The following is a 55,800-nucleotide window of genomic DNA, read 5'->3' as shown; positions in this document are numbered from 1 at the left end:
TCGGTGCCGCCCTCGACCGGCGTGAGCGTGAAGCGCCAGATCGCGCTGGGGTTGTCGGGGTCCATGACCGCCCAGGAGAAGCGGCGGGCCTCGTCGCACTCCACGACCGTCGAGACCGTCTCCCACTCCCCGACCTGCGGGTGCGCGTTGCGGCCGCGGAAGCGGTGCCCGACCCCCGGCTGCTCACCCTCGCCCGGCCCGTCCGGGGCGGGCAGCCAGTGCGCCTCCTGCAGCTCCTCGGAGGTCTCGGCGACCACGCCGATGTCCCGGACCAGCGGCCACACCCGCGCGGGCGGGGCCGCGACGTGGACGGACGCCTCGACGGTGGGGCGGTCGGTGTAGCGCATCGCCGCAGCGTATCGGGCTGGGTGCGCGGACGACACCCAGCGAGTCAGGTGCTGACCCGGTCCCGGACCTGGCGCAGGAACAGGTCGTGGAGGCGGGCGTCGCCGGTCTGCTCGGGGTGGAAGGCCGTCGCCATCACCGGGCCCTGGCGCACGGCCACGACCTTGCCCGACGCCTCACCCCGCACCGACCCGGGGACGCGGGCGAGGACCTCGACGCCGCGGCCGGTCGACTCGACCCAGGGCGCGCGGATGAACACCGCCCGCACCGGACCGCCGTGGATGCCGGTGACCGCGAGGTCGGTCTCGAACGACTGCACCTGGCGACCGAACGCGTTGCGGCGCACGGTGATGTCGAGGGCGCCGAGCTGGTGCTGGTCGGGGCGAGCGTCGACGGCCTCGCGCGCCAGCAGGATCATGCCCGCGCACGACCCGAACGCCGGCATCCCGGCGCGGAGGCGCTCGCGCAGCGGCTCGAGCAGCTCGAACGCCTCGAGCAGCTTCGACAGCGTCGTCGACTCGCCGCCCGGGAGCACGAGCCCCGCGACCTCGGCGAGCTCGGACGGGCGGCGCACCGGGCGCGCGTCGGCCCCGCACGCGCGGAGGGCGTCGAGGTGCTCGGGGACGTTGCCCTGGAGGGCCAGGACGCCGACGGGTGCGCTCACGCCCCCCAGTCTAGGAACCCGTCAGCGCGGCAGGACGAGACGCAGCACGCGCTGGGTCGCCGACGTCGCCGCGTGGCTCCACGCGCTGATGGGGGCCGTGACCACGGACTTCGCGCCGCGGCTCCAGGCGTCGATCGGGGCCTCGGCGATCGAGCTCGCGGCCCGCGTCCACGCCGTGATCGGGGACAGCGCGACCGCGGTCACGCCCTCGTTCCAGGCCCTCACGGGCGTCTCGACGTAGATCCGCACGGCGCGCGTCCAGACCTCGACCGGTGTCAGGGGGCGGCTCATGGCGACCGACGCTACGGACCGAGGAGCACCGGCCCGGCGCGGCGGACGGCCCGGTCGCATCCGGGTCAACCGCCTCCCGCGACCAGACGCGCCACCGCCTCCGCCCCGTGGCCCGCGGCGAGCAGCGGCGCCCGTACGTCGCGCTCGAGGTCGGGGCGGTGGCCGGCGAGCAGGTGGCCGGGCCCTCGACGGTGACCGAGCCGAGCGCGGCGGGCAGCAGCACCGACCGCCCGCGGCCCAGGCCCTCGACGTGGTCGCCGACCCGCAGCCGCAGCGGGGCGCCGACGTTGGTCAGCACGGTCGCCGCGGCGACGTCGATCGTGGCGCGCCGGGCGACGCGCCAGCGGTCGAGGGCGAAGTACGGGCCGGCGGTGAGCACCACCCGCGAGACGCCGTCGTCGACGTCGATCGCGAGGCCGGGCCGGAACTCCGGGCGCGGCGCGGGGTCCCACTCCGCCAGCAGCGTCTCGATGTTGGCCCGCTGCTCGTCGGGCGGGACCGGCGAGCCGTCCTCCATGTGCCACGGCATCGCGTGCTGCACGACGTCGGAGGTCTGCTCGATCTCGTGCACGAGGGTGTCGGGGCCGAAGGAGTGCAACGTCCCGCCCGGTACGTAGATCGTCTCGCCCGCGCGCACCGGCAGGCGGCGCAGCACGGCGTCGAACTCGCCCGCGAGCAGGGCCTCGCGCAGGCGGTCGGCGTCGACACCGGGCCGCGTGCCGCACAGCGCGGTCGCCCCCGGCGCGGCCTCGAGGACGTGCCACGCCTCGGTCTTGCCCGTGGGCGTGCCCTCGAGCCGCTGCGCGGTGGCGTCGTCGGCGTGCAGGTGGACCGGCAGCGTGCCGGCGGCGTCGATGAGCTTGGTGAGGAACGGGAAGACCGCGTCGTGGCACCCCGGCCCGAGCAGCTCCTCGGGCCACGTCGTCACCAGCTCGCGCAGCGGCCGGCCCGCCAGCGGCCCGTCGACGACCACCGAGGCCGTGCCGTCGACGTCGCTGACCTCCCACGCCTCGGCGATCCGCCCGCCCGGCAGGTCGTCGCGGCCGAGGCGGTCGACGACCGCGCGCCCGCCGAAGACGTGGCGGGCGATCGGGGTGGACAGGTGCAGGGGCAGGGAGGGCAGCAGGGAGGACCGCCGGGCGGTCACAGGATCGGCGTCCCGCCGGTGACCGCGATCCGGGCGCCGGAGACGTAGCTCGCCTCGTCAGAGGCCAGCATCACGTACACCGGGGCGAGCTCCACGGGCTGGCCCGCGCGCCCCAGCGGGGTGTCCTGGCCGAACGACGCGACGGCCTCGGCGGGCATCGTCGCGGGGATCAGCGGGGTCCAGATCGGGCCGGGCGCGACGCTGTTGGCGCGGATGCCGCGGTCGCCGTACTGGCGGGCGAGCGCGGCGGTGAAGTTGGCGATGCCGGCCTTCGTCGCGTCGTACGCGATGAGCCCGGGCGGCGGGTTGTCGGAGTTGATCGACGTCGTGTTGATGATGGACGCGCCGGCGCCGAGGTGGGGCAAGGCGGCCTTCGTGACGTGGAACATCGCGTCGAGGTTGGTGGCGATGGTGCGGTCCCACTCCTCGTCCGGGATGTCCTCGAGGCGCTCGCGGACCATCTGGAACGCCGCGTTGTTGACCAGCACGTCGAGGCGGCCGAACGCGTCGACGGTGCGGGCGACGAGGTCGCGGCACGCCTGCGGGTCGGTGAGGTCACCGGGCACGCGCAGCACGCGGCGGCCGGCGTCGGTGACGAGACGCTCGACCTCCTTGCCGTCCTCCTCCTCGGCCGGCAGGTGCCCGAACGCGACGTCGGCGCCCTCGCGCGCGAACGCGATCGCGACGGCCCGCCCGATGCCGCTGTCGCCGCCGGTGATCAGCGCGACCTTGCCGGTCAGGCGGCCGGAGCCGGTGTAGCTCTCCTCGCCGCAGTCGCTCGGCGGCGTCATCGCGTGCTCGTAGCCGGGGTGCTCCTGCTGGTGACCACTCATCCCGGAGGGGTCACCGATCGTGCGGCGCGATACCCGTCTATCCGCCGGTGCCGCCCGGATCACCGAAGCGGGCGCGGTACTCGTCGAGGTGCTGGGAGGCGCACATGCGCTCCTCCTGCTGGCCCTGGGCCTGGGCCATGCACTCGTCGAGGGTCAGGCCCTCGCCGAAGGTGCCGATGCCGAGCAGGCCGGGCACGACCAGCCACGCCCCGACGATCAGCCCCACGAGGGCGAGCACGAAGCCCCCGAGCGACATGCCGCCGCTGCGCCGCGGGTCGTGGAACGCGCGCCGCGAGCCGACGAACCCGGCGACCAGACCGAGCAGGCCCAGCACGAGGGCGACCCACCCCAGCCAGTCCATACCCGCCCACAGTGCGGCGGTCAGGCCCGTCCCCGCGGCGACCAGGCCGAGGGCGAGGGCGAGGGTGCCGAGACCGCCGTCGCGCTCACGCGGGTCCCGCTGGCGGTCCTGCCGGGCAGGGGGCGGGGCGGACGTCATGCCGGCATCGTGCCAGCGGCCCTCACTCGGCGGCGTTCGGGTAGCGCTGGTTGAACTCGGCGAGGTGCTGCGACTTGCACATGTGCATCTCGCGGGCCGTCGTCGACTGCGCCATGCACTGGTCGAGCGTCAGCCCGTCGCCGAACCCGCCGGAACCGAACAGCGTCGGCCAGACGATGACCGCGCCGACGACGAGCCCGACGGCGCCCGCGACGAGCCCGCCCAGCGACGACGCGCCGTCGGTCGCGAGGTCGTGGAACGCGCGCCGCGCACCCAGGTAGCCCGCGATCACCGCCGGCAGGCCGAGCACGACACCCGCCCAGCCCGTCCAGCACGTGGCGGCGGCGAGCAGGCCGAGCACGAGCGCCGGCGTGCCCATGCCGTTGCGCCGGGCCGGCTCCGCGACCGGCTCGGGCTCGTCGGCGGGCGTACGCCGGCCCCGGGCCGGCGACTCCGGGGCAGGCTCGGGCACCGCCCGCACGACGTCGGTCCGGGCGTCCGGGTCGGCGGGCGCCTCCTGGCCGCGGAGGTCGACCAGCCGGCGCGGGGAGCCGTGCGGGGTGGTCATCGTCGCGATCGTCCCATGCGTCGGTGTGGTCGTCCGGGGAGCCTCACCAGCCGCGGGTGGCGAGCCGCTCGGCGTCGGGCATGTCGGCGGTGGTGCGCCCGACCATCGCCTCGCCGAGCCCGGCCGAGACCTTGGCGATGACGTCCGGGTCGTCGTGGAAGGTCGTCGCGCGCACGATCGCCTCGGCGCGCCGCGCCGGGTCGCCGGACTTGAAGATGCCCGAGCCGACGAAGACGCCCTCGGCGCCGAGCTGCATCATCATCGCCGCGTCGGCGGGGGTCGCGATGCCGCCGGCGGTGAACAGGACGACGGGCAGCCGGCCCGACTCGGCGACCTCCTGGACCAGCGGCAGCGGGGCCTGCAGCTCCTTGGCCGCGGCGTAGAGCTCCTGGGGGTCCGTGCGCGACAGGCGGCGGATGTCGGCGCGGATCGCGCGCATGTGGCGGGTGGCCTCGACGACGTTGCCGGTGCCCGCCTCGCCCTTCGAGCGGATCATCGCCGCGCCCTCGCCGATGCGCCGCAGCGCCTCGCCGAGGTTGGTCGCCCCGCACACGAACGGCACGGTGAACGCCCACTTGTCGATGTGGTGCGCCTCGTCGGCGGGGGTGAGCACCTCGGACTCGTCGACGTAGTCGACGCCGAGCGACTGCAGCACCTGCGCCTCGACGAAGTGGCCGATGCGCGCCTTGGCCATCACCGGGATCGAGACCGCGTCGACGATGCCGCGCACCATGTCCGGGTCGGACATCCGGGCGACGCCCCCGTCGGCGCGGATGTCGGCGGGCACGCGCTCGAGGGCCATGACGGCGACGGCCCCGGCGTCCTCGGCGATCCGCGCCTGCTCGGGCGTCACCACATCCATGATCACACCGCCCTTGAGCATGTCGGCGAGGCCGCGCTTGACCCCTCCGGTGCCGGTGGTGGTGGCGGTGTCGGGCCTGGTCACGGTGGTCCTCCGGTGCACGTACGACGGCTGCGTCGGTGGTGGGTCCCCCGCGATCGTACGGCCGCGGGGAGGCCCGGTGCCGTGACGCCGTGCACCCCTCGGTCCGCGACTCAGCGCAGGGCGTCGAGCATCGCCGCGAGCTCGGTCCACGCCGGCTCGAGCGCGTCCGGCTCGTCGGCGAGCCACAGGGCCGCCTCGTTCATGGCGCCGCCGAGGAGGTGCGCCAGCGGGGCGACGGGGCGCGGCGCGAGCAGACCCCGCGCGACCAGGCCCTCGAGCGCCTCGACGAGGTGGCGCTGCGAGGTCGCCTCGTCGAGCGCGCGCCACTGCGCCCACCCGAGCACCGCCGGGCCGTCGACGAGCGCGATCCGGACCCGGGCGGGGTCGGTGCTCGCCACGAGGAACGCCCGGCACCCGGCCCGCAGCTGCGCCCACGGGTCCCCGCCGGTGTCGCGGCCCGCCGCCCGCGCCGCCGCGACGACGGCGTCGGCGACCTCGGCCGCGACCTCGCCCAGCACCGCCCGGAACAGCTCGGCCTTGCCGTCGAACTGGTGGTAGAGCGCGCCCTTGGTGACGCCCGCGGCCGCGACGATCTCGGCCAGGCCGACGTCGGCGTACCCGCGCGACGCGAACAGCGTCCGCGCCGCCCCGACGAGCGCCCGGCGCGTGCGCTCCTTCTGCTCGACCCGCACCCCGGCCACGACACCTCCGCTTGACGTACCGATGGTACGTGAGCACTCTTCGACGTACCAACGGTACGCGAAAGGACACGCCCATGGGACCGACCGGCTTCTACCCCGTTCTCGGCGTCGCCGACGTCGACGCCTCCCGCCGCTTCTGGGTCGAGCGCTTCGGCTTCGAGGTGGTCTTCGCCGTCGACTGGTACGTCAGCCTGCGCCGCGGCGCCCACGAGCTGGCCTTCGTCGCCGCCGACCACCCGACCGTGCCCGCCGGTTTCCGCACCCCGGCCCGGGGGCTGCTGCTCAACGTCGAGGTGCCCGACGTCGACGCCGAGTACGAGCGGCTCGTCGTGCGCGGGGGCCTGCGCCCCGAGCTCGACCTGCGCTCCGAGGAGTTCGGCCAGCGCCACTTCATCGTCGCCGACCCGGCCGGCGTGCTCGTCGACGTGATCACCGAGATCCCCGTCGGCGCCGCGTACGAGGACGCCGCTAGGTGCCCTTCGGGCTCGTGAGCAGAAAGAAGTGCTCCAGCACTTCTTTCTGCTCACGAGCGCCGGAGGCGCACCTGGTGGTGGGCTAGTGGATCGCGAGCGGCACCGGGCCGGGCTCGAGCGACCGGGGGTCGGCGAGCAGGTCGGGCAGCTGGTGCGGGTGCACGACGTCGAGGGTCACCGCGAGCTCGGCGGGGGTCCACCAGCGGTGCCCGCGCACCGTCCGGGCCTCGTGCTCGGTGAACGCCGTCGCGTCGATCTCGCCGGAAGGGACGTGCACGGCGTGGAAGAGCTCGCGCCCGGCGTAGGTGGTGCCGTCGGCCTCGAAGACCACCTCGCGTACCCAGAGCGGCCCGCGGACCTGCTCGGCGGCGACCTCGAGCCCCGTCTCCTCCCCCACCGTGCGCGCGACGGCGGCCACGGGGTCCTCGCCGGTCGCGACGCCCCCGCCGGGGGCGAACCAGAACGCCTCGGCCGGCCGGGCCGGGTCGACGCCCTCGAACAGCAGCACCCGCCCGTCGTCGTCGACGACCACGGCGCGCACCGCGTCCTGGGCCACGTGCACCGCGGCGGGCTCGACCACCACGCCGTCGGGGCCCGGCTCTGCGATCTCGAAGTACGGCGGCATCGGGGCCGTGCCCGCGAGGCGCAGCCAGCGCACCATCCGCCGTCCGCGCAGCGCGCGGGTGTCGCGCACCGCGTCGTTGTAGATCCGCCGGGCGACCGAGACGCGGGCGTGGACGTCGGCGAGCTCGGCGGCCAGGTCGGCGGGCAGCGCCGCGGTGTCGAGCGGGACGAGCGCGCGGGTCAGGTCGTTCTCGGCCTCCTCGCGCTCGGTGTCGAGGACCCCCTCGCCGGCGGCGCGCGTCGCGGTGGCCGCACGGGCCGCGGCGCGCAGGGCCCGGCGGTCGCCGTCCGCGAGCGCGACCGGCCCGGCCGTCGCGGCGATGGCCCGCACGATGGCCGCGCGCCGGTCGAGCACGGCCGCGAGGCCCGCGGCCGCGGCATCGGTGCGCACGTGCAGCCGGTCCAGCCGACGGGCCCGGGCGACGAGCACCGCCGCGGTGACGATCACCAGCAGCAGGACCGCGGTGACGACGATGACCACCAGCACGCCGGTGGGGCCGAGGAGGGTCACGGGGACGACGGTAGGTCGTGGCCCGCGCCGGCCGGCGCGCGGTCCGCCCTCCTCGGGAGGGGGCTCGCGGCGACGCGCCGGGGATCGGCCGCCACGGCGACCTCGTACACCCGCAGGACGGCGGCGGCGACCACCGACCAGTCGAAGGCCGCTACGCGACGCCGCCCGGCGAGGCGCAGGGCGTCGCGCCGGGCGGGGTCGTCGAGGAGCGCCGCGATGGCCGCGCCCCACGCCGCGGCGTCCCCGCTCGGCACCGCGACGCCCGCCGGCGGCTCGCCGAGCACGCGGCGGAAGGCGTCGATGTCGCTCGCGACGATCGGCGCGCCGGCCGCCATGCCCTCGGCGAGCACGACGCCGAAGCTCTCGCCGCCGGTGTTGGGCGTGGCGAGCAGGTCCACCGAGGCGAGCATCGACGCCTTGGTGGCCTCGTCGACGGCGCCGAGGAGCTCGATGCGGTCGGCGAGCTCGGGGCCCGCCTGCTCGCGCAGCTCGTCCTCGTCGCCGCGGCCGACCACGAGCAGCCGCAGGTCGGGGCGGGTGGGGGCGAGCGGGCGCAGGGCCTCGAGCAGCAGCGGCATGCCCTTGCGGGGCTCGGTGTAGCGCCCGACGAACCCGACCGTGGCCCCGTTCCCGTGGTGGCCGTGCCCTGGCAGCGGCGGCGCATCCGCGAAGGCCGCGACGTCCACCCCGTTGGGGATCTCGACGGCGTCGCCGCCGAGGTGCTCGACGTAGACCTGGCGCGCCAGCGGCGACACCGCGATCCGGGCCGTGACGCGCTCGAGCAGCGGGCGCAGCACCGGCTCGAAGAAGGTCATGGTGCGCGAGCGCGGCGTCGAGGTGTGGAACGTCGCCACCACCGGGCCCTCGGCCACCACCAGCGCGAGGAACGACAGGCTCGGCGCGGTCGGCTCGTGGACGTGCAGGACGTCGAAGTTCCCGTCGCGCAGCCACCGCCGCACCCGCGCGAGCGAGACCGGCCCGAACGTCAGCCGGGCCACCGAGCCGTTGTACGGGATGCCGAGCGAGCGCCCCGCGCGCGTCACCCCCGCCGGCACCGGGGTGTCGTCACCGGCCGGCGCGAGGACGTCGACGTGGTGGCCCAGGCCCGTCAGCGCGCGGGCGAGGTCGAGGACGTGGGCCTGGACCCCGCCGGCCACGTCCAGCGAGTACGGACACACGATCCCGATGCGCATGGCGCGCCCAGCCTATCGACCGCGCGTCGGACCCCCGTGACCACCGCCGGCACACGGGCCCGTCGGGGCGAGGGTGACGTCCGCTGCGTCCCACGCAGCGAACGTCACCCTCGCTCCCCCAGCGCGCAGAGGTCAGCCGACCATCTCCTCGAGCTCCTTGCCCTTCGTCTCCTGCACGTACCGCGCGACGAAGAAGAAGGAGAGCAGGGCCATGGCGGCGTAGATGCCGTAGGCGAACGCCAGGCTGAGGTCGGCGAGCGCCTGGAACGTCACCGTGACCACGAAGTTCGCCATCCACTGCGCGGCGGCGGCGACGGCGAGCGCGGCGGCCCGCAGCCAGTTCGGGAAGATCTCGCCGAGCAGCACCCAGACGACCGGGCCCCACGTGACCGCGAAGGAGACCACGTAGAGGTTGGCGGCGACCAGGGCGACCGGGCCCCAGACGCCCGGCAGGCTGGGCGAGAGCTCGCCGTCGGCACCGACCGTCTCCACCGCCTGCGAGAACGCGACCGCCATGACGGCGAGCGTCACCACCATGCCGGCCGAGCCGCCGAGCAGCATCGGCTTCCGGCCGACGCGGTCGACGATGAGGATCGCGACGATCGTCGAGACCACGTTGACCAGCGAGTTGATGACCGACGCGAAGAACGAGTCGCTCTCGGAGAACCCGACGGCCTGCCACAGCGTCGTCGAGTAGTAGAAGATCACGTTGATGCCGACGAACTGCTGGAAGACCGACAGCAGGATGCCGATCCAGACGATCGGGCGCAGGCCGGTGCCGGGCGCGGTGAGGTCCCGCAGGCTGGGCTTGTCCTCGCGGCGCAGGCTGTCCGCGATCTCACCGATCTTGTGCTGGACGGCGTCGGTCGACGACCCCAGCACGTTCGCCAGCACCACGGCCGCTTCGTCGTTGCGGCCCTTGGCCACGAGGTAGCGCGGCGACTCGGGGATCCGCAGGGCGAGGATCGCGTAGATGACCGCCGGGATGACGCCGACGATGAACATCCAGCGCCAGGCCTCGGCGCCGAGGAACAGCACGTTCGCCGCCGAGCCGGCGGCGTTGGCGAGCAGCGCGTCCGAGAGCAGCGCGACGAAGATGCCGAGCACGATGGCCATCTGCTGCAGCGAGGCCAGGCGGCCGCGGATGTGCGCGGGCGCGATCTCGGCGATGTAGGCCGGCGCGATCACCGAGGCGATGCCGATGCCGATGCCGGCGATGAAGCGCCACAGGATGAGGTCCCACACGGCGAACGCGAGGCCGGACAGGATCGAGCTGATCGCGAACGCGGCGGCGGCGATGAGCATGACGCGGACGCGGCCGTAGCGGTCGGCCGTCGGGCCGGCGAACCACGCGCCGACCGCCGAGCCGAGCAGCGCCACCGCCACCGCGAACCCGGACAGGAAGGGGCTGCTCTCCAGCCCGAACTGCGAGTTGATGGCGTCGACCGCGCCGTTGATGACGCTCGAGTCGAAGCCGAAGAGGAAGCCGCCCACGGCGGCGACGATGGAGATGAGGATCGCCTTGGCGGTCGTCTTCTCCCGTGAGCCGGGCGCGCCCGACCCCGATCCTGGACTGGTCATCGGTCACTCCCCGGTACGGCACTGTCGAAATTGGTCCGGGCGAGGTCGGCGGCGCCGACCATGCCGGATTCCCACCCCATCTCCGCGAGCCGCACCTCGGCGACGGGCCGGTGGCCGCGCCCCGTGAGGTTGGCCCGGAAGACCTCCTCGACCCGTCCCCGCAGCACCTCGCCCGCCGCGGACACGCCGCCGCCGATGACGAAGAGGGTGGGGTCGAGCACCGCCGCGAGCTGGGCGAGACCGAGGCCGATCCAGCGGCCGATCTCGTCGAAGCAGTGCAGCGCGCCCACGTCGCCCTGCTGGGCGGTCGCGGTGACCATCTCGCCGGTGATCGCCTCGGGGTCGCCGCCGGCCGCCGCGATGAGGCCCGCGGCGAACGCCGGCGAGTGCCGCGCGATCTCGAGGGCCTCGGTGAGCAGCGCGCGGCCCGAGCCGTACTGCTCCCAGCAGCCCTGCAACCCGCAGCCGCACCGGCGGCCGTACGGGACCATCGTGATGTGGCCGATCTCGGCGGCCACCCCGAACCCGCCGCGCAGCAGCCGCCCGTTGGTGACGATGCCGCCGCCGACCCCCGTGCCGATCGTGATCGCGACGAGGTCGTCGTGGTCGCGGCCCGCGCCGAAGCGGGACTCCGCCCACGCGACGGCGTTCGCGTCGTTCTCGACCACCACGGGCAGCTCGAGGGCCGCCGACAGCTGGCCGCGCAGGTCCTCGTCGCGCCACGCGAGGTTCGGCGCGAACATGACCTTGGCCCGGGCGGCGTCGACGAACCCGGCCGCTCCGATGCCGACGGCGGTGACGTCGTGGCCGGCGCGCAGCTCGCGGACAGCGTCGGCGATGGCCTCGAGCACCATGTGGGTGTCGGTCGCCGGGGTCTCCCGGCGGGTCGACGCGAGGAGCTTGCCACTGTCGTCGACGACGCCCGCCGCGATCTTGGTGCCGCCGACGTCGACGCCGACGGTCAGCTCGCTCATGACTTCTTCACCAGCTCGCCCCGGGCCAGAGCGGACAGGTCGATCTCGCCCATGTCGGTGACGACCACGTCCGCGCCCTCGGCGGCGAGCGCGTCGACGTCGTCGGCGCGGGACACCCCGAGCGCGCCGAAGCCGCCGGCCTTCGCCGCCTGGATGCCGTTGACCGCGTCCTCCGCGACGAACGCGTTCGCCGGGTCGACACCGAGCTCGGCGGCCGCGGTCAGGAAGATCTCCGGGTTGGGCTTGCCCTGCGCGAAGTCACGGCCGGAGACGTCCACGTCGAAGTAGCCGTGGAGGTTGCCCTCCGCCCCGAACCGCGTCAGGTCGACGCGCTCGAGGAAGAGCTTCGCGTTCTTCGACGACGAGGCGGCGGCGATGGGGATGCCGGACTGCTTGACCTCGACGACGAAGCGCACGGCGTCGTCGTAGGCCGAGAAGCGACCCTCCGAGATCAGCCGGATGATCATCTCCTGCTTGTACTCGCCGTACTCCTGCACGCGCCGGTCGATGTCGGGGACGCCGAAGTACTCGAGCGCCGCGGTGGCGCCGGCCTTGCGCGGCTTGCCCGACATCCGCTCGTGGTAGAGCGCCGGCGTGAACTTCTCCGGTGCGTAGCTCGTCTGCGCGACGATGTCCGACCACGGGCCCTCCATGAGCTCGCGCAGGGACTCGCGCCAGGCCTCCTCGTGCGGCGAGTCGACGAGGACCCCGTCCACGTCGAAGATCGCTCCGCTGTACCCGCTCATGCGCCGTTCCCTTCGTGGTCGTGCCCGCCGGTGGTCGTCGGGATCGAGGCGGTGCCGTGGTCGGTCGCGCCGGCGCCGCCGGTGCCGCCGGTGCCGCCGGTGCTGTCGCCGCCCGCCGCGGACGTCGAGCCCGACGCGGACGTCGCGCCGGGGCCGATCCGGCCGTCGCGGTCGAGGGGCACCGTCCACTCCTGGCCGGCGCCGAGCTCGCGGACCTCGTCGCCGAGGCCGATGCGGACCGGGTGGCTGAAGCCCTCGGACTGCACGGCGACGGTCATCGCGCCGTCGGCGACCGAGACGCGCAGCGTCGTGCCCTGGAACACCAGCGAGAGCGCGAGCCCGTCGAGGCGCAGCGTCAGGCGCGGCGAGAACGTCAGCACGCCGTCGCGGGCCCCGGCGCCGAGGTAGGCCCGCTGGAGCAGGTCGAGGGTCCCCGACATGACCCCCATGTGGATGCCCTCCTTGGTGGTGCCGCCCTGCACGTCGCCGATGTCGGACTCGACGGCGACGAGGAAGCGCTCCCAGGAGCTCTCGGGGTCGATGCCGGCCAGCACCGCGGCGTGCGCGACGAGCGAGAGCGTCGAGCCGTGCGAGGTGCGCCGGTCGTAGTAGGCGATGGTGCGCCGCGCGAGGTCGCCGTCGTGGGCGATCTCGTCGTAGCCGAGCCGGGAGAAGATCTCGCGCAGCTCGTCGTCGCCGAACAGGAAGAACAGCATGACCGCGTCGGCCTGCTTGGCGAGCTTGTAGCGGTCGGGGTCGTCACCCTCGGCCTTGAGGATGCGGTCCATCCGCTGGATGTTCTTGTGCTTCGACCGGTAGCCCTCCCAGTCGAGCTCGTCGAGCGCCTCGTAGCCCTCGAACTGGGTGATGACGGCGTGGCCGTCGTCGTCGAGGTGGGTCGGCACCGCCATCGACGTGCACATCTCCGACCAGCGCGCGATCTCGTCGTCGGTGATGCCGAGGCGGCTGCGCAGCGCGCGCCGGCGGCTCTTGGGCAGCAGCGCCAGGACCTTCGGCGCGGTCGCGCAGATCCAGGCGACCATGACGTTGGTGTAGGCGTTGTTGCGCAGCCCGCCGGCGTCCGCGCCGGGGTAGCGCTCGTGGAACTCGTCCGGCCCCATGACGCCGTGGATCTCGTAGCGCCCGGTGTTGGGGTTGCGGTGCGCGATCGAGGCCCAGAAGCGGGCGATCTCGAGCATGAGCTCCGCGCCGTAGTCGCGCAGGAACTCGAGGTCGTCGGTGGCCTGGTAGTACTGCCAGACGTTGTAGAAGATCGCGGCGTTGACGTGGCGCTGGTTGTGGGAGTGGTCGGGGTCCCACTGGCCCGACAGCGGGTTGAGGTGGACGACCTGCGTCTCCTCGGTGCCGTCGCTGCCCGACTGCCACGGGAACATCGCGCCGCGGTAGCCGGCCTCGGCCGCGGCCGCGCGGGCCTCGGCGAGGCGGCGGTAGCGGTACATCAGCAGGCCGCGCGTGATCTCGGGGAGCCGGTAGTTGAGGAACGGGTAGACGTACAGCTCGTCCCAGAACACGTGCCCGCGGTAGGCCTCGCCGTTCAGACCGCGGGCGGGGACGCCGGCGTCGTGGCGGGCGGTGTGCCGCGAGCACACCTGCAGGACGTGGGCCATGTGGAAGCGCAGCAGCAGCTGCACGCGCGGCTCGGCCGGGACCTCGAGGTCGCAGACGTCCCAGTACTCGTCCCAGGCGTCGACGTGCTCGGCCAGGCAGCCGGCGAAGTCCGGGTAGCGCTCGACGTGGCGTCCGGCCGCGGTCAGCGTCTCGGTGATCGCGTTGTCGTGGCTGGTGAAGAACGAGACGATCTTCTCGACCCGCACGGTCTCGCCCTCGGTGATGTCGAGGTCGAGCACCTGCTGCACGTAGTCGTTCATCTGGTGGAGCGTGCGGGCGGGCTCGATCTTCTCCCAGCCGCGGCCCCGGCCCCGGTACACCCGCGTGCGGGCGGCCTCGGAGACGTAGAGGTTCGACTGCCGGGTCCGCACCTTCAGCGCGATGATCTCCGGCCCGAACGTCCGGGGCGTGACGGGGTCGAGGTGGCGGCCCTCGAGGTCGCGGTAGCGGGCGACCATCGTGTTGTCGACGCGGCCGTCGATCGCCGACACGATCCCGATGCGGCCCGACCAGTTCTCGGCGGTGACCGTCCACTCCATCGCCGCCTGGTGGCTGTGCGCCATCGAGACGAAGCGCCGGCTGGACAGTGTCGTCTCGCGCCCGGCGCGGTCGCGGAAGCGGAAGTCGCGGCTGATCGTCGCGGTGCGGATGTCGTAGGAGTGGCGGTAGTCCAGCACCTCGACGTTGTCGAGGCGGATGGCCTCCTCGCCCTCGATGCGCAGCTTGAGGACGAGCCAGTTCGGCAGGTTGACGAGGTCCTCGTTGAGGACCGGGCGGCCGCCGAGGATCGTCGTCTCGCGGTTGTACGCGCCGTGGGCGTAGGTGCCGGCGTAGTGCCGGGGCGCGTCGGTGTCCTCCCACTCGGCCGCGCCGCGGGTGCAGAAGTAGCCGTTGCCGGTGCTGGTCAGCGCCTCGCGCAGGCCCTCGTCGTCGGGCTCGAGGCCGGTCCAGGTGAGGGTGAAGTCGTCGGCGACGGCGCCGCCGGGCAGGACGTCGGACGTCGACGGCGTCGTGCGGCCGTCGGTCGTGGTGCTGGGGGTCTGGTCTTCGGTCGTCGTCGTGGTCACGGACGTCTCCGGTCTCCGGGAGCGGGCGGCGGCTGTCGGGACTCTCGGGGCGGGCGGGGGCTCACCCGGGCGGGGCTCACCGGGCGAGGCCGTCGAGGAAGCGGGCCACCTCGTCGACCGTCGCGAGCACGGCCGTCGCGGCGGTCTCGCGCGACGGCGCGTCGGCCGGGTCGATCACGAGGATGCCCAGTCCGGGCTCGCGGTGATCACCGCGCCGGGCCAGGGCCCGGAACGCGTCCTCGTCGGTGATGTCGTCGCCCAGGTAGATCGGGACGACGTCGGGGTGGTCGAGGTCGAGGACGCCGATGAGGTGCTCGACGGCCTTGCCCTTGTTCCAGTCGATCTTCGGCTGGATCTCGTGGACGAACTTGCCGGGCGTCACGCGCAGCTGCCCGGGGTGCTCGGCGAGGACGGCGTCGACCAGCTCCTGGACCCGCGGGCGGTCGGCGTCGGCGACGTGGCGGTCGTGCACGGCGACCGAGGCGTGCTTGGGCTCGACCTGCGTGCCCTCGATCTCCGCCGCGGCCGTGCGGACCCGCTCGGTGACCTCGGCGACCAGATCCTCCCACCCGCGCGAGGCCTCGTGCTCGATGACGCCGCGCTGCGGGTCGTGGATGTCGAAGCCGTGGCTGCCGGCGATGACGAGGTCGTCGACACCGGAGAGCTCGGCGACGACCGCCCGGTCGCGGCCGGAGACGATGCACACCGGGCAGCGGCCCGCGAGCGCGTGCAGCACGTCGCGCATCGCGTCGGTCATGATCGCGTCCTCGGGCCGCGGCACGATCGGCGTGAGCACCCCGTCGTAGTCGAGGAAGACCGCGGGGCGACGCCCGGCCAGGCGCTCCGACACCTCGGCGGCGTCGAGCGCGTGCGGCAACCGGTCCGCCGTCGTGGTGACGGGCGCGCCGCGCTGCGGAGCCCGACCGTCGTCTGCGGGCACGGTCACCAGGGCCTCCGCATCTCGGGGCGCCGTTGTCGTGTGATGCGAACCACAGGCTAGGGCGGCACCCGGACGTCGTCAACGGATGAACACAGCGTCGCGATCCTGGACCACCGCTGCCCCGCGCGCACGGCGGGGCACCACCCGTTCGGGTGGGCTCGTCACCGGGTGGCGGGCGGGGTTCCGCCGCGGGGTCGGGAGATCTTCAAACGGCGCACCGGTCGAGGGCGAGCGCCAGCGCCCCCAGCACCGGCGCGTGCTCGGCGAGCTCGGCGACGACCACCTCGGCGGTGCGCGTGGTGCCGGGCAGCGCGGCCGCCCCGAGCGCCGCGTGCAGCGGGCCCAGCAACAGGTCACCGGCCTGCGCGAGCTCTCCGCCGACGACGATGCGGCGCGGGGTGAGCACGGTGCACAGGCCCGCGAGCGCGACGCCGACGTGGTGCCCGGTGTCGGCGAGGACCCGGGCGCAGGGCGCGTCGCCGTCACGGGCGCGGGCGACGACGTCCGCGACGGTGAGCGGGGCGCCGAGCAGCGGCTCGAGCATGGCGGTGACGGTGCGCGTGGACACCAGGGTCTCGAGGCAGCCGCGGTGCCCGCACCGACAGACCGCCGCGAACCGGTCCCCCGGGTCGACGGCGACGTGCCCGACCTCGCCGGCCGTGCCGTCGGGACCGCGGTAGAGCCGCCCGTCGAGGACGAGTCCGGCGCCGACCCCGTCGGAGAGCTTGAGGAAGATGCCGTGGTCGACGCCCCGCAGTGCGCCCCACCGCTGCTCGGCGAGGGTGCCGAGGGTCGCGTCGTTGTCCACCCAGCTCGGGACGCCCAGGTGCTCGGCGACCCGCCCGGCCACGGGCACGCCCACCCAGCCGGGCAGGACCCCGGACGCGCCGACGGCCCCGGTCGCGAGATCGAGCGGGGCGGGGAGGCCGACGACGGCCCCGCGCAGCGCGGCGCGGCGGGCCCCGGCCTCGGTCACCGCCCGCTCGAGCAGCTCGGCGGCGGTGGCCAGCCCGTCGGTGACCCCGTGCCCGTCGGGCAGGTCCGCGCGGAGCTCGATGCGCTCGGGTGCCGCGCTGATCGCCGGGTCGGCGACGTCGGCGAGGGCCACGCGCACGTGCCGGTGCCCGAAGTCGATGCCGGCCACGACGCCCGCGCCGCGGACGAGGCGGACCGCCCGCACCCGCCGCCCGCCGCGGACCTCGTCACCGGCCGCGAGGACGCCCGCGGCACCCAGGTCGCGGACGATGTTCGACACCGTCGCCGGCGCCAGCCCGGTCACCGCGGCGATCTCCGCCTGCGTCGGCGCGCCGGCCGCACGCACGGCGTCGAGCACCCGGCGGCGGTTCGCGTCGCGCAGGCCGGCCGGCGAGCCGGGCCGCGACGCCGTGTTCATGCGATGAACTCTACCCCGGGATCGTGTGCTCCACGTCACGTCTTCCGGGGGAGGTCGGAGCGGGGTGGCGGGGCGCGCTGGGGGGTGGCAGCGAGGGACTCCTTCGCTGCGTCCTGGGCAGCGAGGGCGTCCCTGGGTGCGTCGAGGTCCGGCGTGCCCCGGCGCGCCCCCGGGAGCGAGGGCGTCCCTCGCTGCGTCCCGGACAGCGAGGGCGTCCCTCGCTGCGTCGGGGTCCCGGCGCGTTCCGGCGCGCCCTGGGGAGCGAGGGCGTCCCTCGCTGCGTCCCCGGCAGCCGAGGAGTCCTTCGCTGCTCCGGGGACGCGCGCGGGCGGGCGCCCTCAGGCCGGGTCGGTCCAGATGCGCTGGAGCATGTGCCAGTCCTCGGGGTGCTCGGCGATGTCGCCAGCGAAGGCGTCCGCGACGCGCTGGGTGGCGGCGGGGACGGCGTCGCGGTCGGGCACACCGACGGGCGGGTGGATGCGGAAGTGCCAGCCCTCCTCCCCGGTGACCGGGTCCTCGCTGAACCACAGCCCGACCGGCAGCAGCGCGGCGCCGGTGGTCGCGGCGAGGGAGGCGGGGCCGGGCGGCATGGTCGCCCGCGCGCCGAAGAAGGTCACGGGCACGCCGTGGGCGGACAGGTCGCGGTCGGCGACCAGGCACACCACCCCGCCCCGCCGCAGCGCCCGCAGGAGCCCGCGGACCGGGGCCTCGCCGCCGGTCATCGGCAGGATCTCGAAGCCCAGCGACTCGCGGTAGGCCACGAACCGCTCGTAGAGCGACTCCGGCCTGAGGCGCTCGGCGACCGTGGTGAAGCGCCCCGAGTGCGCCACCAGCCAGAGCCCCGCCATGTCCCAGTTGCCCGAGTGCGGGAGCGCGACCACCGCGCCCTTCCCGGTGGCCAGGGCCGCGTCGAGGTGCTCCTGGCCCTCGACGACCGGCCGGCGCGCCAGGGCCGCGTGGTCCGTCGCCGGCAGGCGGAAGGCCTCGCGCCAGTACCGGGCGTACGAGCGCAGCGCCGCGCGGGTGAGGGCGTCGAGCGCCTCGGGACCCAGGTCGGGGCGGACGCGGGCGAGGTTGGCGCGCAGCCGCCGGGTGCCCGGCCCGCCGCGGCGCGCCGCGAGGTCGGCACCGGCGCGGAAGGCCCACCGGGCCGCGGGCTCCGGGATCGCGCGCACCAGGCGCCAGCCCGCCGCGTACCCGAGCTCGCTGGCCCGCTCCGCCGCGCGCGACCGCAGGGCCGGCAGCGACAGGGTCCGCGCGCTCACGGTGTGCCCCCCGCGCCGTCGTCCGGGGTCGTCCGGCGGGACTCGGGGGGCTGGGCGGACTCGGGGGGCTGGGCGGACTCGGTGGGCTGCGTGGGGCCCGTGCGCTCCGTCGGCTCCGCGGGCTCGGGGCGTTCCGCGGTGGGGCGCCGCTCCGGGGTGTGCCCGGTCGCCGCGCCGTACTGGTCGCGGGCGCTGCGCCACACGGCCACGACCCGCTGCCCGACCGTGATCACCGACCCGACGGCGAGCAGCCAGAGCGCGACGTCGAGGGCGTAGGGCACGCCGAGGCCGACGAGGCCGCAGCCCGCGAGCCCGAGGATGAGCCGCTCCGCGCGCTCCACGAGCCCGCCGTCGGCGCGCAGCCCGGCCGCCTCGGCCCGCGCCTTGATGTAGGAGATGAGCTGGCCGGTGATCAGGCAGGCGAGCGCGAGCCCGGCGAGCAGGGGCCGGTCGACGGTGAACGCCCACCACGCGATGCCCGCGAACACCGCCCCGTCGACGAGGCGGTCGCCCACCGAGTCGAGCACGCCCCCGAAGGGACTGGGCACCCCCCGCGCGCGGGCCATCGCGCCGTCGAGCACGTCGAGCATCGCGAACGCCCACACCACCAGCGACGCCGCGAACAGGTGCCCGGTCGGGATCAGCCAGAGCGCCGACGCCGTCGACGCGACCGTCCCCACGATCGTCACGAAGTCCGGGTGCACCCCGCGGCGGACCAGCCACGACGCCGTCGGCTCGACCCCGCCCCGCATCGCCGCCCGGGCCCACTGGTTGATCACGACGGCCACGCCTCGGCGAGCCGCGACCGCGTCTCGGCGAGCAGCTGCGGGATCACCTTCGTCTGCCCGACGACCGTGATGAAGTTGGCGTCGCCGCCCCAGCGCGGCACGACGTGCTGGTGGAGGTGGTCGGCGAGGGACCCGCCCGCGACGTGGCCGAGGTTGATGCCGACGTTGAACCCGTGCGGCGCCGCGACCGCCCGCAGCGCGCGCACCGCCTGCTGCGTCACCGCGACGAGCTCCGCGGACTCCCCCTCGTCGAGCTCGTCGAGCCCGGCGACGTGGCGGTAGGGCACGACCATGAGGTGCCCGGGGTTGTACGGGTGCAGGTTGAGCACGGCGTACACCCGCTCGCCGCGGTGCAGGACCAGGCCGTCCTCGTCGGAGAGGGTCGGGATGCGGCACAGCGGGCACTTCCCGGACTCCTCGCCGGTGGCGGTCTCCCCCGCGATGTAGGCCATCCGGTGCGGCGCCCACAGCCGCCGGAAGCCGTCGGGCGTCCCGGCACCCCAGAGCTCGTCGAGCTCGCCCGACCCGGTGCCCACGTCCTCGGACATCAGGGGGTGAACTTCTCCGCGTCCGGTGAGGCGTTCTCGCGGCGGCGCACCCAGTCGACGACGGCCGCGACCGCGTCGTCGACCGGGACGGCGTTGCGCTGCGAGCCGTCGCGGAACCGGAACGACACCGCGCCGGCGTCCTGGTCCTTGCCCCCGGCGAGCAGCAGGAACGGCACCTTCTGCAGCGTGTGGTTCCGGATCTTCTTCTGCATCCGGTCGTCGGAGTCGTCGACCTCGACGCGCAGGCCCTCGGCCCGCAGGCGGGCGGCGACATCCGCGACGTACTCGGCCTGGTCGCCCGAGACCGGGATGCCGACGACCTGCACCGGCGCCAGCCAGGCCGGGAACGCGCCGGCGTAGTGCTCGGTGAGCACGCCGAAGAAGCGCTCGATCGACCCGAACAGCGCGCGGTGGATCATGACCGGGCGCTGCCGCGAGCCGTCCGGTGCCGTGTACTCCAGCTCGAAGCGGTCGGGGAGCATGAGGTCGACCTGGATCGTCGACATCTGCCAGGTGCGCCCGATCGCGTCCTTCGCCTGCACCGAGATCTTCGGGGCGTAGAACGCGGCGCCGCCCGGGTCGAGGACGAGGTCGAGGCCCGCGCCCTCGGCGACCTCGCGCAGGACGTCGGTGGCCTCCTCCCACGACTCGTCCGAGCCGATCGACTTCTCGGGGTTGCGGGTGGAGAGCTCGAGGTAGAAGTCGTCGAGGCCGTAGTCGCGCAGCAGGTCGAGCACGAACTGCAGCAGCGAGCGGATCTCGTCGCGCATCTGGTCGCGCGTGCAGTAGATGTGCGCGTCGTCCTGGGTGAAGCCGCGGGCGCGCGTCAGCCCGTGCACGACGCCGGACTTCTCGTACCGGTAGACCGTGCCGAACTCGAAGAGCCGCAGCGGCAGCTCACGGTACGACCGCCCGCGCGCCCGGTAGATCAGGTTGTGCATCGGGCAGTTCATCGGCTTGAGGTAGTAGTCGACGCCCTGCCGCTTCACCTCGCCGTCGTCGCCGTACTCGGCGTCGAGGTGCATCGCGGGGAACATGCCCTCGCGGTACCAGTCGAGGTGCCCGGACACCTGGAACAGCTCGCCCTTGGTGGCGTGCGGGGTGTTGACGAACTCGTAGCCGGCCTCGGCGTGGCGCTGCCGGCTGTAGTCCTCCAGCTCCTTGCGGACGATCCCGCCCTTGGGGTGGAAGACCGGCAGGCCCGAGCCGATCTCGTCGGGGAAGCTGAACAGGTCGAGCTCCGCCCCGAGGCGGCGGTGGTCGCGGCGCTCGGCCTCGGCGACGCGCTCCAGGTAGGCGTCCTGGGCCTCCTGGCTCTCCCACGCCGTGCCGTAGATGCGCTGGAGCTGGGCGTTGCGCTGGTCGCCGCGCCAGTAGGCGGCGGCGCTGCGCGTGATCTTGAAGGCGGGGATGAAGCCCGTCGTGGGGATGTGCGGTCCGCGGCAGAGGTCGCCCCACACGCGCTCGCCGGTGTGGGCGTGCACGTTGTCGTAGGCGGTGAGGTCGCCCGACCCCACCTCCATGATCTCGGACGTGTCGACGCTGTCGTCCTCGGCGTCGGCCGACCCCTTGAGGTCGACCAGCTCGAGCTTGAACGGCTCGGCCGCCAGCTCCTCACGGGCGGCCTCGAGCGACGGGTACTCGCGACGCACGAACCGCTGCTTCGCCTTGACGATCTTGCGCATCGCCTTCTCGAGGGCCTCGAGGTCCTCCGGCGTGAACGGGCGGTCGACGGCGAAGTCGTAGTAGAAGCCGTCGGTGACCGGCGGGCCGATGCCAAGCTTGGCCTCGGGGAACATCTGCTGGACCGCCTGGGCCAGCACGTGCGCCGCCGAGTGGCGGATCACGGCGCGCCCGTCCTCCGTGTCGGCCGCGACCGGCTGGACGTCGACGTCCTCGGCGGGGCTCCACGCGAGATCCTTGAGCGTGCCGTCGGGCGCCCGCACGACGACGACCGTCTGCGGCCCCGTGGTCGGCAGCCCCGCCTCCCGGACCGCCTGGCCCGCCGTGGTGCCCGCGGTCACCCGGACGCTGTCGGCGACGAGGGGCTGGGGCGGGGCGAGCGAGGACACGACGGTCTCTCCTCCGGTGTCGAGGGTGGTGTCCCGAGCCTATCGACCCCGACGACGCAGGGTGGCGGGCGCGGTGGTGGGCCCGGTGGTGAGCCCGGTGGCGTCCCCCACCTCCGTCCCCACCTCGACGTCCACGACCGGCCCGACGACCGTCCCCACGACCGCCTCCAGGAACGCCGCGACGGCCCGGACCGTGGCGAGCGTGCGGGCGGTGGGCACGAGGTCGAAGCCGTGCTGGGCGCGGGCGAGCTCGGCGTGCACCACGGGCGCCCGCGACACCGCCCGCAGCCGCGCGACGAAGGCGCGGCTCTGCGCGGGCACGACGATCGCGTCGCCGGTGCCGTGCAGGACCATGAACGGCGGCGCGCCCGGGTGGACGCGCGCGGCCGGGGACGCGGCGACGTAGGGGTGGGCGTCCTCGTCGAGCGCGGTCGGCATCATCGTCTCGGCGAGCAGCTCGTCGAGGGTGCCGCTGCCGTCGTCGCTGGTCAGGTCGTAGATGCCGTAGAGGCAGACGGCGGCGGCCACCGCGGTGTCGGCGTCGGCGAACCCCGGCTGCCACGCCCCGGGCGTCAGCGCCGCGAGCGCGGCGAGGTGCGCGCCCGACGAGCCGCCGGTGATGGCGATGCGGTCGGGGTCGCCGCCGTGCTCCGCGATGTGCGCGCGGGTCCAGGCGATCGCCCGCTTGACGTCGACGATCTGTGCGGGCCAGCGCTCGGAGGGTCCGAGGCGGTAGTCGACGCTCACGCACACCCAGCCGCGGGCGACGAGGTGCGCCATGAGCGGGTGGGCGTCGGCGGCCTTGCTGCCCGACGACCACGCCCCGCCGTGGATCTGGAGCAGCACCGGCGCCCGGGCGTCGCGCGGGAGCTCCGGGTCGCGCCAGACGTCGAGGAGGTTCGCGACCGGGTCGGGGCCGTAGGCGACGTCGCGCGCCGAGGCGTAGCGCCGGCGGCCGAGCAGCGAGCCCAGGACCCGGCCGCGCGCGGGGAGGTGGACGGGGCCCAGCTCGGCGGACAGGGCGTCGGCGAGGGTCTCGGCGTCGGCGCGCGCCCCGCGGTCCAGGGCGAGGAGCACCGCGACCGCGGCCGCCGCCGCGCCGAGCCCGATGCGCCCCGCCGGGTTGGTGGCGGCGCCGCGCCGGACCGCCACCCCCGCCGCCGCGCCGACGAGCACCGCGGTCGCCCGCGGGGTCTCGGTGGCCGTCGAGGAGAGCAGGCTGCCGACCACCGCGGCGGGCCAGCGCCGGGTCAGCGGCCGCAACCCCGAGCCGGCGACGAGCAGCGCCACGGCCCCGACCAGCAGCGACGTGCGCGCGCCGGGCTCGCGCAGCTCGGCCCGCAGGGTGACCCGCACCGCGACCTGCGCCCTGATCCGCGCCCTGCGCAACAGCGCACGCACGGGCGGGGTCACGCGGTCATCGTGGACCCCCGCGGTCCGCCGTGCTCCCCCGGTGTCGCGCCGAGTCACGTGCGCCACGTCGTCGCGGTCCCGGCGCTCGGATCCTGGCGTCCGCCCGCGATCCTGCGACACTGGAGCCGTGAGCGACGGTGTGTGCCCGGTGACGGACGCATCGCGACGGCACCCGTGGGCCGACGTGCCGGCGGCGGCGAGCGCCCGCCTGCGCCCCATCGTGCTCGGCACCGGCGACGAGATCATCGCGACGGTGCGCGCCGAGGTCGCCGAGTACGCGCTGTCGATGGACGGCGAGTTCGGGCGCCGCATCCGGCTCGGGGTGTCGGTGGCGCTCGACCAGTTTCTCGACCTGCTGGGCACCGACGACGCGCTGCCCGACACCCGCGTCTACTTCGAGCTCGGCCGCGTCGAGCACCGCCACGGCCGCACCATGGACGCCCTGCAGAGCGCCTACCGCATCGGCTCGCGGGTGCTGTGGCGCCGGATCGCCGCGGCGAGCGACACCGGCAACGGCAACGGCGACCGGGCCGCCGAGGACCCCGGCCTGGGCCCCGACGCCATCTTCCGGCTGGCCGAGGCCCTGTTCGCCTACATCGAGCAGCTCGCGGCGGCGTCGGTCTCCGGCTACGCCTACGAGCAGTCGCTCGCGGCCGGGTCGCGCCAGGCCCGGCAGCACGCGCTGGTCGAGCGCCTGTGCCGCACGCCCGCGCCCGAGGCCCCGGAGCTCGAGGCCCTGGCCCGCGAGGCGGAGTGGGCGCCGCCGAAGTCGCTGGGCGCGCTGGTCGTCGCCGAGGAGTCGCTCGCCACGGTCTGCCGGCGCCTGCCGCCGGACATCGCGGCGTCGGTCGTCGACCGGGTCGGCGTGGTGTTCGTGCCCGACCCCGACGGGCCGGGGCGTCTCGACGCCGTCGCCGACGCCCTGCGCGGGACCCCGGCGGTCCTGGGGCCGACCGTCGCGCCCGACCAGACCCCGCGCACCGTCACCCGGGCCCGCGCGGCGCGGGCGCTGCAGCAGGACGGGCACCTGCCCGACGAGGGCCTCGTGCGCGCCGACGACCACCTGCTCGCCCTGCTCCTGCACGCCGACGTCACCCTGACCGCCGACCTCGTCGCCCAGCGCCTCGAGCCGCTGCGCCGGATGACGGCGACGGCGCGCGACCGGGCCGTGTCGACGCTGACCGCGTGGCTCGACGCCCACGGCGACGTCGCCGAGGCGGCCACGCGCCTGCACGTGCACCCGCAGACCGTGCGCTACCGGCTCGCCCGGCTCCGCGAGGCGTTCGCGGGGGTGCTCGACGACCCCGTCGGGCGCCTCGAGGTCGCGCTGGCCCTGCGCGCCGGCGGCCCGTCCCTCGCCGAGGGCTGAGGGCGCGGGCCACCGGAGCCCGCCGGAGCGAGCGGGGCCTGCCGGAGCGAGAGCGAGCGGGGCCTTCGTGCGCGTAGAAGCAGCGAACAGCGCGTTCGCTGCTCCCTCGCGCGCCGCTCAGGCCGCGGCGGTCTCCGGGCGCCCGCGCAGCGCCTCGGCGCGGCGGCGGCCGAAGGGCAGGGCGCGCAGGCGCTGCTTGAGCGTGCGCTCGTGCCCGCCGGGGAAGGACAGCCGGGCGATCTTGGCGAGCACGCCGCCGTACTGCTTCCACATCGGGCCCGAGTGGTAGGGCAGGCCGTAGCGGCGGCAGATGTCGCGGATCTCGGGCGCGATCGTGCGGTAGCGCCGCGAGGGCATGTCCGGGAAGAGGTGGTGCTCGATCTGGTGGGACAGGTTCCCGGTCATGACGTGCATGAGGACCGAGCCCTCGATGTTCGCCGAGCCCAGCATCTGGCGGACGTACCACTCGGCCTGCGACTCGTTCTCCAGCCGCTCCTCGTCGAAGGTCTCGACCTCGACCGGGAAGTGCCCGCAGAAGATCACGGCGTGCGACCACACGTTGCGGATGATGTTGGCGAGCACGCTGCCCACCAGCGCCGGGACGAACGAGGGGCCCGACAGCGCCGGGAACACCACGAAGTCCTTGAGCGCCTGCTTGCCCGCCTTGCGGCCCATCGCCTTGAGCTCGGGGAGCTTGTCCTTCCAGGTCGCCTCGCCGCGGGCGATCTGGTCGAGCTCGAGGTCGAAGGCCGCGATGCCCCACTCGAAGATCATCGCGAGGCCGGCGTTCGTGAACGTCTGGACCAGGTAGATCGGCTTCCACGGCTGCTCGGGGTCGACCCGCAGCACGTTGTAGCCGATGTCGCGGTCCTTGCCGTGCACGTTGGTGTACGTGTGGTGCAGGTAGTTGTGGGTCTGCTGCCAGCTGCGCGCGGTGGAGACGTGGTCCCACTCCCACGTCGTGGAGTTGATCTCCGGGTCGCGCATCCAGTCCCACTGCCCGTGCAGGACGTTGTGCCCGATCTCCATGTTCTCGAGGATCTTGGCGAGGGCGAGCGACGCGGTGCCGGCGAGGAAGGCCGGCGGGAACAGCGCCCCGAGCAGCAGAGCCCGGCCCGCCGCCTCGAAGCCGCGCTGGGAGCGGATGACGCGGCGGATGTAGCGGGCGTCGTCCTCGCCGAGCGAGGACATCACGCGCTCGCGGATGGCCTCGAGCTCGGCGCCGAGACGCTCGATGTCGTCGACCGAGAGGTGCTCGGTCGACGGGGTGATGTGGGCCGTGCTGGCGCCGGGGCGACCGGGTCCGGTCGGCGTCTTGGCGTCGTTGATGCGGGTGACGTGGTCGGGGATCGTCTCGAGTGCGGTCACGGGTCCTCCTGGCGGGATCCGGGGGGAGCGGGGCGACGGGATCGGCGAGACCGGGTCGTCGCCCACGCGTGCCCGCTGGTCGATCACGCTCCCGACGGTAAGGACCGCCTTGCCTCGCTCTCTACGCGCGCAGCGAAGGACTCCGGGGGCAAACCTGTTGCACAACCACAAATCCGGCGCCGTCGGTGGCACTCGGTGACGCCGTGGGCGCCTCAGCAGCGCCGGAGCAGCGCCACCAGCTCCGCGGCCGACGCAGGGTGACGGGGCGTGTTGCGGGTCACGGGGTCGGCGAGGGCCGTGCGCGCCAGCGCCTCGTGCTGCTCCGGACGGGCGCCGAGGTCGGCGACGGTGACGCGCGCCCCGACCGTCTCCAGCACGCCGGCCAGCGCGTCGGGCAGCGCCGTGGCCCCCGGCAGGCCGGCGGCCTCCGCGGCGCGTCCCCACCCGGCGGGCTCGGCGTCGAGCTGCCAGGCGACGACCTCGGGCAGCACCGCGGCCAGCGCCAGGCCGTGCACCGCGCCGGTGTGCAGGCTCAGGGCGTGCGCGAACCCGTGCACCAGCCCCAGCCCGCTCCGGGTGAGCGCCTGCCCGGCGAGGTGCGCGGCGACGAGCATCTCCGCGCGCGCCCGGGGGTGGGCGCCGTCGGCCACCGCGGTCGGCAGCCACGCCCAGGCCCGCCGCACCGCCTCGGCGGCGAAGGCCTCGGACATCGGGTCGCGGCCCCGGGAGGCGAGGGACTCGAGGCCGTGGACCAGGGCGTCGACGCCGGTCGCGGCCGTCGGGCCCGCGGGCAGGCCGTAGGTGAGCTCGGGGTCGAGGACGGCGACGCGCGGCACGACGCTGGCGTCGCCGCAGTAGACCTTCTGCCGGCTGTCGAGGTCCTCGAGCACACCGAAGCCGTTGGTCTCCGCGCCCGTGCCCGCCGTCGTCGGGACGGCCACGACGGGCAGCCCGGCGGCGGGGGTGGCGCCGCTGCCGTCGGCGCGGGCGCCGGGGCTGGGCGCGAGCAGGGCGATGCCCTTGGCGGCGTCGAGGCTCGACCCGCCGCCGAGGGCGAGGACGGCGTCGAGGCCCAGGGCCCGGGCGTGCTCGGCGCCCTGCTCGACGACGGCGACGGTCGGGTTGCCGCGCACGGCGTCGAACACCTCGACCGCGACCCCGGAGGCCGCGAGCGGCCCGGTGACCGCGTCGACGACGCCGGCCGCGCGCAGACCGGCGTCGGTCACCACGAGCACGCGGCGGGCCCCCTGCCCGGCGAGGTGGTCGGGAATCCGGGCCACCGCGCCGGGCCCGAAGTCGACGACCGGCCCCGCGCCGGACAGGAAGGTGCCCGCCGCCACCCCGGCGCACGGCGAGGTCGTGACCGGCCCGGTCACGGCGCGCACCGGGTCGTCGTCGCCGGGGCGGTGCCCGCCCGTGCGGGCCCGTCGGTCGTGCCGGTCACGCCGTCTCCTCCAGCAGCTCGGGATGGGTGACGGCCCCGGCTCCTGGGGGGACGGGAGCCGGGGCCGCCGATCGGGGGCTCGCTCCTCAGGCGAGCACGGCGCCCAGGCCGGGCGCGTCGGGCACGACCAGCATGCCGTCGGGGTCGGGGCGCAGCGGCTCGGCGAGCAGGAAGTCGCGCCGCTCGGGCGTCCAGCCGCCGGACGGGTCGTCGGGGAACTCGAGGTAGGGCCCGGCGCCGACTCCCGCCGCGACGTGCAGGTTCGCGAGCAGCCCGAGCCCGTTGGTCCACGTGTGCGGGGTGAAGCGGCGGTGCCGGGCGCGGACGGACTCGGCGAGCTGGCGGGCGCGGGTCATGCCGAGCGCGAGCACCACGTCGGCCTGGTAGACGTCCAGCGCGTCGGCCTCGACGAGCGCGAGCGTCTGCGGCAGCGAGTCGAGCATCTCCCCCGCCGCGATGCGCAGGCCGGGGTTGTCGGCACGCAGCAGGCGGTGGCCCTCGACGTCGGCGTAGGGCAGCGGCTCCTCGACCCAGGCGACGTCGTACTCGGCGAGCTGGCGCACGACGCGGCGGACGTCGCGCAGCTCGAGGGGCTCGGTGACGTCGCCGGGCATCCGCCAGGCCTGGTTGAGGTCGACCATGACGTCGAGACGGTCGCCGACGGCCTCGCGGACCGCGGCGACGGCGGCGACGCCCGCGCGGAGCCGCCGCGGGTGCGCCCGGATCTTCACGGCGCGGATGCCCTCGTCGACGAGGCGGTGCGCGTCCTCGGCCCGGCGGCCCGGCGGCTGCTCGGAGCACCACGAGGCGTAGACGGGCAGGCGGTCGGTGACGCCACCGAAGAGCGTCGCGACGGGGAGCCCGGCGACCTGGCCGACGACGTCCCACAGCGCGGCCTCGAGCGGCCAGAAACGCCCGGCGTGGAAGCCGACCGACTCGATGCGGCGCACCTGGACCTCGGTGGCCAGCGGGTCGGTGCCGAGGAAGAGCTCGCGGTACGCGTCGAACCCGGCCATCGTGTCGCCCGACCCCACACCGACGACGCCCTCGTCGGTCTCGACGCGCACGACCGTCGCCGCGAAGCGCGTGCGGGGCTCGGGGTCCCAGGCGGCGTAGCAGGGCGGGTCGAGCACGGTCTCGCGGTGCTCGACGCGGATGTCGGTGATCTTCACGCGGGTCCTTCTCCCGGGGGCGGGCCGCGTCAGTACAGGTCGCGGGCCCGCGATCGGCAACAATCGGTGCGGTGAGCGCAAATCCGCTGGTGGGCACGGCCCTGCTCGGCGTCCACGCGGCGTCGGTGTGGTTCTGCACGGGGCTGGTCTGGACGATCCAGCTGCTCGTCTACCCGGGGTTCGCGGCGATGACCGGACCGGGCTGGCTCGACGTCCACGCCCGGCACACGCGGCTGATGGGCCGGCTGATCGGCCTGCCGTGGCTGGTCCAGGGCCTGACGTGCGCGGTGCTGCTGGTGTGGCGCCCGCCGGGGGTCCCGCTGGTACTCGCGCTGGCGGCGGGGGTGTGCGGCGCGGTGACGGTGGCGGTGACCCTCGCGATCTCGGTGCCGTGCCACACGCGGCTCTCCCACGGCTGGGACGCGGACGTGCACGCCCGGCTGACGCGGACGAACTGGTGGCGGACCGCGGCGTGGACACTCGGCGGGGCGGTGGCGCTCGCGATGCTGCTGGTCGCGGCGTGACCCGGCCCCGGTCGGCGGGGCTGCGCCGCGACACCGACCTGCTCGACGCGCTCGCCTCCCCCGAGGCGCTGGCCGGCGGGCTGGGCGTGGCGCGGCTCGCGGCGCTGACCGGACGCCAGCCGAGCCAGGTGTCGCGGGCGCTGGCCGCGCTCGAGGCCGAGGGGCTCGTCGAGCGCGACACGGGGAGCCGGCGCTTCGGCCTGGGCTGGCGGCTCTACGCGCTGGCGGCGCGCACCACCGAGGCGCGGCTCGTGAACGTCGCCGGCCCGGCGCTGGTGTCGCTGGCCGTGCGGACCGGGGAGAACGCCTCGCTGTGCCGGCTGCACGGGACGCGGGTGGCGACGGTGCTGACCGCCGAGGCGGGCGGCGGGCCGGCGCGGCCGCGCTTCGACGTCGACGACATCCCGGCCGCGACCACGTCGACGGGGCGGGTGCTGCTCTGCGAGCGCGACCCCGCCGCCGCCCGTGCCGCGGCCGCCGACCCGGCGGTGCTGGAGCGGGTCCGGGCGGCGGGCCACGCCGTCGTGGACGGCGAGTTCGACCCGGGCCTCGCGGGGGCCGCCGCCCCGGTCCGGGGGTTCCACGGCGGGATCGTGGCCGCGCTGACGGTCTCGGGCCCCGCCGCGCGCCTGCGGCCCCACCTCGCCGCCCACGCCGCCGCGACCGCCGCCGCGGCCACCGACCTCTCCGCGCGCCTGTCCGCCCGTCCCTCGTGAGTGATCTCCTGAGCCATCGCTCAGAAGATCACTCACGTCCGGGGCAGGGACCAGACCACGAGGCCGGCGAGGGCGACGGCGGCGCCGAGGACGCAGACGCCGGGCCAGCCGTAGGCCGGGTAGACGATCGCCGTCGCCGCCGAGGCCAGCGTGCCGCCCGCGAACGTCGAGACCATGAACGCGGTCGTCACGCGGCTGCGGGCCTGCGGGGCGAGGGCGTAGATGACGCTCTGGTGGCTGATCTGCAGGGCCTGCTGGCAGAGGTCGAGCACGACCACCCCGGCGATCAGCGCGACCAGCGACGTCCCGCCGAGGCCGAGCAGCGCCCAGCTCGCGGCCAGCACGACCAGCCCGACGGTGACGACGAGCCGCTGGTGGCCGCGGTCGGCGAGCCGCCCGGCCAGCACCGCCATGCCCGCGCCGGCGAGACCCGCGAGTCCGAACAGGCCCACCACGGCGGGCCCGTAGCCGTACGGCGGCGCCGAGAGCAGGAAGTCGATCGAGGTCCAGAGGATCGTGAAGCACCCCATGCCGACCGCGCCGAGCGCCATGCGCCGGCGCAGCTCGGGCTCGTCGCGGACGAGCTCGAGGACCGTCCGCAGCAGGCGCGGGTAGGTCGACGACTCGGTCGGCGCGACCACCGGCAGCCCGATCCGCACGACCACCGCGAGCAGCACCATCACCCCGGCCGCGACGGCGAACACCCACCGCCAGCCGCCCGCCTCGGCCACGAACCCGGCGACGGTGCGGGCGCCGAGGATGCCGATGAGCAGCCCGCTCATCACGGTGCCGACCACCTGGCCGCGCTCGTGGTCCCCGGCCAGCGACGCCGCGAGCGGCACCGCGATCTGGGCGACCGCCGACGTCACGCCGACCAGCGCCACCGCCCCGGCCAGCAGCCCGAAGCCCGGCGCGGCCGCCGCCAGCGCGAGCACGACCGCCGACGCCGCGAGCAGGACGGTGACCAGCCGGCGGCGCTCGAGCAGGTCACCGAGCGGGACGAGCAGCGCCAGCGCGGTCGCGTAGCCGATCTGCGAGGCCGTGACCAGCAGCCCGGCCGTCCCGTCGCCGACCCCGAAGGCCTGGCCGATCGTGTGCAGCAGCGGCTGGGCGTAGTAGATGTTCGCGACCGCGGCCCCGCACACCACCGCCAGCAGCAGGGTGCGGGCGCGGCCGATGCCGGAGGTGGTCGGGGTCGCGGCACCGGACGGCGCGGGCGAGGCACTCACCGCACGACCGTGCCCGACGCCGCGACGGCGCACCCGCCGACGAGACCGATCACACGGGTGCCTGCCCGCTTCGTGCCCGCGTGCCCGCCCGTCAGGTCCGCGCCGGGCGGCGGCGCGGCAGGCCCGCGCGGGCCGGGTCGGGGTCGCCGAGGCCGTCGGACACCGTCAGCGTCGCCGGCCCGAGGCGCAAGGTCCCCGACGACAGCGCGGCGCAGCGCACCCCCGCGCGGCCCCGCAGCGCCGCGTGCGCGCCGGGCGCGAGCACCGTGTCCATCCACGCGCACGGGGCCGCCGGCCGCCCACCGCCGAGCAGCACCGGGCCGTCGCCGCTGTCGATCGCGAACTCCCGCCCGCGCAGCGCCTCGACCTCGAGCCCGCGGGTCAGGACGGTGCGCCGGGCCGCGACCGGATCGAACGGGGGCACGCCGAGCTCGTCGGCGACCGCCTCGAGCGCCTCGATCGCGAGCAGCGTCACCGCCGCCGCCCGGTGCGCCGCGCGCCCCGCGTAGCGGTCGCCGACCACCCCGTACCCCGCGCGGACCTCGATCGCGTCCGGGGTGCTCGTCGGCACGGCGACCGGGCCGTCGGCGGGCCGGCCGTCGTAGGCGTGGGCGGGCGAGACGACGAAGCCCACGATCTCGAGGCCGATCACCCCGTCCACGGTAGGACAGCGCCGGCGGCCGGCCGGTGGCCGACCCGTGTCCTGAGGACACGGGTCGGCCGCGCCACCACACTGGCCTCGTGTGGCTGGGGGTGTCCGGGGCGGTGGTCGACGGGGCGTGGTGCCCGGGCGACGTCGAGGTCGCCGACGGGCGGGTCGCGGCCGTCGGCCTCCCGCCCGCCCGCGGCGGCACGATCGCGGTGCCCGGCCTCGTCGACCTGCTCTGCCACGGCTACGCCGGGGTCGACCTCGCGAGCGCCACGGTCGAGGAGATCGGGACGTGGCGCGTGGCCCTCGCCCGCGACGGGACGACCGCCGCCTGCCCCTCGCTGCTCACCGACGACCCCGCCCGCACCGCCGCCGCCCTCGCGCGCCTCGACACAGCCCGCGACACAGCCCGCGACACAGCCCGCGACACCGCCCGCGACACAGCCCCCACCCACCCCGGCCGCGGCGCCCACCTCCTCGGCGCCCACCTGGAGGGCCCGTTCCTCGCCCCCGCGCGGATCGGGACCCATCCTCCCGAGCACCGCCGCGACCCCGACCCGGCCCTGCTCGCGCGCCTGCTCGCTGCGGGCCGGGTGGACCTCGTCACGCTCGCCCCCGAGCTCCCGGGCGCCGACGACCTGGTCGACCTGCTCCGGGCGCGCGGCGTCGTGGTGCTCGCGGGCCACAGCGACGCCGACGCCCCCGCCGCGCACGCCGCCGTCGACCGCGGCGTCCGGGCCGTCACCCACCTCCACAACGCCATGAGCGGGCTCGACCACCGCGCCCCGGGCCTCGCGGCCGTCGCGCTGACCCGGCCCGAGGTGATCGTCACGCTCATCGGCGACGGCCACCACGTCGCCCCCGAGATGCTGCGCCTCGCCGCGGCGGCCGCCGCCGGCCGGTGGGCCCTGGTCACCGACGCGACGGCCGCCGCCGGGATGCCCGACGGTCCGTTCCGCCTGGCCGGGGTGCCGGTGACGCTCGCCGACGGGGTCGTGCGCAACGACGCGGGCGGCCTCGCCGGCGCCGCCGCGCCGCTGGTCCGCGGCGTCCGGACGGCGGTGGCGGCGGGCATCGCGGTGCTCGACGCGATCGCCGCGGCGACGGCCGTCCCGGCGCGCCTGCTGGGCCGGCGCGACGTGGGTCGCCTCGCCGTCGGCGGCCCGGCGGACCTCGTCCTCCTGGACGAATCACTCACCGTCACCCGGGTGCTCGTCGGCGGCCGGGATCTCGACCGCGAGGGGACCGGTGAGTGACGTCCCGGCGTCACTTTCGATACCCGATTTCTCACGATGGTGTAACGAAATCCGGTCTGTGTACGGTATGCCTCGCGAGTGCCCGACCGATCGGGTGACGGCGCTCCGGGCTCGGACCAACGACGCAGGTGAGGTGACGTGGCGACCAGCCAGGCGGTGCGGAGCAGGCGAGCCGACGGATCCCCGTCGCGCACCCACGCCTCCGCCGACCCGGTGACCGGCCGCATCCACCCGCAGGCCCGGCCCCGCCCCGCCACGTCCCACCCGGCCGCGCCCCACCCCGCCACGCCCCACCCGGCGGCGCCCCGCCCGGCCACGCCCCACCCGCCTGCCGCACGCCCCGCCGCCGCGCGCCCCGCCGCGTCACGTCCGGTCCCGCCGCCGCCCGCCGCGCGCCGCTCGCAGGACCCGGAAGCGGAGACGATCACGCTGCGCGCGGCGATGCTCGCGCACGAGGAGGCCCGGCAGGCCGGCGCGACCGGCGGCACCGCCACGAAGCGCCGCAGCCGGACCGAGACCACCACGGTGTCGGTCCTCGTCCCCGCCCACAACGAGGAGGAGGGGATCGTCGCCACCGTCGAGGGCCTGCTCGAGCAGCGGGTCCCGGAGTGGCTGGAGATCTCCGGCATCGTCGTCGTCGCCAACAACTGCACCGACCGCACCGCCGAGATCGCGCGCCGCTTCCCGGTGACGGTCCTCGAGATGGAGCGGAACCCGGACAAGAAGGCCGGCGCGCTCAACCACGGCTGGCGCGTGGCGGCCCAGGACGCCGACTTCGTGCTCACGATGGACGCGGACACGGTCCTGCTGCCCGACACCGTCGCTAAGATGGCGAGCGAGCTGCGCGGCAACGCCGTGCTCGGCGCGGTGTGCGCGCGGTACTGGGCCTCGGAGGGCAAGGGCCTGATCTGGCGGCTCCAGCGCCTCGAGTACACCCGCTACGACGACTTGCGCGACCTGCGCGGCTGGCGCGTCTCGGTCGCGAGCGGCGCGGCCGCCATGTACCGGACGGCGGCGCTGGCCGCGGTCGCGGCGGGGCGCGAGGCCGGCGAGCCGTGGGACGGCGCCTCGCTCATCGAGGACTACGCGCTGACCCTCGAGCTCAAGGCCCGCGGCTGGCGGGTCGCGGCGGCGCGCGGCGCCCACGTCTACACCGACCCGCCCACCACCTGGCGCTCGCTGTGGCAGCAGCGGCTGCGCTGGGGGCGCGGCGGGATGGACGAGGTCCTCAAGCGCGGGTGGTCGCCCGCGACGCGGATCGACTGCCTGTCCTACGTGCTCTTCGCCTTCAGCGTGTTCTTCCGCGTGCTGTTCCTCGCGATGCTCACGTTGATGATCGTCTACGCGGTGCCGTTCCGGTACGCGCTGATCGGGCTGATCCCGCTCGGCGTGATGTGGCTGGAGCGGATGACGTCCATGTGGCGGCTCCCGGGACGCGGCTCGCGCGACGTCGCGCTGGTCGCCGTCCTGGTCGTCGAGGACTTCTACGGGTTCTTCCTGGAGCTGTGCGCGGTGACGGCGGCCTGGCGCTGCCTCAACGCGCGGCGCCAGGCCTGGTAGCGGCAGCAGTCGAGCGGATCGGAAGGGGACGGACGCAGGGATGTACGGCGAGCACTCGATGTACCTCACCAGCGTGGTCGGCGGCGGCAGCACCGGTCTCGCCCTCGCGGCGGCCACGGGGATCAACGCGATGGCGATGGTGCTGATGGCGGTGACCGTGCTGTTCACGGCGATGCTGCTCGTGCGGATCGTGCGCCGCGGCGCCCGCCTCCGCCGCTGACCGCGTGTCGTTCGACGACCGGCGCCGCAACGTCCGCTCGCTGCTGTTCTTCCTGGTGGCCCTCCTGGGCACCGTCGTGCTCACGTTCGCGGGCTCCTTCGCGGCCGCCGCGGACCGTGACGTCGCCCAGGCGCCCCGGTACACCCCGACGGCGCTCGACCAGCAGCTGCCGCCGGCCCCCGACGCCCGGCCCGGGCCACGGGTCGCCCTCACGTTCGACGACGGCCCGTCGGCGCAGCTGACGCCGTACGTCCTCGACGTGCTCGCGGCCAAGCGCGTCCGCGCCACCTTCTTCCTGCAGGGCGAGAACGCCGAGCGCTACCCGGACCTCGTCCGGCGGGTGCAGGCGGAGGGCCACGTCGTCGGCAACCACGCCTGGCAGCACGCGTGGTTCCCGGACCTGTCGGCCGAGGAGGCCGAGTCCGAGATCGCCCGGACGAACGACCTGCTCACCGAGCTCACCGGGGTGCGCCCGACGCTCTTCCGCTACCCCTTCGGGCAGCCGTCCCCGGGCGGCGACGCGGCGCTGGCGCGGCTCGGCATGACCGGCGGCGTCCACTGGAAGTGGACCTCGGACAAGGAGGGCGACTTCCAGTGCCCCGGCCCGGACGCGATGGTCGACTTCGTGGTGACGGAGGCCGTCGACCAGGCGATGCTCCTGCTCCACGACGCGAACGACGCGATCAGCTGCTCGCCGGACCAGCTGCAGTACCTCCCGCGCGCGATCGACGAGCTGCGCGCCCGCGGCTTCACGTTCGGCGTCGTCGCGCCCTCGCCGGTGCCCTCCGCCCTCAACGGCGGCTCGCTCGCGGCCGTCGTGCCGTGACGGGTCCCGTGACGCGGGTGCTGCTGTTCGTGCTGGCGGTCGGGCTGCTCGCGGCGTGCGCGCCGGCGCCGGCCGCCGAGCGGGTCCCGTCGAGCAGCTCCGGGACCGGGGCCGGCACCGAGGCGCCGGCGCCCGGCCTCCCGACGGCGTTCGCCGACCGCCTGCTCGCCGACGCCGTCGCCGACCCCTTCGGCGACGACGTCCCCGGCGAGCTCGCCGGCGCCCGTGCCTGGACCAGCGCCATCCAGGCCCCGAACCGCCAGACCGACCGCGACGTGGGCGCCGCCGGCGTCGCGCACGGGATGCTCGCCCTCGCCGCGGCCACCCCCGACCCCGCCGCCCGCGACGGCTGGCTCGCCGGCGCCCGGGCCGCCGGCGACTTCCTGCTCGGCGCCTCCCGCGGTGGCCGCGTGCCGGACTACGTCAACGCCGCCGGACCCGCCGACCGCGCCTACACCTCGTTCGACGACGGCGCCGCCGGCATCGCCGAGGTGCTGTGGCGCCTCGGCGAGGCCACCGGCGAGGACCGCTACACCGAGGGCGCCCGCGCCTCGCTGCGCTGGGTGCTCGACCGCGCCGAGGGTGTCGACGGCCGTGGCTGCCCCGAGATGTGCCGCTGGGCGTGGGTCGACCCCGGCGTCCCGTCCTACCGGCACGGCATGGGCGAGGGCCAGGCCGGGATCGTCTACGCGCTCTCGGTGATGGGCGAGCGCCTGGGCGACCCCGAGCTCACCGCGCACGCGCTGGGCGGCGCGGCCTACCTCTCCAGCCGGCTCGACGACGACGGCGGCCTGCCCGAGCGCGACGACGAACCGCGCCGCAACACCGGCTTCCTCTCGGGCACCGCGGGCGCGGCGTTCGTGTTCCTGCGCATGTACCAGGCCACGGGCGACGAGCGCTGGCGCCGCGACGCGGAGTCCGCGCTGGGCTTCCTCGACCGGACCGCGCAGCCGGCCGGGCGGGGGCTGACGTGGCCGATACTGCTCGGCGCCGGGTCACGGGCACTGACGCCGGACAACCCGAACCGCGCGACCGGCATGGAGGAGGGCGCGGCCGGGATCGGCTGGGTCTCCCTGCAGGCCCACGCGATCCTCGGCGACGAGCGCCACCTCGAGCGCGCGCGGGCCGCGGGGCGCTGGCTGGTCGACGTCGCGCACGTCGAGCCCGTCGGCCGGGCCTGGGCGGAGTACGAGGGCAGCCCGCTCGTGCACACGGCCACCAACAGCGGCGCGGCGGGCACGGGGTGGTTCCTCGACTCGCTCGGGCGCGTCACCGGCGAGGAGGAGTTCGCCGGCGCCGCCCGCGCCGCCCGCAACTGGCTGCTCGCCGTCGCCACCCCCGAGCACCGCTGGGGTGCGACGCGCCGGGCCGAGACCTGGACGCTCGGCGGCGAGCCGTCCTGGCACTGGGGCGCGGCCGGCGTCATCGGCTTCCTCGCGCGGATGGGCGGCGGCCCCGTCGACAGCCCTGGGATGCAGGAGGTCCTGGTGCCGCTCGAGGGGCCTCGTCGACCAGGAGGGTCCGCGGGCGACTCCGGGAATTAGTTCCCGATCGTCCGCCGTCCGCCCCGCGACGGCGGGCGTTGACTCGGTGTCACGCGCCGGCGTGTGGCCGGCGCGGGTGGGCCGAGGAGGTGCCGTGACCGTCGTCGACGTGGTGGTGCTCGCGGTCGTCGCGCTCGCGGCGCTGCGCGGCTGGCGCCGGGGCGGGACCGGGCTGGTGCTCCGCGCGGCGGGCGCCGTCGCCGGCGTGCTGGTGGCCGGCGCTCTGGCCCGCTGGCTGGTGCCGCTGCTCCTCACGAGCGACGACGGCATCTCCCGGGGCGCCGTGCTGCTCGGCGCCGCGCTGGTCGGCGCGCTCGTCGGGTGGGGGCTGGGGCGTCGCCTCGGCGAGATCGTGGCCCGGCGCAGCGGTCACGGCCTCGGTCGCCGGCGCCCCGGCCTCCCCGACCGCGTCCTCGGCGTCGCCGCCCACGGAGCGCTGGCGCTGGTGGTGCTGGTCGTGGCCGCGGGCGTCGTCGGGGCGATCGGTCCCGAGGGCCTGGGCGACGCCGCGCGCGACAGCTCCGTGCTGGGCGCCGCCGCCGAGCGCCTGCCCGACCCGCTGGCCCTGCTGCCGGCCGAGGCGCCGACGCTCGCCGACGGGAGCGCGCGGTGAAGGGCCCGCTGACCGTCCCCCGCCTGGCCGGGGGCGGTGCGCTCGCCCTGCTGCTGCTCACCTGGCTCGCGTCCGGGTCCTTCCTCACCGCGCTGCTCGTCGTGGTGCTCGTCGTCGCCGTCGCCGGCGGTGCCTGGCTGCTCGTGTCCTGGGGCGGACGCCCGCCGCGGGCCACCGAGGGGAGCTCCCCCGTCGCCGACGCCCTGCCCACCGCCGACCTGTCCCCGCCCTCGGGCGGCGAGCGCGTGCGCCGGGCGCTGCGTGGCCTGCTCGGGCGCCCGTGGGTGCAGGGCGACGGGATCGTCCGCGCCGCCGCCCGGCGCCTCGCCTCCGAGGACGCGCTGGTGTGGACCCCGCGCGGGCAGCGGGTGACCGCTCCCCACCTGTGGGTCGAGCTCCACCCCGACGACCTCGCCGACGTCGCCGCCCGCTGGCCGCTCGAGGTGCTGGCCGACGAGCTGCTCAGCGGCTACCTCGAGCACGCGCGCAGCACCGAGGCGCGCCGGATGGCCGAGCGCACGTTCCTGCACCTGCTCGCGGGCACCGACGTGCCCGTCGGGCGGGTCGTCGTCACCGCCGCCTTCTCCCGACCCGCCGCGTCCCCGGCCGCGACGGCCTCCGCGACCGAGCCGACCCCCTCGTCGGTCGCGTCGCCCGCCGCCCCCGCGACACCTGCCGGGGACGCGGCGCCCCCAGCCCCGCCCGGGTCCGGCCCGGCCGTGCCGGGGGCAGCCGGCCGGCCCGGGCGGGCCCTCCTGCCGCCACCACCTCGGCCGGTTCCGGCGCGGGGGCCGGCCGGGGATTCCCGGGACTCCGTCGGGGGGTCCCGGGGACGAGGCGCGGCGCGCGGACCGGCCACGACGGTCGTCCTCCGGCGACCGGGGGGCGTCGCCACGGCCGACACCGCGCGCCTCGGCGGACGGCCCGGCGCGCGGGTCACGCCGCGGGCCGGGGCGACGATCGTCGAACGGGTGGTGGCGACCGCGCGAGGTGCCGGGAGGCCCGGCGTACCCTGGCGTCGACCGGCGGATCCCCGCCGTGGCGGGGAGCGCTGAGCGCCCCCACTCCGGCTGACCGGGAGGTGGCGTGACACGACCCGCCGCCCGCCCGTCCCGGTCCGGCCCGCCGCGTGCCCCGGGCCCGCCGCGGCTGCCCGTCGGCGGCCTCGCGGTGCTCGACGTCCGCACGGAGACGACGCAGTCGGTCCCGTGGGGCGAGCGCATCACCATCGGGCGCGGCGACTCCGGGCACGGCCCGAGCCGCGCGGCCGGGGCGCCGCGCCACGTCGTCGTCCCCGACGACCGGGTGTCCCGCCTCGCGGCCGAGATCGAGGTCCGCGACGACGCCTACCTGATCATCAACCGGCAGCGGCACGGTGGGCTGCTGACGCTGTTCGTGCCCGGCATCGCCGGCAAGGACCGCATCCGGGCCGGCAACGGCCTGCTCGTGCGCGACGACCGCTCCTCGCTGGGCCTGTGGCTGCCCGACGGCCAGGAGCTGACGCTGGCGCTGCTGCGGTTCGCGCCCGTCGCGGGCGCCGGGCCCACCACCAGCGGCGGCCTCGCCGGCGGGCGCACCATCGACACCTCGCTGCCGACGGCGGAGACGTGGTGGTCGGTGCTCGTCGCCGCCTGTGGGCCCACCCTCATCGCCGCGGCGACGGCCGGCCCGAGCAGCAGCGCCCCGCGCGACGTCCACGGCGACGCCGAGCAGATCGCCGACTGGCACCGCGCCGAGGGCCGGCCCGCGCCGAGCCCGAAGACCCAGAGCGAGGCCTTCCGCCACGCCCAGCGCTGGCTGCGCGGGGTGCGGCTCAACGACAAGACCCGCGGGTGGCGGATCGCCGTCGTCGAGCAGGCGATCCACCTGCGCCTGGTCACCCTCGACGACGTGCGCCTGCTCTTCCCCAGCCAGGCGCCGCCCGCGCGCTGAGAGCCCTACCCGTCGGTGAGGTCCTGCTCCGGCAGCGCCCCGAGCAGCGCGAACGCGTCGAGGTAGGGCTCGACGTCCCCGCGCGTGGTCCACGACCGCAGCTGCGCCGCCGACCGGCGGGTCACCAGCGCGCGGGCCAGGTCGAAGTCGGGGGCCCGCACCTCCACCGCGGCCCCGGATGTCTCCCCCGCCGAGCACCACGACCACTGCTCCCCGACCAGCGCGATCGGCGGCAGCGCGGGGTCGAGCCGAGCGGCGAAGCGGTCGACGAACCGGTCGCGCAGCACGGCGATCGCGGGGGTGTCGCGGGCGCCGGGCTCCCCCAGCGCCCCGCGCAGGTCCTGCTCGTGGATCGTGACGTCCCCGAGCGGGCGCGTGCCGTGCTCGGCCATCCACGCCTGCAGCGGGCCGGCGACGACCTCCCACTCGGCCACGAGCGCGCGCACGTCGCGGCTGCGGCGGGCGTCGACCTGGCGGGCGGTCCACTCCTCGTTGTGGTCGTCGGGCTCGTCGCCGGCGAGGACGTCGGCGCCGAGGCCGACCATGTGCGAGAGCAGGTCGCGCACCGTCCAGTCCGGGCAGGCGGGCACGGTCGTCGCCGCCCGCTCGGGATCCAGGTCGGCGACCAGGGCGACGACGCGCTGCTGGGCCCGGCTCCACTCCGCGATCTCGTCCACGCCCCGACCCTCCCACCCCCGCCGCCCGGGCACGGATCCGCCCGCGAAACCGACCGCCCGCCCCGGTGACCGCGTCACACGACCGTTCGTCCCGATGTGACCCGCGGTAATGCGTTGTGTATCACTGAGTTGTGTCACAGTAGGCACATGTCACGCGAGGGGGACGCGGCGGACGCGGAGGGTGGCCCCACCACCCCGGCCGTCATTCGACAAGCACCCGGCTACCTGGCCCGGCGCCTCCACCAGGCGTACACGGCGGCCTGGGCGCGCCGGGTCGATCCCGTGCTCACCGGGCCGCAGTACGCCGTGCTCGTCACGGTCGAGGCGCACCCGAAGCTCGACCAGGGCTCGCTGGCCCACACGGTCGCGCTCGACCGCTCGACCATGGCCGACGTCTGCCGGCGCCTCGAGGACCGCGGGCTCATCGAGCGCACCCAGGCCCCGGCCGACGGGCGGCGCAAGCTGCTCGGGCTCACCGACGACGGGCGTGCGGCGCTGGGTCGCCTGCGGGTGCGGGTGACCGCGCTGGAGGACGAGCTGATGGCCGAGCACGCCAGCCTCGCCGACCTCCTCGGCCACCTCGACGCCCTCTCCCGGCGGTGGGAGACGGTGGCGACGGGGCCGACGGCCTGAGGGCCCTCAGCGCTCGAGCGGCACGGGTGGCCCGGCGCGGTCCGCCGTCGCCCGGCGCTGCGCGCGCATGAGCAGCAGCGCCACGCCGACCACGAGGGTGGCGGCGAGGGCGACGGTGAAGATCGCCCACGGCACGAGCGCGCCGCTGACGAGGGCGAACAACCCGAAGTACGCGGTGACGAGCGCGTAGACCACGACCTGCACGCGGCACAGGAAGCGGTTGCGGTCGGTGTCGCGCGGCGGCCACGAGAAGCCCGGCATGCCGGGCACGGTACGCGGCGAGCCCGACCGCACCCCGCTCAGGCCGCGCTCGGCACGGGGGTCGGGCACTCCTCCTCGACGGGCGCGGCCGGCGCCGTCGTCGGCACCCGCCGGAAGGCCGCCGCCGCGAGCCCGGCCAGGCCGGCGAAGACCACGGCCCCGACCACGGCGGCCGTGCCGAGCCCGGTGGTGAACGCGGCACCGACGGCGTCGGCGAGCTCGCGGGTCGGCCCCGCGGCGACCGCCTCCGTGATCCCGGTCCGGGCGGCCTCGGCGAGTGGGGCGGGCGTGCCGGCCGGGACGACGAGCGTGTCCCGGTAGACCGCGGTCGCGAGGCTGCCCAGCGTCGCGACGCCGAGCGCGATCCCGAGCTCGCCGCTGGTCTCCGACAGCGCGCCCGCCGAGCCGGCCTTCTCCTCGGGCACCGAGCCGACGAGCAGGTCGGTGCCGAGCGCCGTCGGCAGCGCGATGCCCACCGACGCGAGCAGGAAGCCCGCGAGCAGCACGACCGTCCCGCCGCCGAGCAGCCCCACGACCGCGAGGCCGACGGCCCCGGCGAGCAGGCCCGCGGCGATCACCCGGGCCGGGCGGAAGCGGGTGGCCAGGCGCGGCGCGAGCAGCGAGGACACCACCATCGCGGCCTGCAGCGGCGCGAGCACCAGGCCCACGGTCAGCACCGACAGCCCCTCGACGAGCTGCAGCCACAGCGTGAGCAGCAGGAACGTGCCCGCCATGACGACGCCGCCGCCGAGGTTGATGCCGAGCGCGCCGGCCGGGGCACGGGCGCGGAACAGGCGCAGGTCGAGCAGGGGGTCGGCGAGCCGGAGCTGGCGGCGGACGAACAGCGCGCCGACGCCGAGGCCGACCGCGAGCGCGACCAGGGCGCCGGGCCCGGGGCCGTCGGCGGCGAGCGACTTGAGCCCGTGCACGACGGACAGGACGGCGGCGAGCGAGAGCGCGACGCTCGCGAGGTCGAGCCGGCCGGCGGCGGTGTCGCGCGACTCGGGCAGCAGCACCGGGCCGAGCACGAGCAGCAGGACCATCACCGGCACGCCGATGAGGAAGGCCGCGCCCCACCAGAACGTCTCGAGCAGCACCCCGCCGACCAGGGGCCCGACCGTCATGCCGCCCATGAAGCAGCTCATCCAGATCGAGATCGCGGTCCCGCGGGCGCGCGGGTCGGGGAACATGGTGCGGATCAGCCCGAGGGTCGAGGGCATGAGCGTCGCGCCGGCGACGCCGAGCAGCGCGCGGGTGGCGATGAGCATCGCCGGCCCGCTCGAGAACGCCGCGGCCACCGACGCCACCCCGAACGCCGCCGCGCCGATGAGCAGCAGCCGGCGGCGCCCGATGCGGTCGCCGAGCGTGCCCATGGTGACGAGGAAGCCGGCGATCATGAAGCCGTAGACGTCCATCGCCCAGAGCTGGGCCGTCGGTCCGAGGCCGAGGTCGGCGGCCAGCGCCGGCAGCGCCAGGTAGAGCACGCTCATGTCGAGCGAGAGCAGCAGCGTCGGCAGCGCCAGGACGGCGAGCCCGATCCATGCGCGGCGCTCGGTCGTCGCGGTGGACGTCATCTCCGGCCTCCTCGGGTGGTCGACGCCGAGGACGCTAGCAGTGTTCGATCCTGTCGAACAACCTTTTGGTACGGTTCTCGTACCTACACCGACGCGTCGGGCGGGACCAGCCCGTCGGACGGGACCTCGACGCGGCCGCCGTCGCCGGACGCCCGCCGGCCCCGGCGCCGCCCCGCCTCCGCCACGAGCCAGCGGGCCACGTCGACGAGCTTGAGGTTCGTGCTCTGCGACGACTCGACCAACATCTGGAACGCCTCGGTCTCGTCGACGCCGAACCGCTCCATGAGGATGCCCTTGGCCTGACCGATCACGTCGCGGCTGTCGACCGCACGCGTCAGGTGGACGGCCTGCTCGCTGCCGTACAGGAGCATGGCCGCCTGCACGGCGAACAGCCCCGCGGTCAGGCGCGCGTCGGGGTCGAAGACGTGGGGCTCGGTCGCGTAGAGGTTGAGCGCGGCGCGCATCGGGCCGGTCGTGGCGAGCTGGGTGGAGAGCATCGACCGGTAGCCCGCGGCGACCGCCGCCGGGGCGAAGCGGGGCCAGCGCTCCGCGTCGGCACCGCCGAGGTCGTCGGCCATGACGATGCCGTCCTCGGCCGGGCTCTCGAGGGCGGTGATGCAGGGGCCCTCCTGCAGCTCGCCCTGGAGCCGGTCGAGCTCGGAGATCCCGCGGCTCGTCGGGTTGCGCGAGTCGACGATGCCGTCCTCGCTCACCGAGATCCCGCCGGCGCTCGCCCCGGGCACCGTCTCCACGGCGGCCGCGACGATCTCGGAGAGCGTCCGTTGGAGATCGCGGATGCTCCGCCGCCCGAGCAGGGTCTGCGCTGCCCTGCGCAGTTCGACGACGAGCTGCTCCGCCTGGCCCGGCTGCACGCGGTGTCCCCCATCTCCTCGCCCCGAGAAGTCGGGGCAGCACCGCCACGCCGCCGTGCCGCGGGTCCCCGGCGCGCGACCGTTCGCCCCCACCCGGCGACGGGCAGGGGCGTCTGCCCCACGGCGGTCGGACCCGGCACGCGCGGCCTGACGGCCGGTGCCCCGATCCACGAAGCGGCCGGCTGGTCGACCGCGGAGCAGCGATATTAGTGGGCGGTCCCGTGGACGGCACCGCGGGACACGGCTCCCGTCCCCGCCCGCCCGCGGCGGGGCGACCGCCGGCCGGATGTGCCCGTGGTCGCACCGACCGGATCTCGTGCAACACCGGGCAGGACGGGGACGATGGAGGGCCCGGGGGTGGTGGAGGTCGGCGGCACGGGGCGCCGACGGTGGACGGAGGACAGCCGGTGCACGCGGTGGACGACGTCGTCACCTGCGGCGACCTCGCCGATCCGGGGCGCCTCGCGGCCCTCGCCGAGGCCGGGCTCGGACCCCGCCCCGACCCCGACATGGAGTGGTACGCCGAGCGCGTGCGGCGCTGGCTCGACGTGCCCGTCGCGCTCGTCTCGCTCGTGCGGCCCGACGAGCAGGTGTTCCCCGGCGCGGCCGGGCTCGCCGAGCCGTACCGCAGCACCCGGCGCACCCCCCTGTCGCACTCGTTCTGCCAGCACGTCGTGCTGACCGGCACCCCGCTCGTCGTCGAGGACTCCCGCGACCACCCCCTGGTGCGCGACAACCTCGCCGTCCGCGACCTCGCCGTCGTCGCCTACGCCGGGATGCCGCTGACCGACGCCGCCGGGAACGTCCTCGGATCCCTGTGCGCCATCGACGTCCGGCCCCGCCGGTGGCGGTCCACCGAGCTGGACGCCCTCGCCGACCTCGCCGCGGGCTGCGCGACCGAGCTGCGGCTGCGCCTCGCGCGCCGCGACGCCGACGAGGAGCGGGCCCGCCGCGACGCCCTCGAGGCGTCGCTGCGCGACTCGGTCGAACGCAGCGTCACCGTCGCGCGGGAGATGCAGCTGGCCCTGCTGACGACGCTGCCCGCGGTGCCGGGCCTCGAGTTCGCCACCCGCTACGCCCCGGCCGACGCGGAGCAGTACGTCGGGGGCGACTGGTTCGACGTCCTGCCGCTCGTGGGCGCGGCGGAGGACTCGACGGGCGACCAGGAGACGGTCGTCGTGGTGTCGGTGGGCGACATCGTCGGCCACGAGCTCGACGCGGCGATCACGATGGGGCAGGTCCGGTCGATGCTGCGCCAGGCCGCGTGGGACCGGGCGGCCGGCCCGCCCTCGGCGATCGTCGCGGCCTTCGAGCGGGCCAACGCCGGCATCGGGCTGGACGCGGCGGGTACGACGGTCGTCGCCCGGCTGCGCCGCCGCCCGGACGGGCAGTGGGCCATGAGCTGGGTGAACGCCGGGCACCCGCCACCGCTCGTCGTCACCCCCGACGGGCGGGCCGAGCTCCTCGAGGGCCACGGCCGACTGTTCGGCCTCCCCCGCGGGCTCATCGGCCCCCGACGCGACCAGGAGCTCGTCCTGCCCGCCGGCAGCCTGCTCTTCCTCCACAGCGACGGGCTCGTCGAGGGCCGCGGCACCGACGCCGACGAGCGGACCGAGACCCTCCGGGCCCGCCTCGCCGACCTCGGCGCCATCGCACCGGACGCCGTGGTGGACACGGTCATGGCGGAGCTGCCCCGCAGCAGCGGCGACGACGTCGTGGCGATGGCGCTGCGGCTCGGCTGACGGGCCGGGCCGGCTCAGGCCCGGACGCCGCGCTGCCCGACCGCGCCGCGCAGCCCGACGCACCCGATGCAGCCCACGCAGTCCACGCAGTCGACGCAGGCGATGCACCCGACGCAGCGCACGCAGTCCACGCACGCCAGCGTGGCGACGCAGCGCCGCAGGGCGACGCCGAAGGCCGTGACCGCGCTGGCCACGACACCCACGCTGCCGGCCGTCGCCGCGCTGCCGGCGACCGCCGCGCTCCCCGCCGTCGCCACGCTGCCCGCCACCGCGACGCTCCCGGCGGTGGCGACGCTGCCGGCCACGGCGACGCTGCCCGCGGTCGCCGCGCTGCGGGCGACGCCCACGCTGCCGCGTGTGCCGACGCTGCCCACGACGGCCACGCTGTCGACGGTGTCCGCGCTGCCCGCGACGGCGACGCTGCCGGCCGTCCCGGTGCTGCCGACCACGGCGTCGTCACTGCCCATGGCGCGCAGCCTGCCGTGCGGCGCCCGCGCCCGTCCACAGGTCGTCGCCGGTGCCCGCGCCCCGGCGACGGCGGCGACCCGATCCGTGCTTGACCTGTCACCCGGCTCGCAGGCTTAGCGTCGACGTCGTGGACGGCATGACGGTCTCGGAGCTGGCGGGCCGGTCAGGTGTGCCGGCGTCGACGGTGCGCTTCTACGGGCGGGAGGGCCTGCTGCCGGCGCGCCGCTCGCCGTCGGGCTACCGGCTCTACGACGAGGGGGCCGTCGACCGGCTCGCGTTCATCGCCACGGCCAAGGGCCTCGGCCTGACGTTGCCCGAGATCCGCCGGCTGCTCGCGCCGTGGCAGCACGGCGCGTGCCCGGACGTCCGCCACGAGTTGGTGCCGCTGGTCGAGCGGCACCTCGCGGAGACCCGCGAGCGGGGCCTGGAGCTGACCGCGTTCGCCGATCACCTCGTCCGCGCCCGCGCCCAGCTCGAGGTGCTGGACCGGCAGGGACCGTGCGGGCCGTCGTGCACGCGTCTCGGTCAGACCGGGGCGGTCGTCGGCCCGACGCCGCCCGCGCTCCCGGTCGCCGGGCCCGGCACCGAGGTGATCGCGTGCAGCCTCGACGCCGCCGACCGCGAGGACCGGGCCGCGCACTGGCGGACCGTCCTCGGCGCCGTCGTCGAGCGCGTCGCGATCCCCGGGGGCGTGCGACTCACCGTCGACACCGACCGGGTCGCGCTCGGCGAGCTGGCGGAGCTGGCCGCGGCCGAGGCGCGGTGCTGCCCCTTCCTCGACCTGGCCCTGCACCTCGGCCCGCCGGTCCGCCTCGAGGTTCGCGCACCCGACGAGGCCCGGGTCCTGGTCCACGAGCTGTTCGGCGAGCCGGCGGCCTGACCGGCGACGTCCCGGCGGCGGTCCTCACTGCGCGGGGACCATCCCGTCCCGATCGATCCCGACGGGAGCGCCCCGGCGGTGCGGTCACGGCTCCACCATCTGGCTGTACGCCGCGAGCAGCGCGACCCACCCGCCGCCGCCGTGCTCGATCGCGCCGTAGACACCCTCGCCGCCGACGAGACGCTCGAAGTGGCGCTGCTCGACCTCGATGGTGGTCTGCTCGGGGCCGTCGGCGTGGAAGCGGACCTCGATCTCGCTGGCGTGCGCGGGGTCGGGATCGAACTGCCAGTCCCCGCCGATCTGCCAGGTGAACACGATCCGCTCCGGGGGCTCCCAGGTGAGCACGCGACCCCAGTCGCACTCGCTGCCGTCCACGCCGCGCTCGAACCAGCGACCGCCCTCCCGCGGCTCCAGGACCACGTCGGCGACCTCGGCCGCACCGATGTGGTACCGCCGGGGCCACCAGGCGCCGAAGTGGCCGGTGAACAGCTCGAACGCGCGGTCGCGGCCGACGTTGACGGTGGTCTTGCCCTCGATCGACGGGATCGGCGAAGTCATGGCTGCCCCCTGGTGGAGTGGTCGGTGTCGGGGTGGTCGGTGCCGGCGGTCTCGTCGGCGACGGTCTTCTCGGCGAACTTGTGGAAGTCGGCCAGGGCGTGCTCCCACACGCCGTCGAGCCAGGTCCGCAGCGCGGCCACGCCCCGCGGGTCGAGGCGGTAGATGCGCCGCGTGCCCTCGGCGTGGGCGACGACCAGGCCGCCGACCTTGAGCGCCTTGAGGTGCTGGGACACCGCCGGCCGGCTGATCGGGAGCTCGGCGGCGAGCTCACCGACCGAGCTGGGCCGACGCGCCAGCATCTCGAAGATCGCACGGCGCATCGGGTCGCCCAGCAACCCCAGCCCGGCGTCTCGGTAAGCTGACACGAACGGTAAGTCTAGGCCGACCGAAGGCGCGGCGGAAGGCCTGTCCGGTGGAGCCGGGGCGCCGTGACCTCGCACCGTGGACGGCGGTCGCTCGCCATCGCCGTCCGGAGCGTGGACGGGCGCGGACGTCCCCGCCGGCGAGCGGTGGGGCGGGCCCGCGCGCTCGATGGCGTGACGTCGGTACCGTCGTCGCCGTGGTCCGCTGGCACGGGAGCTCGCGGCGTCGCGCGGGTGGCGCGGTGTCGGCGACCCTCCTGCCCGCGAGCTGGTGCGGACGCCTCGCCGTCCTGCTGGTCGCGCTCGGGCTGGTGCTCATGCACCACGTCGTCGGGGCCCACCAGCACGCGACACCGGACGTCGACTCCTCCCCGCCGCCGGCCCCCTCGATCGCCGATCACGCCGCGCCCTCTGGTCACGAGCACCACCACGACGTCGACGCCACGACGCACGCCGGCAGCGTCGATCAGCGCGGGGCCCGGCCCGACGTGCCGAACGGCGTGTCCGCACCGAGCAGCACGGCGCTCCTGCACCACCACCCGGGCGAGGGCGGCCACGACCACGCCGGCTCCCTGCTGCACATGTGCCTCGCCGCGCTCGTGGGCGCCGCGGTCTTCCTGCTGGTGCTCGTCCTCGTCGCGCTGTGGTGGCGGCCGCCTGTCCCGGACGTCGGCACGGAGGGCGGCGCCTCGGCGACCGCGCCGCGGACCCCTCCCGCCTCCTCGAGACTGGCGGAGCTCCAGGTCCTCCGGCTGTAGGCCGGCCCTCCGTCTGCGCGAGCCACGTCCCGGACGTGACCCGCGCAGCGGCGCCGCGACCTGCCACCAGCACCGGCCCCTCGCGCACCGGCCGGTGCCCAGCCGAAGGAGACCTCCTCGTGCGTGCCCGTCTCGTCGGCGGCGTCATCGCCGCCGCCACCGCCGCCCTCGTGGCCGCGGGATGTTCCGACTCCGGATCCGCGCCACCCGCGGCCGCCCCGGCCCCGTCCTCGGCGGCCACGCCGCCCTCGGCGGCCGCCCCGATCTCGCCCGAGCACAACCAGGCGGACGTGCTGTTCGCCCAGGGCATGATCCCCCACCACCAGCAGGCCATCACCATGTCGTCGCAGGCCTCCGACCGCGCTTCGTCGCCGGAGGTCAAGGACCTGGCTGCCCGCATCGCCCAGAAGCAGGGTCCGGAGATCGAGCAGATGAACCGGATGCTCGACGCCTGGGGCGCGCCTCGCCCGCAGCCCGGCTCCACCGCGATGCCCGGCATGCCGGGTCACGGGATGCCCGGCATGCCGATGGGTGGCATGCCCATGCAGGGCATGATGTCCCAGGAGCAGATGCAGCAGCTCTCGACACAGTCCGGCGCTGCCTTCGACCGGATGTTCCTGCAGATGATGATCGGGCACCACACCGGTGCCGTGCAGATGGCCCAGACCGAGCAGGCCCAGGGTCTCAACCCCCAGGCCGAGGAGCTCGCCGGCACGATCGTGGCCGACCAGCAGCGGGAGATCACCGAGATGCAGGCCCTGCTCAGCAGGGTCTGACCGACCGGGGACGGACGCACCGCCCCCGCCCGCCCGCTCCCCCCGCGGGCCGGCTCGGGCCGCGTCCGTCCCCGGGACCGGTTCCACGAAGCCCCCGCGGGCATGCGGCGCTGCCCCTCAGCACCCGGCGCCCCCCGGTCACCGTGTCAGGACGTCGCGCGGGTGCGGAATCGACGCAGGCGCAGGCTGTTCGCCACGACGAAGACCGAGGAGAACGCCATGGCCGCTCCGGCCAGCATGGGGTTGAGCAGGCCGGCGGCGGCCAGGGGCAGGGCCGCGACGTTGTAGGCGAAGGCCCAGAACAGGTTGCCCTTGATGGTCGACAGCGTGCGACGGGAGAGCCGGATGGCGTCGACCGCGGCGCGCAGGTCGCCGCGCACCAGGGTGAGGTCGCTGGCCTCGATCGCGACGTCGGTGCCGGTTCCCACGGAGAGACCCAGGTCGGCGCGGGCGAGGGCAGCGGCGTCGTTGACGCCGTCCCCGATCATGGCGACGACCTTGCCCTCGGCCTGGAGGCGCCCGATGACGTCGTCCTTGTCGGCGGGCATCACCTCGGCGATGACCCGGTCGGGCTCGATGCCGACGTCCGCGGCGACCGCGCGGGCGGCTGGTTCGGCGTCGCCGGTGAGCAGGACCGGGGTGAGCCCGAGTCCTCGCAGGCCTCGCACGGCCTCGGCGCTGGTGTCCTTCACGGTGTCGGCGACGACCAGGAGGCCGCGCGCCGCGCCGTCCCACGCCACCGCCACCACGGTGTGTCCGCGTTCCTCGGCCTGGAGCTTCGCGGTCGTGAGGTCGTTCGAGGTGGCCACCGACCAGTCCTGCAGGAGGCGCGGCCGGCCCACGAGGACGGCGGCACCCTCGACGGAGCCGTGCACACCCAGGCCCTCGTCGCTGCCGAATCCCTCGACGGCCGGGAGTCGTCCCGATCGCTCTCGCGCGGCGGACGCGATCGCTCGGGCGATGGGGTGCTCGGAAGCGTCCTCCAGCGCGCCGGCGAGACGGAGGACCTCGTCGGCGTCCTCGCCGGACGCCGGGACGACGTCGACCACGGACATGCGGCCCTCGGTGATGGTGCCGGTCTTGTCCAGGACGACCGTGTCGACACGGCGGGTCGACTCGAGCACCTCCGGACCCTTGATGAGGATGCCCATCGCTGCCCCTCGCCCGGTGCCGACCATCAACGCCATCGGCGTGGCCAATCCCAGCGCGCAGGGGCACGCGATGATCAGGACCGCGACCGCCGCGGTGAACGCGCCCGCCGCACCGACGCCGGCGGCGAGCCAGAAGCCGAGGGTGGCGGCGGCGAGCAGGATGACGACGGGGACGAAGACACCGGACACGCGGTCGGCCAGGCGCTGGACAGCGGCCTTGCCGGTCTGGGCGTCCTCGACCAGGCGCGCCATCTGCGCCAGCTGGGTGTCCGCGCCGACCCGGGTCGCCCTGACGACGAGGCGGCCGCCGGCGTTGACGGTCGCGCCGGTGACGCTGTCGCCCGCTGCGACCTCGACCGGCACCGACTCGCCGGTGACCATGGAGGCGTCGACGGCGGAGCTGCCGTCCTCGACCTCGCCGTCGGTGGCGATCTTCTCGCCCGGGCGCACGACGAAGCGATCGCCGACGGCGAGCTGGTCGACCGGGATGCGGTGCTCGACACCGTCACGCAGGACGGCGACGTCCTTCGCACCGAGCTCGAGCAGTGCCCGCAGCGCCGACCCGGCGCGGCGCTTGGCGCGGGCCTCGAACCAGCGGCCGGCCAGGATGAACGTCGTGACCCCGGCCGCGACCTCGAGGTAGATGTTGCCCGCGCCGTCGGTCGGCGCGATGGACAGCTCGAAGGGATGCGTCATCCCCGGCACGCCGGCCGTGCCCAGGAAGAGGGCGTAGAGCGACCAGCCGAGGGCGGCGAGGGTGCCGAGCGAGATGAGGGTGTCCATGGTCGCGGTGCCGTGGCGCAGGTTGGCCCAGGCGGCCCGGTGGAACGGCAGCGCGCCCCAGACCACCACCGGAGCCGCCAGCGCGAGCGACGCCCACTGCCAGTAGGTGAACTGCAGCGCCGACACCATCGCCAGGGCGACCACGGGGACGGACAGGACGAGCGACACGAGGAGCCGGGTGCGGAGGCCGTCGGCCTCGCCCGCGCGCTCTCCGTCGGGCTCGGCATCGCCGTCGGCCCCGCTCGTCGGGGGCTCCGGGACGGACGCCGTGTAGCCGGCGGCCTCCACGGCCCCGATCAGGTCGTTCGTGGTCACCTCGGAGGTGAGGGTGACGCGCGCCTTCTCCGTCGCGAAGTTCACCGTCGCCTCGACGCCGTCGAGCTTGTTGAGCTTGCGCTCGATGCGGTTCGCACACGAGGCGCAGGTCATGCCGCCGAGCACGAGTTCGACGTCGTGGGTGGTCGCGACATCCTTCGCGACCGGGCTGGTGTCGTGCATGGCGGTGCTCATCCCGAGTGCCCTCCCTCGGTGACCTCGTCGAGGCCACCGACGACTGCTGCTGGTGCGTGGTCAGTGGCCATGGGGTGCACCCGACTCGCCGTGGCCGCTCGAGGTGGTGGGGACACCGGCCACCGGTGTCCCCGCGCCCGCCGTGGCCACGACCGTGAACTCCGCCGTGCGCACGACGCCGTCGTGGGCGAAGTCGAGGTAGAGCCGATAAGGACCAGCGGACGGCACCTCGGCGAGGAACTCGACGGCCGGTCCCGCCGGGGTACGCCCGTCCCCGGGCGAGCCGGTCGGGTGGACGTGGAGGTAGGCGAGGTCACCGGTGCGGAGGGCGACGAGGTGGCCGTACGCGGCGAGGTACGGCTGCAGATCGGTGACCGGTGCCCCGTTCCGCGACACGGACAGGGTCACCGGGCTCGCCGTCCCGGGCACCAGAGCCCCGGTCAAGGTCACCGTGTAGCCGTCCGCGGTGGTCGCGGTGGTGGAGGGCGGGGGAAGCGGCGTCGGGCTGTAGAGGCCGCCCACCGCGATGTCGCGGCCGAGGGTCATGGCCTCGGTCCGCCCGTCGGGAGCGAAGTCGGCGAAGACCCTGTGATCCCCCGGCGCCAGGCTGGTGGTGATCCGCCAGGTCCCGTCCGGGCCCATCGCCGGATGGAGGTGCTGGAAGCCGGATTGGTCCCGTCGCACCACGATCAGGTGCAGCGGCTCGTCGTGCGTGGGGGTGAAGGCCGTGACCGGGGCACCGCCCGGTCCGACGATGCGGAACGCCAGCTCGCCGGGTGTGTCGGCCCGTGCCGGTGTGGCGCGGACGTCGAGGGTGTAGCCGTCCTCGGACACGGCGAGGCCGCTCACGTCCGGGCCCCCGGCCGGGGTGCTGGTCGCGGCCGGCACCGCGGGGCCCGCCGGACCCGGCGGCTCGGCCTGTGGGGTCGGGCCGGGTCCGGCCAGGAGGCCGAGCCCGCCACCGCCGACGAGGGCCAGCGCCAGGGCGAGGCCGAACCCGGCCAACCGGATGACGGGACGATCGAACCGTGAGCGCCGCGAGGATAGCCGCTCGGGCTGCGCCCGGTCGTCGGTGTCCCCGTCGACGGCTCCCGACGGCGGGGTCGCTGTCGCCGCGGGGCTCGCGGTGCTCACGAGCTGCTCCCCGAGTTCTCGAGCCGGTAGCCGGCCTCCTCCACGGCGGCCGCGACCGCGTCGTCGTCGATCGGCGCCTCCGCGGTGACGACGACCCGGCCGCCGGCGAGGTCGACGTCGACACCCGTCACACCCGGCACCTCGCCGACCTCCTCTAGCACCGACGTCACGCAGTGGCTGCAGGTCATGCCGGTGACCGTGTAGGTGCGGGTCTGGCTCATGGGGTCGTCTCCGTTCTCGGTGGCCGCCCGGACGCGGCGTGTCGGTTCGGGGCTCGCCGGCTCCCGGTGGTGGCCGGCAGGACCGGCAGGACCGAGCCACCGATGTCGCGGTGTCCGCGTCGGGGCTCGCAGGGTGGATCAGGACTTGACCAGGCGCGCGATGGCCGCGGTGGCTTCGGCGATCTTCTCGTCGGCCACGTCACCGCCCTCGGCAGCGGCCTGGGCCACGCAGTGGCCGAGGTGATCGTCGAGCAGCCCGAGGGCGACGTTCTCGAGTGCCCGGGTGGCCGCCGAGACCTGGGTCAGGATGTCGATGCAGTACTTGTCGTCCTCGACCATCTTCGCGATACCGCGCACCTGACCCTCGATCCGGCGCAGCCGCTTGACGTAGGCGTCCTTCTCCCCCGCGTAGCCGTTCATCGCTCGGCTCCTCTCGACGTCTCCAACATACCCCCTGGGGGTATCTCGTCAACCCGGCACGAGCGGGCCACCCCCGCGGGAGGGTCCAGGGGCTTGGCCAGCCCAGCTCGACGGGCATCCCCGAGGACACCTCCGCTCGTCGAGCACACCACCACTCCTTGCACCGGATACCCCTACCTCGTACCTTGCTGGGCAACAGATACCCCCTGGGGGTATACAACTCCGGGTAGGCCGACCGACCACGATCCGAGAGGCACGAGTGATGGACGAACTGACCCCGCTGCTGGCGGTGCTCGGCGTCGGTGTCCTGCTGACCGTCGCCCTGCGCACGCTCGCGCGGGGCGTCGTCGTGGCGGCCCCACTGGCCGACGTCGTGCCGCACGCCGGTGGGCTGCCGCCGCTCGAGCACCCCGTCTCGAGGTTCCACGTCCGTTGGTACGTCGTGACCATGGTCTTCCTGGCCTTCGACATGGAGATGATCTTCATGTACCCCTGGACCCTGGTCGTCGCCCAGAGGGGTCCGGCGGCGGTCATCGAGATGTTCGGCTTCCTGGCTCTCCTCGTGGCAGGAGTGCTCTACGCCTGGCGTGAGGGAGCACTGCGATGGACCTGAGGAGCGCGCTCCTGCGTGCGGCCGTCGGCTGCCCGCACGCCCTCGTCGTTCCCGCCCCGGGCACCGACCGGCTGCGGGCACGCGTCGAGCAGGAGCTGGCCCGGCGGCGGTGGCCGATCGCGTCCGCGCCGGCGGACGCGGATCTCGTGGTGGTCGTGGGACGACCGGGCCGAGAGCTCGCCGCCGTCGTCGACGACATCTGGGTCGGGGTGCCCGCCCCCCGCACCCTGGTCCGGATCGCGGACGAGGATGAGGTCGCCGCGGCCCTCGACGGGGTCGTCCGGCGACTGGCGGATGCCGACGCACAACGGGCGGCCGCATCCCGCAGCGGGTCGCGCGCACGCCCTCCCGACCCCTCCCCCGGCGGTCGGAGCCACGGCGACGGCGGGCACGACGAGCTCGGGCCGGGTGAGCACGATGATCACAGCGCGCACACGGCGAGCGACGGTGGTCACCACCACCACGGCGGCGGGATGGAGCTCCCCGGAGGGCTGGCCATGGCCGACCTGGGCGAAGATCGCGACGGCCTGGCTCTCGACCAGCTCCACGTGAGCCTCGGACCGGTCCTGCCGGAATGGCCGAGCGGGCTCGTCATCGACGTCGTCCTCCAGGGCGACGTCATCCAGGAGGCCCGGTCGCGCTTCCTCGACCTCGACGAACAGGGAGCCACGGAGCGCCTGCCCGACGCCGCCCGAGCGCTCGACACCGCGGCGCGCGTCCTCGCCCTCGCCGGCTGGGAAGGCCCCGCCGCGCGCGCCCGCGGACTGCGCGACGCGTTGCTCTCCGGCGCGGACACCGCGCACGTCCCCGAGGAGCTCGACGACCTGCGTCGCCGGGTCCGGCGGTCTCGACTGCTGCGGTGGACGTTCCGGTCGGCCGGGGCCGGACGCAGCGAGATCCTCGACGCCCTCGACGACGTGCTGGCCTCGGCCGGGGTCGCGGTCGCGGGCACCGGCGAAGAGGGGCACGTCGGGATCGATCTCGCGACGCTGGATGCCCGGCTGGTCGGCGCTCAGTTCGCCGCGGCCAGACTCGTCGTCGCCGTGGCGGACCCGCAGCCCCGGCCTGCACCGGACCTGCCGACGGCTCCGGGCGGTGCGTCGTGAGCGCCGCACCGCCCCTCGGCCTCTCGATCCTCCTGCCGATCCTGCTGCTCGCCGTGGCGTGGGCGGCCGTCGCCGCGGACGTCCTCGCCGCCGGGCGAGCGGCGGGTCGCCCCGTGCCGTGGGCCGTGGCCGCGGTGACGCCCGCCCGCGAGGCCCTGCGGCTGCTCGTGGGTCAACGCCGGCGCACCGTGGGCGGCGACGAGCTGCTGCGCGGCGTCGGTGGCGCCGTCCTCCCGATCGCCGCGCTGCTGGCCGCCGCCGTCCTCCCGCTCGGCATGCGCCCCGTGGCGGACCTCGGCGCCGGCGTCGTCTGGTTCAACGCGATGGAGGTCTTCGCGTGGGCCGCGGTGTGGCTGGTCGGGTGGGGTTCCAACAGCACGCTGTCGCTGATCGGCGGCTACCGGTTCGTGGCCCAGGGCCTGGCCTGGGAGCTCCCGCACATGTTCGCCCTCATCACGGCCGCCGTCGGGGCGCAGAGCCTCCGCGTCACCGACGTGGTCGCCGCCCAGGGGGGCCTGTGGTTCGTCCTGATCATGCCGGTGGCCTTCGTGGCCTTTCTGCTCAGCGTGGCGGCGATGGCGTTCTGGGGCCCGTTCTCGGCGCCCGTCGGACGAGACGTGGCCGGCGGGGCGGCGGCGGAGCTCGCAGGTGTCGACCGGCTCGTCTTC

57 protein-coding genes (2 of these 57 cut by a window edge) are annotated in these 55,800 nt (G+C 75.7%); 20 read left to right on the top strand and 37 right to left on the bottom strand.

Translation table 11 applies throughout. From position 1 onward, the window contains the following. The 8 genes from PH190_RS17575 to PH190_RS17540 all read right to left on the bottom strand — a co-directional run. Window positions 1–347, bottom strand: partial view of an SRPBCC family protein gene (locus tag PH190_RS17575; protein WP_274232821.1) — the 5' portion only. It extends 163 nt beyond the left edge of the window; the window shows 347 of its 510 coding nt (coding positions 1–347); it begins with the start codon at window positions 345–347; the stop codon falls past the left edge of the window. Window positions 348–391: 44 nt separating this feature from the next. Further along, window positions 392–1,009 (bottom strand): pyridoxal 5'-phosphate synthase glutaminase subunit PdxT, encoded by a 618-nt coding sequence (gene pdxT, locus PH190_RS17570; protein ID WP_274232820.1) that lies wholly within the window; start codon window positions 1,007–1,009, stop codon window positions 392–394. Window positions 1,010–1,019: 10 nt separating this feature from the next. Beyond that, window positions 1,020–2,447 carry a class I mannose-6-phosphate isomerase gene (locus PH190_RS17565; RefSeq protein WP_274232819.1) on the bottom strand — a complete coding sequence of 476 codons (1,428 nt, stop codon included), beginning with the start codon at window positions 2,445–2,447 and terminating at the stop codon, window positions 1,020–1,022. Beyond that, window positions 2,444–3,280: an SDR family oxidoreductase gene (locus tag PH190_RS17560; protein WP_274232818.1), complete on the bottom strand. Its 837-nt coding sequence runs from the start codon at window positions 3,278–3,280 to the stop codon at window positions 2,444–2,446. The genes PH190_RS17565 and PH190_RS17560 overlap by 4 nt, the downstream gene beginning before the upstream one ends. 37 nt (window positions 3,281–3,317) lie before the next feature. Beyond that, window positions 3,318–3,779: a hypothetical protein gene (locus tag PH190_RS17555; protein ID WP_274232817.1), complete on the bottom strand. Its 462-nt coding sequence runs from the start codon at window positions 3,777–3,779 to the stop codon at window positions 3,318–3,320. A 22-nt stretch (window positions 3,780–3,801) separates the two neighbouring features. Continuing rightward, the gene (locus PH190_RS17550) at window positions 3,802–4,347 is read right to left on the bottom strand and encodes a hypothetical protein (RefSeq protein WP_274232816.1); all 546 of its coding nucleotides are present in this window, start codon (window positions 4,345–4,347) and stop codon (window positions 3,802–3,804) included. Between the two features lie 43 nt (window positions 4,348–4,390). Continuing rightward, window positions 4,391–5,293, bottom strand: a complete 903-nt coding sequence (pdxS, locus tag PH190_RS17545; protein WP_274232815.1) for a pyridoxal 5'-phosphate synthase lyase subunit PdxS — start codon at window positions 5,291–5,293, stop codon at window positions 4,391–4,393. 110 nt (window positions 5,294–5,403) lie between these two features. Beyond that, window positions 5,404–5,994: a TetR/AcrR family transcriptional regulator gene (locus tag PH190_RS17540; RefSeq protein WP_274232814.1), complete on the bottom strand. Its 591-nt coding sequence runs from the start codon at window positions 5,992–5,994 to the stop codon at window positions 5,404–5,406. Between the two features lie 74 nt (window positions 5,995–6,068). Between PH190_RS17540 and PH190_RS17535 the strand changes: the two genes are divergently transcribed. Then, window positions 6,069–6,485 (top strand): VOC family protein, encoded by a 417-nt coding sequence (locus PH190_RS17535; protein WP_274232813.1) that lies wholly within the window; start codon window positions 6,069–6,071, stop codon window positions 6,483–6,485. Between the two features lie 64 nt (window positions 6,486–6,549). On the opposite strand, the gene PH190_RS17530 is transcribed toward PH190_RS17535, so the two are convergent. The 13 genes from PH190_RS17530 to PH190_RS17470 all read right to left on the bottom strand — a co-directional run bounded on the left by PH190_RS17530 (window position 6,550) and on the right by PH190_RS17470 (window position 23,211). After that, a complete protein-coding gene (locus PH190_RS17530; RefSeq protein ID WP_274232812.1) occupies window positions 6,550–7,602 on the bottom strand; it encodes an NUDIX hydrolase in 1,053 nt (350 codons plus the stop codon). Continuing rightward, window positions 7,599–8,795: a glycosyltransferase family 4 protein gene (locus PH190_RS17525; protein ID WP_274232811.1), complete on the bottom strand. Its 1,197-nt coding sequence runs from the start codon at window positions 8,793–8,795 to the stop codon at window positions 7,599–7,601. Before PH190_RS17525 ends, PH190_RS17530 begins: the two co-directional genes overlap by 4 nt. Window positions 8,796–8,927: 132 nt before the next feature. Further along, on the bottom strand, window positions 8,928–10,376 hold the full coding sequence (locus PH190_RS17520; protein WP_274232810.1) for a sugar porter family MFS transporter: 1,449 nt from the start codon (window positions 10,374–10,376) through the stop codon (window positions 8,928–8,930). Next, window positions 10,373–11,350, bottom strand: coding sequence for an ROK family glucokinase (locus PH190_RS17515; RefSeq protein WP_274232809.1), 978 nt, complete (start codon window positions 11,348–11,350; stop codon window positions 10,373–10,375). Before PH190_RS17515 ends, PH190_RS17520 begins: the two co-directional genes overlap by 4 nt. Next, window positions 11,347–12,096: an HAD family hydrolase gene (locus tag PH190_RS17510; protein WP_274232808.1), complete on the bottom strand. Its 750-nt coding sequence runs from the start codon at window positions 12,094–12,096 to the stop codon at window positions 11,347–11,349. The genes PH190_RS17515 and PH190_RS17510 overlap by 4 nt, the downstream gene beginning before the upstream one ends. After that, window positions 12,093–14,792 (bottom strand): glycoside hydrolase family 65 protein, encoded by a 2,700-nt coding sequence (locus PH190_RS17505; protein WP_274232807.1) that lies wholly within the window; start codon window positions 14,790–14,792, stop codon window positions 12,093–12,095. Before PH190_RS17505 ends, PH190_RS17510 begins: the two co-directional genes overlap by 4 nt. 76 nt (window positions 14,793–14,868) lie before the next feature. After that, window positions 14,869–15,738 carry a trehalose-phosphatase gene (otsB, locus tag PH190_RS17500; protein WP_274232806.1) on the bottom strand — a complete coding sequence of 290 codons (870 nt, stop codon included), beginning with the start codon at window positions 15,736–15,738 and terminating at the stop codon, window positions 14,869–14,871. A gap of 199 nt (window positions 15,739–15,937) precedes the next feature. Continuing rightward, window positions 15,938–17,125 carry an ROK family transcriptional regulator gene (locus PH190_RS17495; RefSeq protein WP_274232805.1) on the bottom strand — a complete coding sequence of 396 codons (1,188 nt, stop codon included), beginning with the start codon at window positions 17,123–17,125 and terminating at the stop codon, window positions 15,938–15,940. Between the two features lie 338 nt (window positions 17,126–17,463). Continuing rightward, on the bottom strand, window positions 17,464–18,390 hold the full coding sequence (locus PH190_RS17490) for a phosphatidylinositol mannoside acyltransferase (protein ID WP_274232804.1): 927 nt from the start codon (window positions 18,388–18,390) through the stop codon (window positions 17,464–17,466). Further along, window positions 18,387–19,178, bottom strand: coding sequence for a phosphatidylinositol phosphate synthase (pgsA, locus tag PH190_RS17485; RefSeq protein WP_337993826.1), 792 nt, complete (start codon window positions 19,176–19,178; stop codon window positions 18,387–18,389). The genes PH190_RS17490 and pgsA overlap by 4 nt, the downstream gene beginning before the upstream one ends. Next, window positions 19,166–19,726, bottom strand: coding sequence for an HIT family protein (locus PH190_RS17480; RefSeq protein ID WP_274232803.1), 561 nt, complete (start codon window positions 19,724–19,726; stop codon window positions 19,166–19,168). Before PH190_RS17480 ends, pgsA begins: the two co-directional genes overlap by 13 nt. Then, window positions 19,726–21,798 carry a threonine--tRNA ligase gene (gene thrS, locus PH190_RS17475; protein WP_274232802.1) on the bottom strand — a complete coding sequence of 691 codons (2,073 nt, stop codon included), beginning with the start codon at window positions 21,796–21,798 and terminating at the stop codon, window positions 19,726–19,728. The genes PH190_RS17480 and thrS overlap by 1 nt, the downstream gene beginning before the upstream one ends. Before the next feature lie 39 nt (window positions 21,799–21,837). After that, window positions 21,838–23,211, bottom strand: a complete 1,374-nt coding sequence (locus tag PH190_RS17470) for an alpha/beta hydrolase (RefSeq protein WP_274232801.1) — start codon at window positions 23,209–23,211, stop codon at window positions 21,838–21,840. A 127-nt stretch (window positions 23,212–23,338) separates the two neighbouring features. Between PH190_RS17470 and PH190_RS17465 the strand changes: the two genes are divergently transcribed. Beyond that, window positions 23,339–24,580, top strand: coding sequence for a helix-turn-helix domain-containing protein (locus PH190_RS17465; RefSeq protein WP_274232800.1), 1,242 nt, complete (start codon window positions 23,339–23,341; stop codon window positions 24,578–24,580). Window positions 24,581–24,697: 117 nt separating this feature from the next. On the opposite strand, the gene PH190_RS17460 is transcribed toward PH190_RS17465, so the two are convergent. The 3 genes from PH190_RS17460 to PH190_RS17450 all read right to left on the bottom strand — a co-directional run bounded on the left by PH190_RS17460 (window position 24,698) and on the right by PH190_RS17450 (window position 28,564). After that, window positions 24,698–25,852: a fatty acid desaturase family protein gene (locus tag PH190_RS17460; protein WP_420791667.1), complete on the bottom strand. Its 1,155-nt coding sequence runs from the start codon at window positions 25,850–25,852 to the stop codon at window positions 24,698–24,700. A 308-nt stretch (window positions 25,853–26,160) separates the two neighbouring features. Then, window positions 26,161–27,324, bottom strand: coding sequence for an iron-containing alcohol dehydrogenase family protein (locus PH190_RS17455; RefSeq protein ID WP_274232798.1), 1,164 nt, complete (start codon window positions 27,322–27,324; stop codon window positions 26,161–26,163). A gap of 154 nt (window positions 27,325–27,478) precedes the next feature. Then, entirely contained in the window at window positions 27,479–28,564 is a 1,086-nt protein-coding gene (locus PH190_RS17450) for a mandelate racemase/muconate lactonizing enzyme family protein (RefSeq protein WP_274232797.1), read from the bottom strand. A 71-nt stretch (window positions 28,565–28,635) separates the two neighbouring features. Here PH190_RS17450 and PH190_RS17445 point away from each other — a divergent pair, with 71 nt between their 5' ends. Together PH190_RS17445 and PH190_RS17440 are read left to right on the top strand one after the other, a co-directional pair. Then, window positions 28,636–29,088 carry a hypothetical protein gene (locus PH190_RS17445; RefSeq protein WP_274232796.1) on the top strand — a complete coding sequence of 151 codons (453 nt, stop codon included), beginning with the start codon at window positions 28,636–28,638 and terminating at the stop codon, window positions 29,086–29,088. Then, window positions 29,085–29,804 (top strand): IclR family transcriptional regulator, encoded by a 720-nt coding sequence (locus PH190_RS17440; RefSeq protein WP_274232795.1) that lies wholly within the window; start codon window positions 29,085–29,087, stop codon window positions 29,802–29,804. The genes PH190_RS17445 and PH190_RS17440 overlap by 4 nt, the downstream gene beginning before the upstream one ends. Window positions 29,805–29,836: 32 nt before the next feature. Here PH190_RS17440 and PH190_RS17435 read toward each other — a convergent pair whose 3' ends face one another. Further along, window positions 29,837–31,033 (bottom strand): MFS transporter, encoded by a 1,197-nt coding sequence (locus tag PH190_RS17435; RefSeq protein ID WP_274232794.1) that lies wholly within the window; start codon window positions 31,031–31,033, stop codon window positions 29,837–29,839. Window positions 31,034–31,124: 91 nt separating this feature from the next. Continuing rightward, on the bottom strand, window positions 31,125–31,685 hold the full coding sequence (locus PH190_RS17430) for a molybdenum cofactor biosysynthesis protein (protein ID WP_274232793.1): 561 nt from the start codon (window positions 31,683–31,685) through the stop codon (window positions 31,125–31,127). Between the two features lie 89 nt (window positions 31,686–31,774). Here PH190_RS17430 and PH190_RS17425 point away from each other — a divergent pair, with 89 nt between their 5' ends. The 8 genes from PH190_RS17425 to PH190_RS17390 all read left to right on the top strand — a co-directional run bounded on the left by PH190_RS17425 (window position 31,775) and on the right by PH190_RS17390 (window position 39,633). After that, the gene (locus tag PH190_RS17425) at window positions 31,775–32,938 is read left to right on the top strand and encodes an N-acetylglucosamine-6-phosphate deacetylase (protein ID WP_274232792.1); all 1,164 of its coding nucleotides are present in this window, start codon (window positions 31,775–31,777) and stop codon (window positions 32,936–32,938) included. Window positions 32,939–33,076: 138 nt separating this feature from the next. Beyond that, window positions 33,077–34,498 carry a glycosyltransferase family 2 protein gene (locus tag PH190_RS17420; RefSeq protein ID WP_274232791.1) on the top strand — a complete coding sequence of 474 codons (1,422 nt, stop codon included), beginning with the start codon at window positions 33,077–33,079 and terminating at the stop codon, window positions 34,496–34,498. A gap of 40 nt (window positions 34,499–34,538) precedes the next feature. Further along, complete coding sequence (locus PH190_RS17415) at window positions 34,539–34,718, top strand: hypothetical protein (RefSeq protein WP_274203612.1); 180 nt, start codon at window positions 34,539–34,541, stop codon at window positions 34,716–34,718. 4 nt (window positions 34,719–34,722) lie between these two features. Further along, window positions 34,723–35,544, top strand: coding sequence for a polysaccharide deacetylase family protein (locus PH190_RS17410; RefSeq protein WP_274232790.1), 822 nt, complete (start codon window positions 34,723–34,725; stop codon window positions 35,542–35,544). After that, window positions 35,541–37,088 (top strand): lanthionine synthetase LanC family protein, encoded by a 1,548-nt coding sequence (locus tag PH190_RS17405; protein WP_274232789.1) that lies wholly within the window; start codon window positions 35,541–35,543, stop codon window positions 37,086–37,088. The genes PH190_RS17410 and PH190_RS17405 overlap by 4 nt, the downstream gene beginning before the upstream one ends. A gap of 94 nt (window positions 37,089–37,182) precedes the next feature. Further along, window positions 37,183–37,701, top strand: a complete 519-nt coding sequence (locus PH190_RS17400; RefSeq protein WP_274232788.1) for a CvpA family protein — start codon at window positions 37,183–37,185, stop codon at window positions 37,699–37,701. Further along, entirely contained in the window at window positions 37,698–38,756 is a 1,059-nt protein-coding gene (locus PH190_RS17395; RefSeq protein ID WP_274232787.1) for a hypothetical protein, read from the top strand. Before PH190_RS17400 ends, PH190_RS17395 begins: the two co-directional genes overlap by 4 nt. A gap of 31 nt (window positions 38,757–38,787) precedes the next feature. After that, window positions 38,788–39,633: an FHA domain-containing protein gene (locus PH190_RS17390; protein WP_274232786.1), complete on the top strand. Its 846-nt coding sequence runs from the start codon at window positions 38,788–38,790 to the stop codon at window positions 39,631–39,633. A gap of 5 nt (window positions 39,634–39,638) precedes the next feature. On the opposite strand, the gene PH190_RS17385 is transcribed toward PH190_RS17390, so the two are convergent. Next, window positions 39,639–40,310 carry a maleylpyruvate isomerase family mycothiol-dependent enzyme gene (locus PH190_RS17385; protein ID WP_274232785.1) on the bottom strand — a complete coding sequence of 224 codons (672 nt, stop codon included), beginning with the start codon at window positions 40,308–40,310 and terminating at the stop codon, window positions 39,639–39,641. A gap of 147 nt (window positions 40,311–40,457) precedes the next feature. Between PH190_RS17385 and PH190_RS17380 the strand changes: the two genes are divergently transcribed. Further along, window positions 40,458–40,943 carry a MarR family winged helix-turn-helix transcriptional regulator gene (locus tag PH190_RS17380; RefSeq protein WP_274232784.1) on the top strand — a complete coding sequence of 162 codons (486 nt, stop codon included), beginning with the start codon at window positions 40,458–40,460 and terminating at the stop codon, window positions 40,941–40,943. Between the two features lie 6 nt (window positions 40,944–40,949). Here PH190_RS17380 and PH190_RS17375 read toward each other — a convergent pair whose 3' ends face one another. From PH190_RS17375 to PH190_RS17365, 3 genes are all read right to left on the bottom strand, one after another. Then, the gene (locus PH190_RS17375; protein WP_274232783.1) at window positions 40,950–41,204 is read right to left on the bottom strand and encodes a hypothetical protein; all 255 of its coding nucleotides are present in this window, start codon (window positions 41,202–41,204) and stop codon (window positions 40,950–40,952) included. A 38-nt stretch (window positions 41,205–41,242) separates the two neighbouring features. Next, window positions 41,243–42,778, bottom strand: a complete 1,536-nt coding sequence (locus PH190_RS17370) for an MFS transporter (RefSeq protein ID WP_274232782.1) — start codon at window positions 42,776–42,778, stop codon at window positions 41,243–41,245. An 83-nt stretch (window positions 42,779–42,861) separates the two neighbouring features. Beyond that, a complete protein-coding gene (locus PH190_RS17365) occupies window positions 42,862–43,650 on the bottom strand; it encodes an ANTAR domain-containing protein (protein ID WP_274232781.1) in 789 nt (262 codons plus the stop codon). 407 nt (window positions 43,651–44,057) lie between these two features. On the opposite strand from PH190_RS17365, the gene PH190_RS17360 reads away from it, so the two are divergent. Continuing rightward, window positions 44,058–45,392, top strand: coding sequence for a PP2C family protein-serine/threonine phosphatase (locus PH190_RS17360; RefSeq protein WP_274232780.1), 1,335 nt, complete (start codon window positions 44,058–44,060; stop codon window positions 45,390–45,392). 14 nt (window positions 45,393–45,406) lie between these two features. Here PH190_RS17360 and PH190_RS17355 read toward each other — a convergent pair whose 3' ends face one another. Then, complete coding sequence (locus PH190_RS17355; protein ID WP_274232779.1) at window positions 45,407–45,859, bottom strand: hypothetical protein; 453 nt, start codon at window positions 45,857–45,859, stop codon at window positions 45,407–45,409. Window positions 45,860–45,996: 137 nt separating this feature from the next. Here PH190_RS17355 and PH190_RS17350 point away from each other — a divergent pair, with 137 nt between their 5' ends. Further along, window positions 45,997–46,740, top strand: coding sequence for a MerR family transcriptional regulator (locus PH190_RS17350; protein WP_274232852.1), 744 nt, complete (start codon window positions 45,997–45,999; stop codon window positions 46,738–46,740). An 84-nt stretch (window positions 46,741–46,824) separates the two neighbouring features. Here the strand turns inward: PH190_RS17350 and PH190_RS17345 are convergent, their stop codons facing one another. Together PH190_RS17345 and PH190_RS17340 are read right to left on the bottom strand one after the other, a co-directional pair. Next, window positions 46,825–47,298, bottom strand: coding sequence for an SRPBCC family protein (locus tag PH190_RS17345; protein ID WP_274232778.1), 474 nt, complete (start codon window positions 47,296–47,298; stop codon window positions 46,825–46,827). Next, a complete protein-coding gene (locus tag PH190_RS17340) occupies window positions 47,295–47,663 on the bottom strand; it encodes an ArsR/SmtB family transcription factor (protein WP_274232777.1) in 369 nt (122 codons plus the stop codon). Before PH190_RS17340 ends, PH190_RS17345 begins: the two co-directional genes overlap by 4 nt. Window positions 47,664–47,857: 194 nt before the next feature. Between PH190_RS17340 and PH190_RS17335 the strand changes: the two genes are divergently transcribed. Next, a complete protein-coding gene (locus tag PH190_RS17335) occupies window positions 47,858–48,418 on the top strand; it encodes a DUF6153 family protein (protein ID WP_274232776.1) in 561 nt (186 codons plus the stop codon). Between the two features lie 119 nt (window positions 48,419–48,537). Continuing rightward, window positions 48,538–49,194 carry a DUF305 domain-containing protein gene (locus tag PH190_RS17330; RefSeq protein WP_274232775.1) on the top strand — a complete coding sequence of 219 codons (657 nt, stop codon included), beginning with the start codon at window positions 48,538–48,540 and terminating at the stop codon, window positions 49,192–49,194. 146 nt (window positions 49,195–49,340) lie between these two features. Here PH190_RS17330 and PH190_RS17325 read toward each other — a convergent pair whose 3' ends face one another. From PH190_RS17325 to PH190_RS17310, 4 genes are all read right to left on the bottom strand, one after another. Further along, window positions 49,341–51,626 carry a heavy metal translocating P-type ATPase gene (locus tag PH190_RS17325; RefSeq protein ID WP_420791666.1) on the bottom strand — a complete coding sequence of 762 codons (2,286 nt, stop codon included), beginning with the start codon at window positions 51,624–51,626 and terminating at the stop codon, window positions 49,341–49,343. Window positions 51,627–51,698: 72 nt separating this feature from the next. Beyond that, the gene (locus PH190_RS17320) at window positions 51,699–52,649 is read right to left on the bottom strand and encodes a hypothetical protein (protein WP_420791665.1); all 951 of its coding nucleotides are present in this window, start codon (window positions 52,647–52,649) and stop codon (window positions 51,699–51,701) included. Window positions 52,650–52,768: 119 nt separating this feature from the next. Next, window positions 52,769–52,993 carry a heavy-metal-associated domain-containing protein gene (locus tag PH190_RS17315; protein WP_274232772.1) on the bottom strand — a complete coding sequence of 75 codons (225 nt, stop codon included), beginning with the start codon at window positions 52,991–52,993 and terminating at the stop codon, window positions 52,769–52,771. A 138-nt stretch (window positions 52,994–53,131) separates the two neighbouring features. Then, window positions 53,132–53,413: a metal-sensitive transcriptional regulator gene (locus tag PH190_RS17310; RefSeq protein WP_274232771.1), complete on the bottom strand. Its 282-nt coding sequence runs from the start codon at window positions 53,411–53,413 to the stop codon at window positions 53,132–53,134. A 262-nt stretch (window positions 53,414–53,675) separates the two neighbouring features. On the opposite strand from PH190_RS17310, the gene PH190_RS17305 reads away from it, so the two are divergent. The 3 genes in view from PH190_RS17305 to PH190_RS17295 are tightly spaced (each overlapping or abutting the next) and all read left to right on the top strand, a layout consistent with a single transcriptional unit that may run on beyond the window. Next, the gene (locus tag PH190_RS17305) at window positions 53,676–54,026 is read left to right on the top strand and encodes an NADH-quinone oxidoreductase subunit A (protein WP_274232770.1); all 351 of its coding nucleotides are present in this window, start codon (window positions 53,676–53,678) and stop codon (window positions 54,024–54,026) included. Then, window positions 54,017–55,132, top strand: a complete 1,116-nt coding sequence (locus PH190_RS17300) for a hypothetical protein (protein WP_274232769.1) — start codon at window positions 54,017–54,019, stop codon at window positions 55,130–55,132. The genes PH190_RS17305 and PH190_RS17300 overlap by 10 nt, the downstream gene beginning before the upstream one ends. Then, window positions 55,129–55,800, top strand: partial view of an NADH-quinone oxidoreductase subunit H gene (locus PH190_RS17295; RefSeq protein WP_274232768.1) — the 5' portion only. The gene runs 270 nt beyond the window's last position; 672 of the gene's 942 nt are visible here — the first part of the coding sequence; the start codon lies at window positions 55,129–55,131; its stop codon lies off the right edge, out of view. Before PH190_RS17300 ends, PH190_RS17295 begins: the two co-directional genes overlap by 4 nt.

The organism is Actinomycetospora straminea (genome assembly GCF_028737255.1).
GTDB lineage: Bacteria > Actinomycetota > Actinomycetes > Mycobacteriales > Pseudonocardiaceae > Actinomycetospora > Actinomycetospora straminea.
The sequence above is the reverse complement of the archived record's forward strand: the minus strand, read 5'-3'. Positions and strand labels throughout refer to the sequence as shown.

Coding starts and splice junctions, on each gene's coding strand:
- PH190_RS17315 (WP_274232772.1), bottom strand. CDS start 52,993: ATGAGCCAGACCCGCACCTACACGGTCACCGGCATGACCTGCAGCCAC.
- PH190_RS17300 (WP_274232769.1), top strand. CDS start 54,017: ATGGACCTGAGGAGCGCGCTCCTGCGTGCGGCCGTCGGCTGCCCGCAC.
- PH190_RS17515 (WP_274232809.1), bottom strand. CDS start 11,350: ATGAGCGAGCTGACCGTCGGCGTCGACGTCGGCGGCACCAAGATCGCG.
- PH190_RS17415 (WP_274203612.1), top strand. CDS start 34,539: ATGTACGGCGAGCACTCGATGTACCTCACCAGCGTGGTCGGCGGCGGC.
- PH190_RS17510 (WP_274232808.1), bottom strand. CDS start 12,096: ATGAGCGGGTACAGCGGAGCGATCTTCGACGTGGACGGGGTCCTCGTC.
- PH190_RS17560 (WP_274232818.1), bottom strand. CDS start 3,280: ATGAGTGGTCACCAGCAGGAGCACCCCGGCTACGAGCACGCGATGACG.
- PH190_RS17535 (WP_274232813.1), top strand. CDS start 6,069: ATGGGACCGACCGGCTTCTACCCCGTTCTCGGCGTCGCCGACGTCGAC.
- PH190_RS17495 (WP_274232805.1), bottom strand. CDS start 17,125: ATGAACACGGCGTCGCGGCCCGGCTCGCCGGCCGGCCTGCGCGACGCG.
- PH190_RS17375 (WP_274232783.1), bottom strand. CDS start 41,204: ATGCCGGGCTTCTCGTGGCCGCCGCGCGACACCGACCGCAACCGCTTC.
- PH190_RS17525 (WP_274232811.1), bottom strand. CDS start 8,795: ATGCGCATCGGGATCGTGTGTCCGTACTCGCTGGACGTGGCCGGCGGG.
- PH190_RS17310 (WP_274232771.1), bottom strand. CDS start 53,413: ATGAACGGCTACGCGGGGGAGAAGGACGCCTACGTCAAGCGGCTGCGC.
- PH190_RS17555 (WP_274232817.1), bottom strand. CDS start 3,779: ATGACGTCCGCCCCGCCCCCTGCCCGGCAGGACCGCCAGCGGGACCCG.
- PH190_RS17305 (WP_274232770.1), top strand. CDS start 53,676: ATGGACGAACTGACCCCGCTGCTGGCGGTGCTCGGCGTCGGTGTCCTG.
- PH190_RS17355 (WP_274232779.1), bottom strand. CDS start 45,859: ATGGGCAGTGACGACGCCGTGGTCGGCAGCACCGGGACGGCCGGCAGC.
- PH190_RS17370 (WP_274232782.1), bottom strand. CDS start 42,778: ATGACGTCCACCGCGACGACCGAGCGCCGCGCATGGATCGGGCTCGCC.
- PH190_RS17550 (WP_274232816.1), bottom strand. CDS start 4,347: ATGACCACCCCGCACGGCTCCCCGCGCCGGCTGGTCGACCTCCGCGGC.
- PH190_RS17345 (WP_274232778.1), bottom strand. CDS start 47,298: ATGACTTCGCCGATCCCGTCGATCGAGGGCAAGACCACCGTCAACGTC.
- PH190_RS17350 (WP_274232852.1), top strand. CDS start 45,997: ATGACGGTCTCGGAGCTGGCGGGCCGGTCAGGTGTGCCGGCGTCGACG.
- PH190_RS17325 (WP_420791666.1), bottom strand. CDS start 51,626: ATGCACGACACCAGCCCGGTCGCGAAGGATGTCGCGACCACCCACGAC.
- PH190_RS17520 (WP_274232810.1), bottom strand. CDS start 10,376: ATGACCAGTCCAGGATCGGGGTCGGGCGCGCCCGGCTCACGGGAGAAG.
- PH190_RS17380 (WP_274232784.1), top strand. CDS start 40,458: ATGTCACGCGAGGGGGACGCGGCGGACGCGGAGGGTGGCCCCACCACC.
- PH190_RS17480 (WP_274232803.1), bottom strand. CDS start 19,726: ATGTCCGAGGACGTGGGCACCGGGTCGGGCGAGCTCGACGAGCTCTGG.